Below are 57,671 nucleotides of genomic sequence, written 5' to 3'. Positions count from 1 at the left end.
TTGCAATCGTATCTTCCACCCATTTACAATCCTCATCTGACAGGTAAAACGGCTTCGCTTTCATATCTACCATAATTCTTCCTCCTCTGGATATCAGATACGCCCAGGGGCATTTCTCCCTCTTGTCCTGCCCCCAGAGCGTGTTTGAAAAAGCATTATTTTCCAAACACGCTCTGGGACGCCTGATATTTCATTTTTCCAATCGCAATTTTATTTTTCCCCGAGATTTGCAAGGAATTGCTTTTCCTTCTCCTCCTGGTACTGACCGCCGTAAGAGCCTTCCAGAAAATGCTTTAATCCAACTTCCCGGAATTCCTTCCAGCTTTCTGCTTCCCTGCGCACCAAAATTGGGTAAAAATACACACCGTTCTTTTTCGCCGCTTCCAAATCACCCGGAGCGTCTCCACACATCAGCACATGCTCCGGCTGATACCCACGCTTCAGCAGCTCTCCAATACAAAATGCCTTACTTCCGGAATCCTGGGCAAGCACCACATCCGTATATTCCAAAAGCCCGTGGATATCCCATTCTTCCAGCACAGCCCCAGGATTGGCGCTGGATACCACAGCAATGTCAGAATCTCTCCATGCTTTCTTTAACGCCTCCCCTACCCCTTCAAAGGGACGTTTTTCCTCTTCCGGAAGCCGTTCCACAGACTGATTCACTGCACGGCTCCAGGAAAGGGCTTTCTTAAGGCAGACACTTTCCCCCTTAGAAATCTCTCGTTCCAGTGCGTCATTGGATAGTTCAGGCGTCTCATCCACCCAGCGCACCAGCCTTTCCAAATCCTCAATCCCGCAGTATTTTTCCTGTATCTCAGCCAACGCTTTTGCCAGTCCCCTGAAACGATTGATTCCCCGGGTCATGGTATAGAGATTGATTTCATTCCAACGGTTTAAGATTTCTTCCTGCCACTCTTCCAATCCCCACTCCGTCACCATGCATGGGCCGAAACACCGGAAATGCTTGATATCCATGGTGTCCATGGCACAGCCGTCGCTGTCCACACAGACCAGAAAATCATTGCGCTTTGTATACGCTAAAAATTTATCTGCCATAGCGTTCTCCTTATCCTTGCGCTTTATGCCGGCGCGCCAGTTCTGCAACGTTCTCTTCCACCCGCTTTTTGTTCAGAGGATAGATAAACCACAAGCAAAGAGCAACCAGGACAAATCCCACAAGAGGCGCAATACAGGACAATTTAAAGATCCCCTCTGTTACATCCGGGTCAAAAGCAGTTGCCTGGGTATAACCAATCATAGAAAGGAGCGCTCCCGTCAATCCAGAAGACAAAGCCTGGCCAATTTTTCTTGCAAAAGAATATACTGCATAAATAGTGCCGTCTTCCCGGATACCGTTTTTCACTTCTGAATCGTCAATAACATCTGTAATCATAGCCCAGATTATCATATTGAAAAATCCCAGCCCGATATATGCAACCGTGTAAAACGCCACATAGACATAAGGATTTGCCGGATGGATTATCAAACACGCCAAATATACCACTGCCGCAGCCAAGCAGGATACTGTGGAAAGCTCCTTTTTTCCGAATTTCGTTGAAAGCTTTACTGCCAGCGGCGCACAAATCGCCAGCATTACTATCGTTCCGGTCAGGGAAGAAAGCGACTGCGCCTCAGCGCTTCCATAGAAATTGGGGAATACAAACCCTGCCATCCCCTGCATGGTCAGCATTGCCAGAAGCAATGCAATTGCCGCTGCAATAATTCCCAATAAGGAACGGTTGGTGACAAGGCTCTTGAATAATCTTGCAATGTCCAGCTTCTGATTATTGGCTGGAACTTCCACACGTTCCCGTACCAGCTTAAAACAAAACAGGTAACAAATAATAGCCAATACGCCAAATATGCCTGCAATCACGGTCATACGAGGACCAGAAAGCACAGTATTGCCATTGACGGTTTCATATGCAAACAACGGGGTTCCAACGCCAATCACCAAGCCTGCCAGTGTGCCGCCAATGGATCTCCAGGTGGACAACTGAGCCCGGTCTTTGGGATCTGGAGAAATAGCAGATGCCATGGAACCATAAGGAATGTTAATGGATGTATAAAAAATGGAGCCCCACAGTATGTAGGTAACAACCATCCAGAACACCTTGAACCCATACGCCATATTTGCAAATGCTGACTGATAAATCAAAAACGAAGCAATTGCCACCGGACCGCACATCCGTTTAATCCAGGGACGGAACTTCCCATCCTTAGTTGGTTTGGAACGGTCCACAATCTGCCCCATGGTGACGTCCGTAAATGCATCAATAAAACGCGCCGCCATCATCAGGGTACCTACAACGCCGGAACTGATGCCCATAACGTCTGTATAGAATTTCAGCATAAAACTGGAAGATAAAATAAATGTAAAATCATTCCCGAAATCACCGAACATATAACCAAGCTTGTCCTTTATGCCAAAAGGCTGAACCGAAGAATTAGAATCTGTTCCCATAATTTCTCCTCTCTCATTTCTGCACTTCTATTTTTCGTATTTACTGCTCCAGTACTGCGTTGTAAGCGCCGTCCTTGAGGGCAAAGGCTCTATTTTAAATTCATTCAACGCTGTACCAGAGAGTATTTGTTATTTCTTCATATATTATTCCTTGTCAATCTGAATCAGCTGGGCGTTCAGGCTTTCCACAAACCCATCCGGCATCATGGAGCCTGCCATTTTTGTCATATCCTCTGGCTTCATGGATTTCATCATATCCCACATCCCTACGCCCGGAGCCAGGTCAAAGTTTGTGGCCAGCTTAATGGCTTTTGCAGTTACAGCCATGGCTTTTTCTGATTTAGAGATTTCCTCCATGGTGCAGCGCACACTGTACTTGCCTTCCGGGAATTCCATGGGAGCTTTTAAATCTAAATCCCCCACCAGCTTAAACCAGTTAGCCACTCCTTCCGCCCGTTCATTCACTTCTGGCAATACATAAATATCCGGCTCTTTTTCCACTTTTTCAATGGTCATGCTGTCTTTGCATTTCCCAGCCACTGCAAGGATGTTATTGAAGCCATCTCTCAGCGCAACGTGAAATACGAATACCTTGTCTGCAGTTTTTACGCTTTCCAGTTCTCCGTTCACAAACAGAGAAACCGCAGGCTGATTGGAGTACACGCGGATTTCTGTAGTTTCCCCTGCCCGCTGTGCATACCGCCTGCCACAGAGATGAACCATAGGCTCTTTGTTCCAGTATGCCTTGTAAACATAATAGCTGTCCTTCTTCGTTTTCCGGTCCATGGTAACCAATCCCTTGTTATTCCTTCCGGCTACGCCGCCCTCATTTCTGGCTGCGCACCCGAAATCAAACATATTCCATACATGGCTGGACCAAAGCCAGGGACGCTCATCCAACACTTTTGCCATATGTTCATGGTAAAGGGCCTGATACTCCTCGCTGTAATCCTTGCAGGCCGGATTCGGTCCATGGTAGGTGATGATTCCTTCGCAGCCGTACTCAGATACTCCTATCGAAATCTCCGGATGCTCTTTGTGGAAATTGTCAAACCAGGGCCCGTTGTCCTCCATTTTTCCGCCATACCAGCCAAAATAATGGTTGTAGCTTTCCACATCTGTAATCCCATGAACCGGGCTGTCTATGGGGGTCATGGACACATGGGCAATGGTGGTCAGACGAGTAGGATCTAATTTTTTACACAATGCATTCAGTTCCTTATGGTTTTCTACCAATTGTTCTGAAATCCCCCCAATCAGAATCTCATTGGAAATGCCCCAGAAGCAAATGCTGGGATGGTTGTAATTCTGAAGCACCAGCTCCTTCAACTGGGTAATGCAGTTCTGGTGCGCTGCCGGATCTTCATTCATTACACTGATAAAGGGAATTTCCGCCCACACTACAAATCCCAGTTCATCACAGGCGTCGTAAAAATCCTGGGAATGCTGATAATGGGCCAGGCGGATGGTATTTGCGCCCAATTCCTTGATGATTTTTGCATCGTTGTAATGATCTTCTTTGGTCAGGGCGTTTCCTTTATAGAGCATGTCCTGATGACGGCTAACACCCCTTAAAGGAGTGGGGATTCCGTTTAAAATAAATCCTTTGTCCGGATCACAGGAAAAGCTGCGGACGCCTGCCCGGACAGAAACTTCATCATAAGCTTCATTCCGCCTCTGCAGCGTTGCCGTTACCGTATACAGATAAGGATTGTCACAATCCCACAAAGTAACATCCGGCACATAAACCTCCACTGCCGTGCTGTCTGCCGGACGCACTGCATTAGCAACTTCTTTTCCGCATGCATCCTGAATGCTGTATAACACGGTAAAATTCTCATCCGCATGCACCGGCCATGACTCCAGCTTAAATTTCGCCCCGCCGCAGTCACAGGGAACGGCGGTCACCATAAATCCGCTGCTGCCCCAGTGCTCCAAATCGAAATGGGCCTCCGGCACGCTGATTAAGTTTACGCCCCGGTAAAGTCCGCCATAAAAGGTAAAATCTGCAGACTGGGGATAGACGCTGCTCTTATTCTCATTACTGCAGGCAATGGTCAGAAGATTTTCTCCTTCTTCCTTGCAGGCTTCTGTAATATCTGCCCGGAAAATCGAATAACCGCCCTCGTGATAATATTCTCCCTTTCCATTGACATAGACTGTAGCCTGCTGCCCTGCCGCCAGGATTTCAAGGAAAATACGGCCTCCCTTTAAAGGCTGCGCCGGGGTCTCAAAGGTTTTGGCGTACCAATAGCACCCTCTGTCATAGCTTCCGTTTCCGTCATGACCGTCCACCGCATTCCAGGTATGGGGCAGATCCACATCCTGCCAGCCATTGGGCATAGATTCCGGCAGTTTTTCATTTTCTTTAGAAAATTTCCATCCTGCATTCAGGTTAATAATGTTTCTCATATCTTTCCTCCTTCTTTATTTTCTACAATATCTTTCCATATGGATTTGTAATTATACGTCACTTTACACAATTCGCATGGCATTTTTTTGTCATACTTTGTCAGTTATGTACAAGTACAATCCTACATATATTGCCTTTATTTTGCGAGATACGATTTTTAGTATTTTTTGCATTATTTTTATTTTGCGTTGATTTCACCTGAAAAATGTGCAAAAATAAATAAAAATTTTTCGATTTCTTGTATGAAAGGGGAATGATACCTGAGAGTGTAATTAATTTGTCAATGGATTCCTCCTAACATAGCAGGAATCCATTGGCAATTCATTTGACTCACGGTATAAAAGAAAGGGGGAGCATATTTACATCCAGACTTTCCAAACTGCATCCACAGAACTATCCACAGAGAAAGAGGTTGAGAAAAATAGAACAGATCTTATTATCCTTTGTACAGGATTTATTAAAAAATAATACAATTCCAGTAAACTGCATTACCCTGCCCTGTGAGGATTATTCCTGGCTGGACTTCGGGCTGCGCGCCACAATTCTGGAAAACCATGACCATGAGTTTATAAAGACGTATTTGCAGCAAATTAAACCAAATACCATTTATTATCTCAGAGACACCCTCCATTGCACCTATACCATTTTCCGTATTCCGGACAGCTCGAAACTCATGATCTGCGGCCCTGTGCTGTTTGAGGAAATGTCACCTGCAAGACTGGAGGAAGTGTTTCGGAAAATGAAAATTCCAGAAAATCAACAACCGGTACTACAGGGATTTTACCTGCGGCTGACCTCCTTTCCCTCGCCAACGGTTTACAACAATATTTTTTTTACTCTGGGAAATTATATTTTCGGGGAAAACAAATATGAAATTATATTGAATGATTTTCATGATATAGACAGTTGGTATGAAACTTATGTCCATTACAGCAATATGGAGGATTCCCGGATGAATATCCGTATGATCGAAGAACGATACGCTATTGAAGCGCAGATTCTAGACGCCGTAGCCAGCGGCAATGAATCCAAGGCTATAAACATCATATCCAAGCTGAGCGGGCGCAACCTGCCCTACCGGCTGCCCAGCAGCCTGCGGGACAACAAAGACTACGCCATCGCTTTTAATACATTACTTCGCAAAACTGTGGAGCAGGCCGGCGTCCATCCCATCCACATTGACACCCATTCCAACCAGAATGTGAAATTAATTGAGCAGGCTTCCAGCAAGGAGCAGTGCAGCCTCGTCCAACTGCAGTTTGTACGAAACTACTGCCGCATGGTGCGTGAATATACCCTGAAGGACTACTCTCTGCTCACCCAGAAAATTATAACTTATGTCAGCACAGACCTGACCTCTGATTTAAGCCTGAACGCCATGGCAGAACTTCTGAATGTGAATGCCAGTTATCTTTCCACCCTGTTTAAACGGGAAGTGGGGATTCCTCTTACAGATTATGTCAACCGCCAACGGGTGGAACAGGCGAAAAAACTTCTGGTGGCTACGGAGCTTCCCATTAAAATCATTGCAGAAAAATCCGGAATTCCCGATGTTTATTATTTCAGCCGGATGTTCAAGAAGCGGACGGGATGTACGCCAAAAGTTTATCGGGAACAAGCAGGCAGGGATGGGGGACTGCATGAAACATAAACAACGAATGAAAGGTATACCCAGGATTTATCGCTAACAGAAACACAAATATAGAGAAACAAATTCGAAAAAATCCGCTGCAGTCAAATATTTTCTCTGCAGCGGTCTTTTTTAACAGGACCATTCAAAGGTTTCTATTTGCTTTTTACCCTTTCTCATATCCATTCCTTTTATACAGAATTAAAAACGCCAGTACACTGATAATAAATTCCCCAGCCATCACTGATATATCCAGCGGCTTTATCACATAATCGCTCCATTGCGGCTGATACTGAGCCATTTGATCTTGGCTACTGCCGCTAATTTATTGATATTTTCCATTTTTAAACGCCTTTACAATCACACATTCAAAGAACTTCCCGTCACCTGCAAAAACACATTTTCCAACGTAGGTTCGCAGGAGTGGAGGCTTTGGATCTCATCCTGCTCCATCCATGGGTTCCCCCTTTAATTCCATGTCCAGAAAATAGATTCCCCGCCTGGGAGAGGACTGCATGGCCTCTAAAATCTCCTGAGGACGCCCCGTGCGCCTGGCAATTTCCATATCATAACCTTCCATCAAAATCTGCTTTTCCAGACATGCTCCGTCACGATATCCATTGTAATTTCCTAACCGGAAACCACACTCCAATACTTCTTTTTCTTTAAAATAACATTCCTCATAGGAATTTTCCCATGCAGCAGATTGTAAACCGCAGATGACGGCGTCTGAACCACAATATAATTTAATTCATCTATATCCGTGCACAATGCCACATAATACTGTTGCTCATCTCTGCAGAGAAAAACACAGGAACCTCCAAATAATCTACCAATGCCTGTTCCAAATGCAGATTTTTTCCTTCAATGCGAGAACATAATTCCTACCCATTCCACTACTCCTCCTTTAACCGAAATCCACTGACATCTGCATCTTTATTGTTCCGCAATTTCCTGCTTATGTTAGCAACAAGATCTGACAAATTACAAAATCGTCCCGCCGCCCACTACAAGCTCTCCATGATAGAAGACTACAGCCTGTCCAGGGGTAATGGCCCTTACTGGTTCCGAAAACCGGCACTCTGCCTGATCTTCCTCCACTTTCCGAATCCGGCAGGACGCTCCCCTGTGATTGTAACGGATTTTGGCTACAACCTCCATTTCGTCATCCAAATCTGGAACAGACATAAAATTCAATTTGTTACAATACAGAATATCTCCAAAAACCTCTTCATTACTGCCAAGCACCACCTCATTGGTATCCGGACGGATTTCTGTCACAAACACCGGATACCCCATGGCAATGCCAAGGCCCTTGCGCTGTCCAATGGTATAATGGGTAATTCCTTTGTGCCGTCCTAATACTTTGCCGTCGCCTGATACAAAATTTCCCGGCAAAGGCACATCCTGTCCCCTCTCCCGTTCTATAAATCCTGCATAATCTTTATCAGGAATAAAGCAGATTTCCTGGCTGTCCGGCTTATGCGCCGTCCGTAGGCCGATCCGCTCTGCCATGACCCGAATTTCCTCCTTTGTATAATCCCCCACCGGCATCAGCGTATGGGCAAGCTGAAACTGGGTCAAATTATACAAGGCGTAGGTTTGATCCTTCGCTTCCGTGGCAGATTTCTGCAGCGTATATCTTCCGTTGGATAACTGACGGATTCTGGCATAATGTCCGGTAGCAATATAATCTGCTCCAATCTCCATACTGCGCTTTAACAAGGCTTCCCATTTCACATAGCGGTTACATGCAATACAGGGATTGGGCGTACGGCCCTGTAAATATTCCGCCACAAAATAGTCCATAACATTTTTCTTAAATTCTGATTTGAAATTCATGACATAGTAAGGAATATCCAGCATTGCAGCTACACGTCTCGCATCGTCCACTGCTGACAGACCACAGCATCCCCCCTGTTCCTCCTGGATCTGTTCTTCCTCATCCTGCCAAATCTGCATGGTGACGCCGATGACCTCATACCCCTGCTCCTTCAGCAGCCATGCTGCCACGGAGGAATCCACGCCGCCGGACATCCCCACTACCACTTTTTCTTTCTTCATAAATGATTCTGATAATCCTCTTCTTCTCCGCTGATATTTTCTGTTCCCAAGTTTAACTCAAAAACTTTAAGCAGAATTTAATAATCCTCTTCCTCTTCTTCCTCACTAATATCATTCTTGGGTTTCTCCAGCCCTTCGATCTGAATGCCATTTTTCTCTGCATAATCCCAAAGGGCGGCATGAATGGCTTCTTCTGCCAACAGGGAGCAGTGCACCTTCACCGGCGGCAGTCCATCCAGCGCCTCCATCACAGCCTTATTGGTTACCTGCAGCGCTTCCTGGATCGTTTTGCCCTTTACCAGTTCTGTTGCCATGGAGCTGGTGGCAACTGCCGCACCGCAACCAAAGGTTTTGAATTTGACATCCTGAATAATTCCGTTATCATCAATATCCAGAAAAATACGCATAATATCGCCGCACTTGGCGTTTCCTACTGTTCCCACGCCGCTGGCGTTCTCGATTTCTCCTACGTTTCTAGGATTCTTAAAATGATCCATAACTTTTTCACTATACATTGTTCTTCCTCCAGATTCTTTCCGTATCAAAACGCTTTCGCAACGCTCTGTTTCTGCATTGCATAACTTTTGCAGCACTTTTTTCTAATGGCTGTTCTTTTTCATATAGTCTTCATACAGCGGAGACATTTCCCGAAGCTGGGTGACAATCTCTTTCACTGCATCCACCGTATCATCAATATCCTCTTTGACCGTATCTTCCCCCAGGGTAAGGCGCAGGGAACCATGGGCAATCTCATGAGGAAGCCCGATGGCTAACAGCACGTGAGAAGGGTCCAGGGAACCGGAAGTGCAGGCAGATCCGGAAGATCCGCAGATCCCTTTCATGTCCAGCATAATCAGCAGGGATTCCCCCTCTACAAACTGAAAACAAATATTTACATTATTAGGGAGACGGTTGGTTCTGTGACCGTTAATCCGGCTGAAAGGAATTTCCTTCAAGATACGCTCCATCATATAATCTCTCAGTTCCCGTTCCCTGGCCGTGCGTTCCTCCATATTGGCCAGGGCAAGCTCTACGGCCTTTCCAAATCCCACAATCCCCGGAACGTTCTCGGTTCCTGCCCGACGTTTTCGTTCCTGAGCGCCCCCATGGACAAAAGAACGAATTTTCACACCCTTGCGGATGTACAAAAATCCTATTCCTTTGGGACCGTTTAATTTGTGGCCGCTGCTGCTTAACATATCGATATTCAGTTCATCTACATTAATGGGAATCTGCCCGAATGCCTGTACTGCATCTGTATGGAATAAAATGCCGTGTTCCCTGGCAATCTCCCCGATTTCCGCCACCGGTTCTATGGTTCCGATTTCATTATTGGCAAACATAATAGAAATCAGAATCGTATCCGGCCGTATGGCTTTCTTCAATTCTTCTAATTTTACCACGCCGAACTCATCCACATCCAGGTAAGTAACCTCAAATCCATTCTGCTCTAACCACTGACAGGTATGCAGCACTGCGTGATGCTCAATCTTACTGGTAATGATATGCTTTCCCTTATCTTTATAGGCTTCTGCCGTAGCTTTGATGGCCCAGTTGTCCGATTCGCTTCCCCCAGCGGTAAAATAAATCTCATTTTCTTTGGCGCCGATGGCATTTGCAATTATTTCCCTTGCCAAAGATACCGCTTCTTTGCTTTTTCCGCCGAATTCATACACGGTAGAAGCATTTCCATAAAATTCCGAAAAATACGGAAGCATGGCTTCCACTACTTCCGGCGCTGTTTTCGTAGTTGCTGCATTATCCAGATAAATCATTTTTCCCATATTTACACCTCTGTCTTAGAATTCTCCGTCTGCTTTTTACTTTCTCTTACCAGTTCTCCGATATAAATGCTGTTTACCGTGTCATTGATGCTGTCGTTGATCCGTTTCCAGACTATTTTACTTACGCATTGGGAGGAACCGCTGCAGGAAGCTTCCCCGCTGCCGTCAATCCCTGCACATTCCACCGGCGTTAAATCTCCCTCCAACGCCCGCAGCACATCGCCCACGGAAATTTCCTCCACCGGCTTTGCCACCCGATAGCCGCCGTTCACGCCCCGGACACTTTTAACGAGCCCTGCTTTTTTCAGCTTTGCCATCAATTGTTCCAGGTAGCTGACGGATATTTCCTGGCGCAGTGCAATGCTGTTTAATGAAACCGGCCCTTCTTCCCCGCAGACTGCCAGATCAATAAAGGCCCGCAGCCCATATTTTCCCTTTGTAGATAATTTCACTCTGTCACCTCTATCAGAAATGCTGCATTTTCACCTGACATAGACAATGCAAAAACACCCAAGCCTTATCGCAGGTTACTTCTGCCTTAAATTCCGAGTACTTTAGTCAGGATTTATTACAATCGCATAGTACCATGATTTTATTCTGCTGTCAAGTTTATTTTTTTATGTATTATGGTTCCCGTTTCCACATACACTGATAATAATCTTCAATGGAATTCTGGTGACTTTATGAAATTAAACTCTCTGCGCAGCCACCCTCTGATTACCGGTACGCTGCTCTTAACCCTGGCGGGACTGCTTTCCCGGCTGATTGGCTTCTTCTTTAGAATATTCCTCTCCCAGCGAATTGGTGCAGAAGGAATGGGAATTTACCAGCTTACCTTTCCTATCCATGTACTCACTATTTCTTTGACCTCCTCCGCCATTCAAACCGCCATCTCCCGGTTTGTGGCACAGGCTGTCATTGCCGCTGACAATCCCGGTTCCGCTCCGGGCAGAGGGAAATCCTTCTGCAATGAAAAATGTTATCTGACTGCAGGGCTGATCCTGTCTTTGTCTCTTTCCTTTGGTTGTATGGCTTTTCTATACCGGTTTGCCGACTGGATTGCCGTGATCTTTCTGGAAGAGCCAAGATGCGCTACCCTTCTTCAGATCCTGTCCTTTACCATACCATTCGGCGCCATCCACGCCTGTATCAACGGTTATTTTTACGGCCTGAAGAAAACCTTCGTCCCCGCCGTTTCACAGCTTTTAGAACAAGCGGTACGGGTTGCCAGCGTATGGCTTTTCTTTGAAATCTCCATGGAAAAGCACAATGCCATTTCCCTGAATCTGATCACCTGGGGCATGGTAGCAGGAGAAGTGGCCGCAGCCCTGTTTTCCATCAGTTTTCTGCGCAGGAAAAAGAACCGTGGCAGCCGCCTTCTGGCCGTAAAGCAGATTTTTTTCATGTCCCTTCCCTTAAGCGCCAACCGGGTTCTGGTAAATATTCTGCAAAGCATGGAAGCCGTTATGATTCCGGGGCAGCTCAGACAATACGGCTATACCAGCTCTGAATCCTTAAGCGTATACGGCATTCTCACGGGCATGGCTCTGCCTATGGTGCTGTTTCCCTCCGTGCTTACCAACTCCGTTTCCGTCATGCTGCTTCCCGCCATTGCAGAGGCTCAGGAAAAAAAAGAACACCGTTACATCCTGACACTGATCAAAAGAACCTGTTTCTACAGTCTTACTCTGGGGTTCGGATGCACGATGCTGTTTCTGTTTCTGGGCCGTTTCATGGGGCAGTTCCTTTTCGGAAATGAACTTGCCGGCACCTTTATTGTGATTTTAGGCTGGATTTGTCCCTTTTTATACTTGTCCACTACCCTGCACAGTATTTTAAACGGACTTGGGAAAACCACCTCCACCTTCTTCCTGAATGTGACAGGGCTTGGAATCCGCATTGGTTTTGTCCTGTTTATCATTCCTCTTGCCGGAATCAAAGGATATCTGTGGGGACTTTTAATCAGCCAGGCGGTAATGGCCGCCGGCGCGTTGCTTTTGCTTCTGAAAAAGCATACCCACAAATAATAAAGAGCGTGTTTGAAGCGTCATTCCTGCAAACGCCCCTTGCAGGATGCAATACTTCAAACACGCTTCAAAACGAATTCCCAAATTCCCTAAAATTTCCGGAATTCGTTTATGTCATTCACAAGCTCCCTGACACACCGAATCTGATTTTCAAACACGCCGGCCTGATATAAATTAATTAAAATCATGCCCAGCGGCACCGCAATAATCATTCCCACAATACTGCTGATTCTGTAGCCTATATACATAAAAATCAGCGTTGCCAGAGGATTCATGCCAATAGTATCCCCTACAATTTTGGGCTGAATCACCTGCCGCACAATCTGGGTTATGGCATAAAGTATGATCAGGCCAATAGCCATCCGGTAATCCCCTGAAAGCACCTTGATTACTGCCCAGGGGCCTAATACTGTTCCTGTTCCGAAAAAAGGCAGCATATCAAGAAACGCTATCAAAAAAGCCACCAGCAGCACATAGTCTACTTTCAAAATAAAAAGCCCGATAATCAGCAGCACATAGACCACTCCCATAATTTTAAACTGGGCTTTGAAATAGCCTCCCACCACCCGTTTCAAATCATTGATCACGTCTGCCACCCGGTTCCAAACGCCGGAAGGCGCTGCTTTTTTCAATTCTGCCAGAATCCCATCCCGTTCCGCAGTAAAAAAGTATGCGGAAAGAAGGCTCATAATAATAGCAATCAGCGTTCCCGGCACATTCTTAACAAAGTTCCCTGCCGCATCAAAAGTCGGCTCTCCGATCGCCTGAACCATACCGCCCAGATATCCCGTCAGCTCCGCACCGATCTCCTCCAGATTTTCCTGGGTGTCCTTGGGAAGGCGGTTGTAAAACACTTCCAGATTTTCACCGATTTCTTCAAAATCCTCCTGAAGATTGGCATACATCTGTGGAAGATTGGTAATTAAATTCCCTGTCTCCACCACCAGCCGGGAAACGCCTAAGTATCCCAATCCGATTACTGCCGCTAAAACGCCGATAATAATCATCATAGAGCCGTGTTTTCTTACAATCTTCACCCTTTTTTCTAAAAAGCGCACCAGCGGATTGGCAATCATGGAAATAATCCACCCAATCACAAAAGGCATAAAAAATACAAGTAATCTTGGAAAAATAAAACAAAGACACACAATGGTAAATAATGCCACCAGCAGGTTTACCAGTATCTTTAAATATTTTGTAGATTGCTTCACGCTACCACTCCTTGTTTCCTGTGATTCCCCGCATTTCAGAAACGACCAGCAGGGAATCTGTAAGCATCTGCTCCCACTTTCTACAATTCCTTACGCTCTACCCCATAAGCCGCTTCTAATTCTTTCACTTTCGCATCATAGGCTTCCTGCTGTCTGCCCTGGATTAACTGCTGATGGATCTTCGCCTGCACTTCTTCAAAAGGTCGGACACTGGCTTCCTTCTTATCCTCCACCAAAATCAAATGGAATCCAAACTGCGTCTCCACAGGTCCGATGATTGTCCCGATCTCTCCCTCAAAAGCTGCTTTTTCAAATTCCGGCACCATCTGTCCCCTGGTAAAATACCCCAGATCTCCGCCCTTGTCCTTGGAAGGGCAGGTAGAATATTTCCCGGCCGCTTCTTCAAAGCCAAGACCCTGTTCCAGCTCTTTTGCAACTTTCTGCGCTTCTTCCTTCGTCTCTACCAGTATATGCTTTGCACTGACCTGCGCCTTTTCCTGAGAAGTCTCCGGATGATCCTCATAAAATTTCTTTTCTTCTTCTTCGCTGATTTTGATTCCTTCCACCACGCTGGTGGCTGCCATATGGCTGGCTAATTCTACCTTTAACTTTTCCACCATTTCCTCATATTCCTGGGATTTCGTAATTCCTTCTTCTACCGCCATTTTGTGAAACAGATGGAAGGCGATTAATTGCTCTAACGCCTGCTGTTTTGCCTGGGGACTGGACATGTAAATCTGCTGCTCCGGCGGATAGTTGCTGATCAGGTTATTCAGCTCCTGCTCTGTAATCTCATGTCCTGCTGCTACTGCTAAAATCTTCTCACTCATGTTCTCTGCGCTTTTGCGCTTCCTTTCTATATATTTAAATTTTATCTTTATGAAAATACAGTGGAAACACTTTTTCTGGCACTGCCTTTACTGCCGCACTCAAAATCTATCTTCCAATTCCTATGGGCATTTTACCACAAAACCATCCATTCGTAAAGGCAGGGAAAATTCCTTGTCACAAAGCAGCTAGAACCGGCCGATTCCGGCCTAGAGATTGTTCTTCCTTCCCCACACGTAAGTCACAAAATAAATCACAGAAGCAAGAATCACAATGGCCGGCCCCGTAGCCACATTTACATAATAGGAAACCACCAGCCCCAGCACGCCGGAAAATACAGAAAACAAAACAGAAAAGAAATGATACTCCCGCATATGTTCAGAAATATTCCGGGCAGAAGCTGCCGGAAGAATCAGCAGAGCGTTGATAATTAAAATCCCCACCCATTTAATGGACACCATTACAATCAACGCAGTCAACACCGCAAAGAGATTTTCCATCCAGGCCGCGGAAATGCGACGGCTTTTCGCCAACGTCCGATTCAAGCTCACAGCCAACAGCTTATTAAATCCAAGCAGCCAAAACACAAATGTAACAGCAAAAATAAAAGCAAGATATAATATTTCCTCAGGTGTAATGCTTAAGATATCTCCTACCAGGATACTGGAATATCTGCTGAAATTCCCGCCTCTGGACAAAATTGCCAGTCCCAGTGCAATACTGAAGGAAGAGAACACAGAGATCACAGTATCGGTGGAAGCCGCCACACGGCTGCTGATTTGATTGAGCAGCAAAGCAAATATAATTGCAAACACAACCATGGAAAGATTGGTATTTTCCACGCCAAACACTACCCCTACCGCAATTCCCGTCAATGCAGAATGGCCTAATGCATCTGAAAAAAACGCCATTTTCCGATTGACAATCATGGTTCCCATCAATCCAAACAAAGGGGTAATAATCAAAACCGCCAAAAAAGCATATTTCATAAAATCATATTGCAGCCAGGAGAAAATTTCCATCTACCTTTCCTCCTTTCTCTGTTGAAAATTATCTATGTCTTTCCCAGAGCTATTTAGTCTTTCCGAAAGTATTCCCAACTCCCTTACGGATCCTTTTGGTCTTACCTGGAATACTTCTGCAAACGCTTCACTCTCAAATACCTCTTTCACGGTTCCCTGCCGTAAAATAGTCTTGTCCAGAAGTATTACCTTATCTGCATACCGCTTCACATAATCCAGATCATGGGAAATCAATATAATTGCCAGATCATAATGTTCCTTGAGATGATAAATGGTCTTATAAAAAAGTTCCATTCCATTCTGGTCAATCCCGGATACCGGCTCATCCAGCAAAAGCAGGTTGGGAGAATCCATAATAGCCATAGAAAGCAGCACCCTCTGCAATTCTCCGCCGGACAGGTTACACACCTGCTGATTTAATAAATTATCCGCTTCAAATATTTTCAAGCATTCCAGAATCTGTTCCTTCATTTTCCTGCTTTTCATCAGAAATACTGGAACATTACTATGGTAGGAAGCAATCATATCATAGACGCTGACGGGAGTCTGCTTCTCAATATTCAAAGTCTGAGGCACATAGCCGATTTTTAGTTTCTGGATTCTTCCATTTTCCCGATCCTTGAATTCAATGGTTCCTGTATGAGCCATTTCTCCTAAAATCGCACGAATTAATGTGGATTTTCCCGCTCCGTTCCGGCCCACCACTGCATTTAAGCTGCCGCAGTGAATATGCAGGTTAATATCCTCCAGAATGATCTGCTGCCCCAATTCCACTCCAAGATGCTTTACCTTAATACAGTGAAGACCACAGGGTTTTATCATTTTCCTCATCTTCCCGCCTCCTGAATTCTATAACCCGCCCTATGAGCGCTGACTCTTTCCGGCTTTTTCACCAGAACCTTTTCATTCCCCAATGCCTGCCTTAACAAATCAATATTCTTCTGCATGGCTGTCAAATAACTGTCTGCCTTATCCTCCCCCCGCACCAGGGTATCCAGATAGCAAACCTGGCATCCTGTCTCTTGTTCCACCGTTTCCCCCATATCTTTCCCATACAATTCCTCAGCCAGCACAAGGGAGACCTGATTCTTCTCCATTTCCTCCAGCAAATCTGCCACTTCCCCTGCGCTGACCTGCCGTTCTTCATCCAAATCCAGGCAATATACAGCATTCAGGCCATATTGTTTTGTCGTGTATTCATAAGCTTCATGGAAAATCACCACATTGGCTCCCTCTGCAATCTCCGCCTTGACTTCCTCAATCTGTCTGGTAAGCTCCTCCACTTTTTCACAGTAATCCGCCGCATTTTCCTGATAAATTTCTTTATGGGCAGGATCTGCCTCACTGATAGAATTCGCAATATTCTTTACCATCTCTGCATAGATTCGGGTGTCCATCCAGCCATGGGCATTCTCTTTGCCATGATCGTGACTCTCTTCTAACTGATAACTCTCTCCCTGGTGAGGATTCTCTTCCGGATGCATCTCTTCCTCTAAATGCGCAGAATCCTCCATCAGGGCAATCCCATCTGTAATCTTACGGATTGCAAGTTCAGGATACGCCACTCCTACTTCTTCCAGAAATCCTTCAATTCCGCCGCCGTTTACTAAAAATAAATCTGCCTTAGATAATTCAATCATATCCTGCGGCGTAAGCTGATAGTCATGCATGCATCCCGTCTGTGGCTCGCTTAGATTTTCCAGAACTACTCCTTCACAATTTCCCACTACATTTTTCGCGGCAATATAAACAGGATAGAAAGAGGTGACAATCTTAATTTCCTCTCCGTCTCTGCCGCCCTCTTTCAGATGCAGATACGCTTTCGTAAAAATACCGCTTGCCAAAGCAATGGCAAGCAGCATGCAACATACAAACCGATATTTATTTCTTTTCACGCTTTCCTCCCGATTTCGCAGACTTTTTCTTTATCCCAGCTTTTTTCGCTTTCTTCTTTTTCATTAATTTCTTCGGGAGATCAGCGGCTTTTCTTCTGGGTTTTCTTACCGGAGTATCCCCATCCTTCCCAGCGGCATACCGTTCATCCGCTAAAGAACCTTTTTTCTCTGAAAATTCTGGTATTTCTTTGGCAGATTCTTCCTTTTTCTCATAAAACCCCGGCATTTCTTCCGTAGATTCTTCTTTTTTCTCAGAAAATCCCAGTAATTCATCCATAAATTCCCAGATTTCCTCTTTCCCCTGTTTTGTCAGTGCAGAATAGGGAAACAGCGGAGTGCCGCTTTTTAAGTTCAGCCCTTCCTGAATCATCTTGATATGGTTCGGCAGCTGTCTGGAACTGATTTTATCTGATTTTGTTGCAATAATAATCGGCTCAAACCCCTGATAAACAATCCAGTCATACATCTGCCGATCGTTATCGGAGGGTTCATGGCGGATATCAATCAATAAAAAAACTGCCCTTAGCTGCCTGGAGGCATGCAGGTAATTCTCAATCATCTTCCCCCATTTTTCTTTCTCCCGGAGGGTTATTTTCGCATATCCGTATCCTGGCAGATCCACCAGATACATGCAGTTATTAATGTTGTAATAATTGATAGTCTGAGTTTTTCCCGGCTGGGCTGAGGTCCTAGCCAGAGCCTTCCGATTCATCAGTCCGTTAATCAGGGAGGATTTCCCTACGTTGGATTTCCCGGCAAAAGCCACTTCCGGCTTATCTGTATCCGGAAGCTTACTGGTAATTCCGCATACCGTCTCCAGTTCCACTGATTTAATAATCATGTTCCTCTCCTCTGTCCATTTCCTCTGCCAAGGCCACATCCAACACCTGTTCCATACTTTCCACAAACACGATTTCCAGCCCTTTTTTAATTTCCTGGGCAATCTCGCTTACATCCGGTTCATTCTTCTTCGGCACGCATATGGTCTTGATTCCTGCATTTTTGGCTGCAAGAATCTTCTCTTTCAAACCGCCGATGGGCAGCACCCGGCCCCGCAGCGTAATCTCTCCCGTCATGGCAACGTCCTTGCGGACCTTCCGCTTGGTAATGGCAGAAAGCATAGCGGTAGCCATAGTAATTCCGGCAGAAGGCCCGTCTTTGGGCACTGCTCCTTCCGGAATATGAATATGAATGTCCCATTCCTGGAAAAATTCTTTGTCAATTTGATATTTCTCACTGACAGAACGGATATAGCTGATGCCTGCCTTCGCGGATTCTTTCATCACATCTCCCAACTGGCCGGTAAGCTGGAATTCTCCCTTGCCCGGCATAATATTCACCTCAATCTGCAGGGTATCTCCGCCTACACTGGTCCAGGCCAGTCCCCGAACAATTCCAATTTCATCCGTTTCATTTATTAAATCAAAATTATATTTTTCTTTTCCAAGTAATTTTTCCAAACTGATTTCCGTTATTTTAACCATTTTTTTATTCTTCTGGTAAATTTCCCGGGCAGCTTTTCTGCATATTTCTCCGATTTTGCGCTCTAGGTTGCGGACGCCTGCTTCTCTGGTATAACCCCGGATTAGCTTTTCCAGAGCATGATTGCTGATAGACAACTGGCCTTCTTGCAGGCCGTTTTTCTCCATCTGCTTGGCAATCAGATGTTCCCTGGCAATATGAGCCTTTTCATTTTCCGTATAGCTGCTGACCTCGATAATTTCCATACGATCCAACAGCGGTCTTGGAATGGTCTGCAGGGAATTGGCTGTGGCGATAAAAAGCACTTCTGATAAATCCAAGGGCAATTCTACATAGTGATCCCGGAACTTGCTGTTCTGCTCACTGTCTAACACTTCTAACAGAGCAGAAGCCGTATCCCCTTTATAATCGCTGCTGATTTTATCAATTTCATCCAACAGCATCAAAGGATTGCGGACTCCGGCGTTTTTCAGTCCATTGGCAATCCGGCCTGGCATAGCTCCTACATAAGTTTTCCGATGTCCCCGGATTTCTGCCTCATCCCGCACGCCGCCCAGACTGATTCTCACATATTTCTTATCCAAAGCCCTGGCAACAGATTTGGCAATACTGGTTTTGCCTGTGCCGGGAGGCCCCACCAGACAAATAATAGGGCTGTCTCCCTTCTTCGTCAGATTCCGCACAGCCAGAAATTCCAGCATACGCTCTTTCACCTTTTCCATCCCGTAATGGTCTTCATCCAAAATCCGTTCTGCATCCTCCAGATTCTTATTGTCTTTGGAAGCTTTGTTCCAGGGAAGTTCCAGAATGGTTTCAATATATCCGCGAATCACCGCACTTTCTGACGAGTTCAGAGAAACATTCTTAAAACGCTCAATCTCTTTTTCCAGTTTTTCCTTTACTTCCTCATCCGCTTCCAGCTTTTCGCATTCTTCCAGATAATGGTCCGCCTCAGATACGGTGTTGTCCTCTCCCAGCTCTTCCCGGATCAGCTTCATCTGCTCACGCAGAATATATTCTTTCTGATTCTTATCAACCTTTTCTTTCACTTTGGTCTGAAACTCTGTTTTAATCTGTATAATATTAATCTCATTGAGAAGGATAATCATCAAAGTCTCATACCGTTCCTGCACGGTCCCTGCTTCCAGAATCTTCTGCTTTTCTTCAAAGCCCACCGACAGATTATTCCCGATATAATCCAGCAGCTTCTCCAGATCCGAAATCTCCACCATCTGTCTTGCAAGCTCTTTTCCATGTTTTGGATTCATCAGACAATAACGGGTAAACGTTTCCTGAATCCCCCGTATCATAGCTGCCTGAATCTCTGCCGGAAGCATCTCTTCTTCTCTTTGCAGGGGCTCCACCTCTGCAATCAGATATTCTCCCCATTCCATTTCACTCAGACGGGCGCGGGTTTCTCCCTCTACCAATACTCTGACCACATTATTCTGTAATTTAATTACCTGCTTAATAACCGCAATAATACCAATGCTGTATAAATCCTCTAATTCCGGATCTTCTTTCTCAACATTTTTCTGAGTCACCAGAAACACCGTCTGATCCTTCATCATGGCAGCCTCTACTGCATGGATCGATCTGCTTCTGCTCACGTCAAAATGTGCCACCATACCGGGGAGTATGGTCATTCCCCGTAGTGCCACTGCTGGAATATTTTTGTTCTCTTCCTTCATTTTATCTCTCCTCAGGCAGACTTGCTTTCACTGCCAAACGCAACTTCCACTGCCCGCTCATTTTCAACGGCTGCCTTTGTAATATTACAATGGGTAATTGATTCGTCTGAAGGCACACGGTACATCAAATCCATCAGCACCTTCTCCACAATCGCCCGGAGCCCTCTGGCTCCTGTTTTCCGTTTTAAAGTTTTCTCAGCAATTGCTTCTATTGCATCTTCTTCAAAAGTAAGCAATACGCCGTCCAGTTCAAACAGCGCCTCATACTGCCGGATCAGGGAATTTCTCGGCTCTTTTAAGATCCGCACCAAAGCATCCTTATCCAGTGCATCCAGGGAAACCGTCACCGGCACACGCCCTACAAACTCCGGAATCAGCCCAAACTTTACAAAATCCTGGGGTAACGCCTGCTTCAAAATAACCCCCTGATCTTTCTCTCTTTTATCTGCAATTTCCGCATTGAATCCCAGCGACTTCTGATCCATTCTGTTCTCTACAATCTTATCCAGGCCTTCAAAAGCTCCGCCGCAGATAAACAGAATATTAGTAGTGTCAATCTGAATCAATTCCTGCTGAGGATGCTTTCTCCCTCCCTGAGGCGGAACACTTGCAACTGTCCCTTCCAAAATCTTTAAAAGAGCCTGCTGTACGCCTTCTCCGGATACATCCCTGGTAATCGAGGGATTCTCAGATTTTCTGGTAATCTTATCAATTTCATCAATATAGATAATGCCTCTCTGGGCCCGTTCAATATCATATTCTGCAGCCTGAATAATCTTAAGCAGAATATTCTCCACATCTTCTCCTACGTAACCTGCCTCTGTCAGGGCTGTTGCGTCTGCAATGGCAAAAGGCACATTCAAAATACGCGCAAGTGTCTGAGCCAGCAGTGTCTTTCCGCACCCGGTAGGCCCAAGCATCAGGATATTGCTTTTCTGCAGCTCCACCCCCAGATTGGGCGGCGCTAAAATTCTCTTATAATGATTGTACACGGCAACAGAAAGAACCTTTTTGGCCTCCTCCTGCCCAATGACATATTCGTCCAGGAACGCTTTTAGCTCCACCGGTTTCAGAAGATTAATCTCTTCCACCTCTTCCTGCCGGGGCATCGGTTCCTCCTCTTCCAATAATTCTTCTTCGATAATCTCTGCACAAATATCCACGCATTCGTCACAAATATATGCGCCGTTGGGTCCTGCAATTAATTTACGAACCTGCCCGTCTGTCTTTCCGCAAAAAGAACAGCGGATTCTATCATCCAATCTTCCAGCCATTTCTTCACCCCATTATTCCATTTATTATTATACCCGTAAGCCATATGCTTCGCCAACAAAATCCCATTCTTTCAAGAATAACGGCAAAGCATTTTCCAATAAGTATACTCTCGGGTACAACATCCACATAGGGGACAGTGGCAAAAAGCGCGCTGTCCCCCTCATTCTACTTTCTGTTTGTAATTACACCATCAATCAGGCCATACTCTTTCGCTTCCTCCGCAGACATATAATTATCGCGTTCGGTATCTGCTGCGATTACTTCATATGGCTTCCCTGTATTCTCAGATAAGATTGTATTCAATCTGTGTTTCGTCTTCTGAATATTATCTGCAACAATCTGAATGTCTGTTGCCTGGCCTTTTGCTCCACCAGAGGGCTGATGAATCATAATCTCTGCATTCGGAAGGGCAAAACGCTTTCCTTTGGTTCCTCCTGCAAGCAAAAATGCTCCCATGCTTGCCGCCAATCCAATACAGATGGTCTCCACATCACATTTAATATAATTCATGGTGTCATAAATTGCAAGTCCGGCGGTTACCACCCCGCCCGGAGAGTTAATATACAAATGAATATCTTTTCCCGGATCTTCAGATTCCAGAAACAAAAGCTGCGCCACTACCAATCCGGCGGTAACTTCATTGACCTCTTCTCCCAGAAAAATAATCCTGTCCTTCAGCAGTCTGGAATAAATATCGTAAGACCGCTCACCTCTGCTGGTTTGCTCCACGACATAAGGCACTAAACTCATTCTATTTTCCTCCTTATTTTCTAAATCCCCGGATGCAGGATCAGCGGCCTTCCCAGCCATCTGCAAACCCTGCCAATGTTCCGCTTATTCTGCCTGCTCTTCTGCTTTCTCTACAATCAAATCCACTGCTTTCTGGATTGCCAGATCTTTCTTCATAGATTCTTTTTCACTGTCACCCATGTACTCTTTCAGCTTATCTGCTTCCATGCCATACATCTCTGCCATGTTGTCAATTTCTGCATTGACATCTTCTTCCGACACTTCGATATTTTCTGCCTTGGCAACTGCTTCTAACACCAGTCCGGACTGAATCCGTTTTAATGCATCCGGACGCATCTGTTCTGCCAATTTGTCTTGTGTCATTCCTGTAAACTGCATATATTGTTCAAAAGTCATGCCCTGCTGTGCGATTCTGTTTGCAAAATCATCTATCATGGTATCCACCTGGGTATCCACCATAGCATCCGGAATCTCCATCTGTGCATCTTCCACAATCTTCTGGATTGCTTCATCCTCTTTTGTGCGTTTTGCTTCATTTTCCTTACGCTCTGTCAGCTTCTTCTGAACGCTTTCCCGGTATTCTGCAAGTGTATCAAATTCTGAGACATCCTGTGCAAATTCATCATCCAGCTCCGGAAGTTCTTTTGTCTTAATTTCATTAATCTTAACCTTAAACATTGCCGGCTTGCCTGCCAGCTCCGGCGCATGATATTCTTCCGGGAATGTAACATTAACCGTCACGTCATCTCCGGTATGTTTGCCAATCAACTGTTCTTCAAAGGTATCAATAAAGGTATGGGAACCGATCACCAGAGAATGGTTCTCCCCTTTTCCTCCTTCAAATGCTGCGCCGTCTGCATAACCTTCATAATCAATGACTGCTGTATCTCCCTCTTCCACCGGACGATCCTCCACAGTAATCATTCTTGCATTGCTTTCTCTTTCTTTTTCTATCTCTGCAGTAACTTCCTCTTCTGTCACGGAACAATCCGTTTTCTTCACGGCAACGCCCAGGTATTTTCCAAGAGTCACTTCCGGCTTCACAGCAACCTCCGCAATGAAAATAAAGTTCTTCCCTTTCTCAAGCTGTTCCACATCAACAGAGGGACGTGAAACAATCTCCAGGCCGGATTCCTTTGCAGCCTTTGGATATTCTTTGGAAATAAGGTCATTTACGGCGTCATCATAAAAAATTTCCACGCCATACATTTTCTCAACCATATGTCTTGGCACCTTGCCCTTGCGGAATCCCGGAAGGCTGATTCTTCCCTTTAATTTCAAATATGCCGCCTGGATTGCCTTCTCCAGCTCTTCTGCCGGAACCTCTATGGTAAGTTTTGCCATATTCTTTTCCAAATTTTCTACCTGTACGCTCATTCCTATTATTTCCTCCTTAAATATATGTCGTAATCCTTATAATATCTTCTATATTATATCTTCTATAATGATATAGCTGATGCTTTCACTCACAGTCATTTTGAAATTATATCACACTTCTATAGAAAATACCAGAACTTTTTTTCCTTCGTCAAAACATTAATTCCTGCTGCACCACCTCAATCTGCGATACGCTCATCTCCTCAGGCTCACTCCCCCGCATATGCTCCCCCTTCAGATACTGCATTCCCTGCCGTATGCTGGCCGCCACCAGGTTCAGCACATAGATATTATCAAAACGGCTGTATATGGATTCACCGCCAAGACCTGTCAGGCAGATCAACTGGGTATTGGTTTTTTTCGCCATATCCATCAGAGGCTTCAGCAAATGGGAAGCGTTGGTCTGCGCAAAGGGGTTATCCATCAAAAGCACCTTGCCCTCGTTCCGATCCGCAAAAATGTCCGAATCGTCCTTGCGCATAAAATACAAAAGGCTTGAGAGTATGACGAAGGCAGACAAAAAGCCTTCCCCACCGGAATTTCTGGCAACCTCCGCCCAGGTGATGGGATATTCCCGCTGCTCCTCAATTTTATAAAGGCGGATCTGCACATTTCCAATTCCCACCACCGTTTCATACAGGTTCCTTGTGGTCATCTGAATTCCAAAATATTCCTGGGCATTTTCGTTTTTCTCAAATATTCCAATGCCCTTTTTCGTCAGTTCGTCGATAAAATCTTCCAGCCTGAGATGGTAGAGACTCTCGTTTTCCTCCCAGGAAGGAAGCTGAATTTTTAACATTTTCACTGGACGTTCCCGTATGGCAATGGTGGAATTATCGTCAATTTTCCCAAGATTCCTGTGAACCTCCTGCAGGTACTCCTCCAACAATTCTACTATCTTATTCTTTTCCTTTTCCACCAGGGAAATGTCCACTTCAAGTTTCTCCATCAGGCTCTGGTAAGACTGTATGGTAGTATCCAACTGCCGCTGCACCTGTTGAGCATCCCCGGACAGCTCCAGCATGGCCTCTATGGGTTTCCGGTAGAAATCTTCCTGAAACTGCTCCATCCGTACAATCTTGTTCAGCACATATACCAGCTGTTCTCTGGCTTCCCGCTGATCTCCACAGTATTTGTTATAATCACGCAGCAGCATTCCTTTAAAATTCCGAAGCCCCTGGGCGTCCATTTCTGCAAAATCTTCCTCCCACTCCACCGGCTCTCTCACCGGCAGCTCACTGTATTCCGCAAGAGCGGTCAGGCTCTCATTATAGCTGCCTAAACGGTTCTGCAGGATTTTCCCGGTTTTTTCCAGTTCTTTGCACTGAAAGTCCAGCTGATTCCTGCAGGCTTCAAAATCTTCGCTGCGGATTTCCCCCTTGGTCAGAGGGCCTTCCTGTCCGCATTCCTCTGACATACGCCTGATGCGCTCCTGCATCTGCTGCGCCAGCAGCGCCGCCTGTTTATCTTCTTCATTCCAAAGCCCTTCTTTTATCTTAAGCTTCTTCCTGCGGTCCTCCAGCTGAATTTCCTGATGCGTCTCTTCTCTGCGGCTGTAGGCGATTTTAGCCCACTGCTCCCGGGTCACATGATACTTTTCTGACAAATGAGTCAATTCCCCGCATGCCTTCTGGTAACGTCTGCCGCTTCGCTGCTTATGTTCCTCCAATGACTGGATTTCCTTAGAAACAGCGGCTGTAACTGCCCGGTATCTGGCTTCTAATTCGGAGATATCCTCTGGCAGTCCTCTTCGGATTTCTTCGGGCACTTCCTCCAGTCTGACTCCCTCGTAGCTCTGATACACGCCAAACTGTTCCTGCTGTTTTTCCTGTTCCCGTTCTAAATCAGCCTGGCGGTTAGAAAGACTCTGCTGTTTTTCCTGAAGTTTTTCCTCTTTCAGCCTGGATAATTTCCGTCTATCGGTCAAATACTGCTCTTCCTTCCGGCATTTTTCCTGCTGCCTGCGGTTTTCCTGGTATTCTTCATATGCTTTGCATAATTCTGTAAAATCCCGTTCCTTCTGTTCCAGAATCTCTATCTGTTTTTCTGTACTCCGGATTTCCTGTTCCAAACTGGAAATCTCTTCCTGCAGTTCGGAAAGTTCCTGGGAAGCCAGACGAATTTCTTTTTCCAGCTTAAGGATGTTCTCTTCCAGTTCCTGAAGCCGCCTTTGATTCTCCTGGTAATTTTCCTTATTGACCTGTTGGTTTTTCACCTGTTCCTTCCATGCAAAATAATCCTGGTACTCTTTCCTCCGGATTTCTATCATTTCCTGCTTTTTCTCTATCTGCCGCTTTTTTTCCTCTGCAAGCTGCTGCAGCTTTTCCTCATCCAGAAGATTTTCGTTAAACCGCAGGTAGAACCGGACCCCCGGAAACGCCAAAAGGTTTCCTTCTCTTTCTTTCCCCTGCTGTTCTAAGCTTTTGCGGAGCACAATGGGAATGGGAAATCCCGTTGGAATGCTGCCAAGCCGGGATAATTTTTCCGCTTCTCCCTCAGATAAAATCAGTGCATAGGGCAAAAAGGGATGGCTCCTTACCAGCTCCCGGTTCTTCTGCCTGGAATAGCCGTTCTTTTTCAGCCACTCCATTCCATAGACAATGTGGATGCCAGCTTTTTCAAATTCCGATACCAGCTCCGGGGGAATCTCCAGAATCTTGCCCTCGGTGAGCCTTTGATATTCTTTTTGCAGTTCATTTTCCTCTTTTTCCAGATTCCGGCGCAGACTCTCAATCTCCAAAAGCTTCCGGTCTGCCGTCTGGAAAATCTTTTCTTCTTCAAACAATGCAGCTTCTTCCAGTTCCAGATACTTTAAAATATCCCTGCGCTTTGCCAACTCCTGGTCATAGATTTCCTGCTGTTTTTCCTGCTGTTCTTTTGCAGCGGAGGCAAAAGCCTTTTCCTCATTCTGGCGGTACTGGCTGCGCTCCAAGCTGTTTTTCCTTTTCTTTGCCTGCTCCAGTTCCCTGTTTTGGGCGGATCGCAGCCGGATTTTTTCTTCTTTGGATTTACGGCAGACTTCCCCGAAGATTTCCAGGCTGCCCGGTTCATATTCCCCCAGAATATTTCGCAGAAGCTGTTCCTGATAGCGGGCATTGAACTGTTCCTCCGCTCTGTCATAGCTTCCAATCCTGCTTTTTAATTCTCCGGCCTGCAAAGCGTTTTTCCGCAGGGATTCCTCCAGTTCTTTTAATAACTCCTGTTCCTTTTGAATCTGTCCGGCGGTTTCCTTTCTCTGGTTCTGATTTTCCTTCAGTTCAGCCCCGGTATGTTCCAGTGCAGCTCGGTAATGGCGGCAGAGAAAAGAGCCGATGCCGTTTCGTTCCGGTTCTAAATCCTGATCTTTCTCTTTGGCTACCGCAAGCTGCTGGCAGGCCAGTTCCCATTCAGCTTTTTCCTCATCCACCGCTTCCTGCTGTCTTGCGCAGAGAAACAGATTCAGGGTATTCATTATCTTCTCCGCTTCCCGTTCCAGGCCCTCCTTTTCCAGTTCAATCATGTCCCGATTGCTAACATGGAAGTTCTTTTCTTCTTCCAGATGATAAAACTCTTTTGACAATTTCTCGTAATTCAGCCGTTTCATTTCCTGGCGGAGCTGTTCTGTCTGCTGCCGGTTCTCCTGTTCTTTGAAAGCAAACTCCTGATGCAGTGCTTTAAGTTCCTGCCGAAAGCAGGCGATCCGATTTTCCTGGTCATCCACGTTCTGCCCGCTTTCCTGATAACTTCGGTTCTTATCCCCGATGTGCTCTGCCTCTTCCTGGAACAGGCGGATTGTATCCCGCCGCTTGATCTTGGACTGGTTATCCTTGTACTGGCCTACATATTTTTCCAGGATGGACTGAAATTCCTTCATCCGGTTCCTCTCTTTGTTCAGTTTATTTTCCACCGCATCCAGAAACCATTTTTCCACTAATCCCTTTTCATCCCTGCAGTCTGCAAACAGGTCGGATAAGCCCGATTCCTTCAGATTCACCTTCTTAATAATAGTCTCCCATTCCTTATAATTAATCTGGTACTCTGCAAGCTTGTCAAAATACTGCCTGGACTGGGCATGGTTATTCATATCGAAGCTGAAAAAATTCACGGAACGATCCCTTTTATAGCCGTCAAACAGCTGGCGGCAGGCGGCAAAGCTCTTCAGAATGATTTCCCGCTTTCCCTTTTCCACCACAGGCAAACGATGAATATCCTGCAGGCAGGAGCCCTTGTATTCGCTGATAAAGTTCACCATATCCAGATTTTCCAGGCTGCCCTCTTCGCCATCCTGGCTTTTGCGCACCATCATTCCCGTCATCACATATCCTGCTCCCTGATCCAAAGCCCACTCCACCAGAATAAAAGAGGGTTTAGCGGTGGTAAAATAGCTTTCAAAGGGACGATCCTTGGCGTCTCTGTAACGCTTGTGGACGAAAGGCGCCGTCATCATCTGCACCAGCACGGATTTTCCGCCTCCGTTCCTGAGAGACAACAGCGTGCTTTCTCCATTGAAATGGAAGGTTTCATCACTGACACGGATATTGTTATTGTTGTAATTGATATTAATCAGCCGTACTGCATTGATTTTACTCATGGTTTTCCCCCAATACCTTCAGGATTCTCTGGTAATTGTTCTGGTTCAGCAAGTTCCAGTCCATAAAACTGTCTAGTTTCCTGGTGGTCTTTATCATCTCGTCTTGTTCCACATATTCAATCAGTCCCTGTTTCTGCAAAAACATCAGGATATGGTACAAAAAGCCCTCCTTAGTGGTTCTTGCCCGGGTGGATTTTTCATCGGAACGAAGGGCTTCATAGGCTTCCATCATATTGGAAAAAGCAATGCCCTTTTGCTCCTCTTCCTCCTCGGAAAGGTTCTGTACCCCCTCCTTCAGCCTTTGGGAAATGCAGTTCTGTAATTCGCCTACCCGCATATATTCCCTGGATTTACTGCTGCTTCCCTGTCCGTCAAAAAATTCCACCAAAAGGGTCAGAATCACAAACTGAGAAAGGTAATAATCTTTGTCCGTACCATTGGATTTGCACAGAACTGCCTTCAACTGGGGTTTAGAAAAGCCCAGGAAATTATTTTCCTCTTTGGGAATCAGATAAATCACATTGCCGTAACGCTCAATGTTGCACATGGCGATTTCCCCCTGGGATTTCACCAGACTTTGCACCGTTTCCCTCTCTGCATAAGCCCGGTACAGCGTTTGCTCTTCTTCCTCCTGCAGTTCATGATGCTCCAGTAAATAATAGAAAATCTCCTGGCTCTGCCGGATTTCTTCTGTCTCATACGCCATCTGTTTTCCTCCTTAAATCCTCGGTCACCCGAATCCGCACATTGGAACACCGGATGGTCTTCTTCTCTCCGCTCTCATCGGGAGCGTCTGGAAAAACAACCACCTTCCCGTCTTCTAACCGGTAGGTTTCAATCTTAACGATTCCCAGGAATTCCCGGCAGTTCTGGGTTAGATGCAGCAGCACCAGATTCAGCTGGAACTCCCCGGACTGTTCCTGAATATATTCACTCTGTTCTTTCCTCAGAGCCGGAATATCTATCTCTTTATTCCGTATCAGTTCCACCATAATTTCTTTAAATATTTCCACATTGGGAATCAACACTTTCAAATCCTCTTCTGACGCCTGCTCTGAGATTTCCTCCAGGGAAATCTCTCCCGGCTTCGACGCCTGCCGCAGAAGCCAGGCAATACTTTGCTCATAACGCCTTAACTTCTCCCGGCGGATCACTTCCTGCTCCCGTTCCCACTCTCCTGCGTCAAAATCCAGCATTTCTCCGGAATCTGTCTCAGCCTTTGTGCGCAGGGGCTTTTGCAGCTGAAAGGCTCTGTTCAGATTATAGATTTTATCTATTTCCTGACAAAACAGGGGCCGCAGAAAATATTCCAGCCGCTCAAGAGCCTCCGGCTGCTCCAAAACTCTGTCATACAGCTGCGCACGCATAGGAAACCGCTGGATAAAGGACATCTGGGACAAAGCCTCCAGCTCCTTGGCGTATAATGATTTTAAATCAAAATGGCTGTTTAAAATCTTCTGGTGCTCATCTATGGTCCGGTTTAAATACTGTTCAATCTCTTTCAGATGATTCAGCTTCTCTTCCTCTTTCTCAGTGAGCCTTCGCACGTTGATGTTGGATTCCTCCAGTTCTTTTGCCCGGCTCTTTACCAGTTCCCGGTAATTCTGAAATTTCTGTTTGGTGTCGCTGATGGTTTCTAAGTTTTCATTTAAAATTTCCTGATAATCCCTGACCGAATAATTCAGTGCATTCCGGCGGATTTTCCCCATGGCCTCCTGAATTTTCTGAAGCTGGATGCGCAGAAGATTAAACACATTCTTGATTTCATCCACCGCTTTGTCGTAGCTCTGCTTCTCCAAATGCATCTGAAAAATCATTTCGTGGATGGTCAGCTTCATATTATTTTCAATTTCCAGCGTGGATAACAGAAGATTATAACCGTCATCGGTAAGATAATAAGAAGTGCGTTTCACATCCTGCTGGCTATACACAATCCGGTTGGCCACGTAACTGATATTAATCTGCTGGTAAGATTTCTGTTCAAAATTGAACCCGGAAAAATACATCACCTTTCCTTCGTTGGAAAGGATAACATTTACAATAAAATCCCCCAGTGCGCGGCAATCCTCAAAGGTCATGTTTTTCTGGAAATACTGCATATTGACAGTGTCAATATAGGCGCCGATATCATCCATCGTACAGTGTTCTTCCTTCAAAGACTGCTCCATAATATACAAAAGCACTGCAAAAATCATATTAAACTGCTCGTCCATAGTCTGAAATTCGTATTTTTTCCAGGTGGCTTTCTGGAGGCTGTTTTGAACCAGAACGGCATATAAGCCAACGTTTTTCATCCGTCTGGGGAAATGCTTTAAAAATTCGTACTGCATGTGTGCTCCTCTATGTATTAGGTACTTTCCTGTAATTTTTTCGCCGCAGCGAAATGATCTGAACTGTCACTTAAAATCCTTTCGATTTAAAATCTCCTGGGGAATATACTTGCCCCGCTCCAGAATTTCTCTCATCCGCGCCACCGTATCTTCCGAAAAATACGCAAAAAAATCACCTTTCAGATTCTGGTTCTGGCGCTCTTTCGTATCCGGCAGGGCAGCCGTCTTTGCCGCTTTCTCCAGCATTTTCTCATAAGCCGCCGGAAAGGGAACCGGTCTTTTGCAAATCCTGCGCTGTCCGGCAAGACTCTCATAAATCCCAATTCCCTCATAATCCAAATCACCGAAATAATAGATTTTATTTCCTTCTGCTTGCATATAAGGCTCTGCAGAAAATTCAAAATCTTGAAAGGATTTGACAATCCGTTTTCCGCCGCCGTAAATCAGCGTTCCGATTTTCTCGCCCAGCACCCAGGAATTTCCTTCCAGCAGAAACCTTCGCATACTGAAAAAAGTGTCTTTATTTTCCAGAATCAGCATATTCTGAGGGGTTTCCCTGGTGTGCGTGTAGTAAGCAAAAGGCTCCGCCGTCTCGTACAGATTCAAAAAATCCGGCTCGATTCTGCACCGTTTCAGGATTTTCCTGCCCTGTTCCCTGGCAAGAAATTTCTCACGGCCGAAGATTTCAAAGCTGCGTTCATTGCAGGATTCAGGCTGTTCCAACAAGAAGCGGTTCTCTTTCAGATAACGGTTCAGCATCAGAACCCATGGCCTGTCTGCCTGGTAAGCCTGCAGATGAGAGAGATAATACTCAATGGAAATCAGCGGCTCCAAATGATATTTTAATTCTTCTTCCAGCTCCTGATAAGAAGAAACCTGTTCTTCGACCTGCCAGTAAGCAAGAAATAAGGCAGGCTTTTTTCCGTTTGTCCCTGCCTTTTTCACCGGCTTCAGCCTGCCCTGTTCCAGCAAATCCATAATTCGGGCGTACTGCTGCTGATAGGAATCCGCAGGATGCCGCCTGAACAGTTCTTCCAGGGAAATCCGTTTCATGGACGTTCCTTCGGCTGCATAAACTGCTGTCCGAACATATTCAAATACTCCTGTGCCTTTTGCAGGGAGATATTCAATTTACTTTGCAGTTTCTCTATAATATCATGTTCCGAAAGGCCGAATTCAAACCCTGTCCACATACCAGCCCCTCCTTCCTTCTCTAACGCATGAAAATCTTTTTTATAATTGGCCGCTCCTGCCACCGTCATAATGACAGATTTATCCACATTATTGACATGATGCAGTTTCTGCCCTAAGTATACTATCAAAGCAGAGAGATTTCAAGGGGAATTGCCTGCCGCCTAAACAGCAATCCCCATCCCCCTGCAAATTGCCGCCACTGCCGGAATTGCCGCCACTGACAGCAAAGTCGTCAGCGCCACGCCCCTGGAGGCCAGCTCGCTGTCACAGTCATACTGCTTCGCAAGCATGGCCGTCAGACTTCCCACAGGGGTTGCCAGCATCACCAAACAGACTCCCAACAAAATGGGGTTTTCCACAAACCGGGAAAGAACCCACATGCCGCCCACGGGAACAGCCAGCAGCTTCACTGCCGAAAATACCAAAAGCCGCACATCCATTGCCATATCTTTTATAGACATCTGCCCAAAGGAAGCGCCTATTACCATCATGCTCAAAGGAGCAGTCAGGTCTGCAAACATCTCAAACGCCTGGGAGAGCACAGCCGGCAGGCTGATATTTCCAAAATACAGAATCAATGCCCCAACGGCTGACAATACGCCTACATTCCCGATTTGCTTTAAACTGTCTGAAATCTTAGCCTGTCCGAAACTTCCCTGAGAATTGCGATTCAGGCACAGAATCCCATAGGTATAAATCAGTACATTATAAATCAGCACAAACAATGCTGCATAAAGCAAGGATTCTTTCCCGTACAGTGCAGATAAAATAGGAAAACCCATAAATCCGATATTGGAAAATACTGTCATTACCCGATACACTCCATATTGGGACTTGTCCGCTCTCAATGCCATTGGAAGAACTGCTGCAAGGGCAATTAAACATCCGAACATGCAGACGGCAATCAGAATGGTAACTGCCAGTTCCTCCGGCTGTATCCGGCTGTCCCCGGACACGCTGGACAAAATCATAGAAGGATTGGCAATGTTTACCACAATCCAGGATATTTTTTTACAGGCATCCTCATCCAGAATCTTTTTCTGCTCCGCAAAAAATCCGGCCACCATAATCAAAAACAACACCAGCATTTGTTGTAGAATCAACATATTTTCCTCCTATCTTTCCCCTTCCAGCGGTGCATGAAAACTGATATTCCGGGCTGTTTCCAACTTCTCAAACTGTATCACATAGCAGCCCTTTTCCTTTTTCACTTCTAATATTTTCCCCAGGCCGAATGCCTTATGCCTTACCTGATCCCCCGGCGAAAATCCTGCCGCCGACAGATTCAGTTTCCGTTCACTGGCAGAAATATAATGCCTCGCATTCGTTGCAAGGCCAGGCTCCAGTTCCCTGACATAATTAAGATATTCCCGCCCGATATTAAATATAAATCTGGAAGGAAAACGAAAGGAACCATCATAATTCATTCCCTCCGCATCACTTAAAAAAAGCCCAATTCCGGCCCTGGTATAAGCCACATAAGCAAGCCTGCGCTCTTCCTCCAGCCCCTCTTCTGTGTCCACGCGCTTTCCTGGAAAAATTCCTTCATTCAGCCCGCACACAAATACATAGGGAAATTCCAGGCCCTTTGCAGTATGAACCGTCATCATTTTCACACTGTCTTTCCGTTCTTTCTTATCCATATTCGAAAACAGCGCAATCCGCTGCAGATAATCTTCCAGAAGAGTTTCCTCCCCTGTTTCTTTTTCATAATTGTAAACAGACTGCTTCAGTTCCGCCAGATTATCCAGCCGTTCCTCTTCCCCGCTTTGGCGAAGCATGCTTTCATAGCCGCTGTCATTCAATATCCCTGTCAGCAAGTCTGTAATCTTCAATTCTTTATAGATTCCCCGATATTTCTCAATTAAATCCACAAATTCACTTGCCTTGCTTCTGGCAATCAAATCCTGCTGTAAATTTTCCTTCAGCGCATCGTACAAAGAACAGCCCTTCGCCCCGGCGTATTCTTTCAGCAGATCCAACCGCTTATTTCCGATATTTCTTCTTGGCACATTTACCACACGCAAAAAAGACATGTCATCCCCGGCAGCAACCATCCGCAGGTAACTTAAAATATCCTTCACTTCCCTGCGCCTGTAAAACTCTATGCCGCTGTAGAGCACATAGGGAATCTGCTGTTTTACAAAAATTTCTTCCAGGCTTCTGGACACAAAATGCGCCCGGTAGAGAATGGCAATATCTGAAAATCCCGCTCCCTCTTCCCGCAGTTCTTTTATTTTCCCGGCAATCCATTCCGCCTCTTCCTTTACCGTCCGGGCATGGTTGTATAACGCCTTCCTCCCTGCCTGACGGATTGGTTTTAAACTTTTCTCCACCCGCAGCCGGTTCTTGGCAATCAGAGAATTGGATACATCTAAAATCTCCGGGGAAGAACGATAATTTCTGTCCATCACAATGGTCTGCGTATCCGGGTGATGTTTATCAAAGTTCAGAATATAATGCACGTCTGCGCCCCGCCAGGAATAGATGGTCTGATCCGGGTCTCCTACAATAAAAAGATTCTTGTGGTATCCGCTTAAAAGATCCGCCAGCTCGTACTGGGCCGCGCTGACATCCTGAAACTCATCTACCATAATATATTCCAGTTTTTCCTGCCACTTATGCCTCTTTTCCTCAAAATTTTTCAGGATATAAAGAGCAGAGAGAATCAGGTCATCATAATCCAGCCCAAACACTTTCCTTTGCTCATACAAATACCCATAAAAAATCTGTTCTCGAGGATTAGGAGAATTCAGGTATTTTTCCCGCAGCTTTTCCAAATCCATTTCCAAAAACCAGGACAGATAATCTTCCCGGTGCTTCCGGAAGCTTATCATATCCTTTGCCATAGTAAGGGTATAAGCCCTGGAATCAATTTTATTTTCCTGATAGACATTTTTCAAAACAGTATCCGCATCCTCCGAATCCAGTATCATAAAGTGCTCAGGATACTGCATGGTATGAATATCCTCTCTCAGCAGCCGGACGCAGAATCCGTGAAAGGTGGCCACCAGCCCTGTGTCGCTGTCTCCTATCATAGAGCGAATCCTTGTTTTCATCTCATTGGCAGCTTTATTGGTAAAAGTCACGCACAGAATATTGGCCGTGGATATTCCAAGTTCCTGCACCAGATAGGCATAACGGTGGGCCAGCGCTTTGGTTTTGCCGCTTCCCGCTCCTGCAATCACCCGGACATATCCTTCCGTGCAGGCGACGGCTGCCCGCTGCTCTTCATTTAGCTGCTGTAAAATATCAAATTCCATTTACTTCACAAACTCCTCTATTCTGCAGGTATGCTTCCTGGTGCCTTTGTCATAATTAATGCCCACCAAAAGCAGATTTCCATGATACTCTGACAAACTGCTGCAATACTCTTTTCTTTTGATATGAGCCAGGGCGCCCTCTGCCGTTTGATTCCATTTCAGTTCCACCACCAGCGCAGGCTTATCCGGAAATTTTCTTCTGGGCAGAAATACCAGATCCGCAAACCCTTTTCCCCCGGGAAATTCCCGATGTATATGATAAAAATTCCACGCCGCATAAAGGGCAAGGGAAATGGTATAGCGCAAAGCATTTTCATCATTATGTTTGTTGTCAAAATCATATCCCAGATATCCAAGATGAATCAGCAAGGTCAGCACATCATCCTTCAACCCTTCAAAATTCATGTCAATATACATCCGCAAAGCCTCAAAGGTTTCCAGCCCTGCAAAAAGTTCCTTTGAATCACAGCCCCTGCTGTAATAAGCCGTCAGCATATTTGCGGCCATAGACTTGCCGAAACGGCGGGGACGGCTGATACAAAGATACTGCTGATCCGTATTTAACTTTTTATTGGTAAATTGAAGTAAACCTGTCTTATCCACATATACTTTGGAATGAACAGATTTAAATAATTTTTCATTTCCTGAATTCAAATAAATTCCCATATCTTTTCCTTTCTCACCTAGCTAAGAAATGACAATGAAAGCTGAATCCTTGCATCATTTGCATATCTGCTGCGGTATTCCTCCATAATTCTGTCTTTTGCGCCCGGCTCGCCGCAGGACTCCTTCACTTCCCCCAAAGCCGCAACGAAGGCCGCGCATTCCCCTTAAGTATGTTTCTTTGTCAAACTGTACCGCACCCATGGAATTTTTGCACATTCTGCTTAAGCCCACCGGAAGGCTCTCTCCCTTATACAGATACAAAAACAGCAAGGAGTAATACGTTTTGCTGCTTTTATAACTCCCTGGCCTGTTATCCTCCAGATCGCCTGAGCCTGCCAGCATTATTCCAATCCACACTTTTATCTGAAAAAGAAAGTAAGCGTTCCAGAAACTCCTCCCTTTTGCACTCTGGAACGCTGCGTGCGTAATCATGCAGAAATGCCGCCAGATTCTCCGGCGGCATACTCTCTGCTATTTTATCTGTCTTTCTGATAAATTCTGTAAAGTTCATTATCCGGCCTTCGCCTTTCTCCACTGATGGAATTCCATTCTGTATCGAAACTGATTTCTGCCCGTTTCACCGTTCTTACCACAGTTTATCACAAAAGACTCTGTCCGTAAAGGAACTTTGTGTAAGAAAAACTATGTATCATGATACTACACCTGCAAGGGCTATATATCAGAAGCCGCTGATTCAAAAGACAAAAATTCGGCCGGAATGCAAACAAATCTGCATGCATTCCAGCCGAATATTCTTTATCCCAATTTCTTCACCAGAGCAATCACCCTTCCCGCACAGGCGCGGATCGCTTCTTCCGAAAGCTCTCCCCGTTCATAGGCCTGCCGGATATTTGCATCATCCTCTGGGTTTCCCGGCATAATAATATCATTTCCGGCAGCAGCGCATTTCCAGGGAACGCTCCCGTCCTCTGGAACCGTCGTGTTCCAGTCCGACATCACCACTCCTTCAAATCCCCATTCTTCCCGCAGCGCCTTTGTACAAATATCACCCAAATTCGCTGCATAGACTCCATTGATTCGATTATAGGAAGACATTACGGCAAGGGGCGCGCTTTCCTTCACCGCTATCTCAAATCCACGGAGATATATTTCCCTTAAGGCTCGCTGGGAAACACATGCGCTTACCCCCATCCGGTTATCCTCCTGGTTATTGCAGGCAAAATGCTTCACCGTAACGCCGCATTTTCCGTCCGCCTGCACACTGGAAACTACAGCCGCCGCCATCTTCCCTGACAGGAACGGATCTTCGGAATAGTATTCAAAATTCCGGCCGCACAGAGGATTCCGTTGAATATTCATCCCGGGCGCAAGCCACAGATCCACATAAAATTCTTCCATTTCCACGGCGATTGCCCTGCCGAACATCTTCATCAAATCAGTATCCCAGGTCTGGGCCAGCGCCGTTCCCACCGGAAATGCGGTGCAGTACTGATAATAAGTGTCTGCGTCCTCATGCCATTCCATTTCCTCCAGAAAACCATTTTCCAAAGAGCCAAGGACGCCCACTCCATACACGGAATCCGAACTCCTGTCCACCTGGTAACTCTGGCGCAGGCGCAGCCCCGCCGGACCGTCCGCCATAATCAGGGAACGTATGCCATACTTATGCTCTAACGCCTCCGTAGTCTCTCCTGCTGAGCCCGGCACCCGGATTCCCGCCGAACCAAGAGTGCTGGCGCCTTTTGTAATATTTCCATACAAAAGAGGAATCAATTCCGAAACAGGCAGCTCCTCTGCCAGATTGCCGGCTGTTCCATTTTCTTTTGGAACCCTGGACGCTCTGTCCGGCCCTGTCTGCGGCCGGAAAAGAAATTCCGGCACATTCTGCTCTTTTACCGTCTGCATCCACTGTTTCGCCTTCTCCTTTGCCTCTTTGGGTTCGGCAAATTCCTCAAATTGCGTCTGCTTGGGACATATCGCTTCCGTCCGCTCCAGCACAACAGTCTCCTGCACAGTAAGGACAGCAGCCGGCTGGAGAGATTCTGCATGCTTTCCAATCCACAGTCCATAAGAGCCCTCTTCGATCATCCATGCCTGTGTCTCTTCCGAGAATCCTGCCAGCTGCTTCTGATCGATTGCAATGGTAAGCTGCTGTATTTCTCCCGGCTGCAGCAGTCCGGTTTTGGCAAACCCAGCCAGACGGCAGTATTCTCTCCCCAGAAGACGGAACATACCAAACGGCGGCTCCTCTTCCCCGGATTCCTTTTGGGGCAGCGTCACATAGAGCTGCACTACCTCCCTGCCAGCGCAGGTTTCCCCGATATTTTTTACAGTAACTGTAACCTCTGCTCCCGTCTCCGTTACCTCTAATCTGTCAAAACCAACGGTAAATTCCGTATAAGAAAGTCCATAACCGAAGGGAAACAGCGGCTGCACTCCAAAGCTTCCAAAATACCGGTATCCCACATAAACGCCCTCCCGGTATTCCTCTGTCTCCAGATTCCCGTTCAAGGCTCCAAAGGCTTCCGCAGAAGGGTAATCCTCATAACGCTTTGCCCAAGTGGAAGTAAGCCTTCCCCCAGGCGCTGATGCGCCAAACAGAACATCCGCCGCCGCATGTCCGCCCTCCTGCCCTGGCAGAGAAATATGCAAAATCCCTTTGATATTCTCCGCATCCTGCAGGATATCCGTCAGTTCCACCGGCGCGCCCACATTCAGAATAAGCACAATGGGAATCTTCTGGCGGTTCAAAAACAGAAGATCCTCCCGCTCCCGTTTGCTTAAATAATAATCTCCCTCTTCTCTGCTGCGGTCTTTGCCCTCGCCGGAAATGCGGCTGATAACATACAAAACCGCAGACGCCCCTTTCACATCCTCTTCCGTAATAGCTGGACCTTCTGGCAGAGAAAAAGGATTCATCGCATAGGCGTCAAAGGGATTTTCCATCTTCCCGGCGTCCGCAAGAACCTTTTCCTTCCAGGCGTTCCTAGCCCTTTCATAACATTCCTCATAACCGGACAGCCAGTTTTCACTGGTAATGGAAACTCCTGCCTTTTTCACTCCCTGGTAAATGGAAATGCTTTCCCGGTTGTTGACATCTCCGGAGCCTGTTCCGCCCTTCACCGTCTTAACTGCGCCACCGCCAAACAAAGCTATGGGCGCAGACGCCGAAAGGGGAAGAATCCCTTCATTTTTCAGAAGGACCATCCCTTCCGCCGCCAGTTCCCTGGCCAGCCTGGCGTGCCGAAGTTCCCGTTGAGAAGGATTTTTCTCCAATGTGCCGCTGTGATCCTGTTTGAATACTGCCATAATTTCCTCCATCTATTCCTTGACGCCCCCAAGGGTCACGCCTGCAATAATATATTTAGACAGGAACAGGTATACCAGGATAATAGGCACAATTGCCACCAGAATCATCATGTATATTTTCCCCATGTCAAAATTCATGTAATCCGCCCCGCGGAGGGTTGCAATTAAAATTGGCACTGTCATCTTATCCTTTGACTGAATCACCAGAGCAGGAACAAAATAATTATTCCAGGAGCCCACAAAGGTAAAGATTGCCTGCACCGCAATGGCCGGCTTCATGATCGGGATTACGATCTGGTTAAAGGTCCTGAATTCCCCGGAACCGTCAATTCTCGCCGCTTCCACCAATGACAGCGGAAGGGAGGACTGCAGGTAGCTGTGCATAAAATAAAAGACAGCCGGAGACGCAATAGAGGGAATAATCAGCGGAAGCAGGGAGTCATACATTCCCATATTGGTAATCAACCGCAGGAATCCCATTGCCGTCACCTGGGTAGGCATTACAAGGATAGCCATAATAAATGTAAATGCTGCTTTCTTTAATTTAAAATTATACGCATACAAACCATACGCTGTCAATGCCGAAAAATAAGTGCAGATAGCCGCTGAGCAGCCGGAGACAATTAAGCTGTTTAAAATTCCCCGAATCATGGGAAATGTTCCGTCATTTGCAACATTTTTCAGGTTTTCCAGAAAATAATTTCCCGGCAGCGCCGAAAACCCTTTCTGCAAATCTGCATGCGACCTTGTGGCGTTGATAAACAGGATATAGAAGAAAAACAGGCACATAAACGACAGGAAAATCAGTACAATATGTGCAATAATACTTCTGGGATGGTTCTGTCCTTTTGTTTTCATACGCTTATCCCCTCCTTTGTTTCTTTGCTTTTTTCGCTGCCGCCTTTGAACCGTCCGGATCGTCATTGTTTGTCATCCGATAGACCACAAAACATAAAATACCGCTGACCACAAACAGATACACAGACAACGCTCCTGACATACCATAATTCTTGCTCTTTAAATGGCTGTTTAAGAACATAATCAGCGTCATAGAGGTACGGTCCGGCGTCCCCTGCCCGTTGGTCAGAATCTGCGGCACATCAAACATCTGCAAACCGCCGATAATGGAAGTAATCAGCGTATAAGCCAGAATTGGCCTTATCTGGGGAAGCGTGATATAGAAGAACCGCTGTACGCTGTTGCAGCCGTCCAAATCAGCCGCCTCGAAAATGTCCGGGCTGATTCCCATAATGGCAGCCATCAGCATAATCGTGGAATTTCCAAACCACATCAGGAAATTCATAAGCCCTACCAGAGACCGGGTTCCCGCCACAGATCCCAGGAAATCAATGGGATGGCTGATCCACCCCAAAGACGATAAAATGGAGTTGATGGGCCCATTGGTGGAAAACATGGTGAAAAACAGCATTGCAAATGCAGAAGCCATAATCAGGTTGGGCAGATAAATCACCACTTTAAAAAACTGGGTTCCATGAATTTTCAGCCGGGCGTCCACAAACCACTCCGCAAGAAGCAGCGCAATTACAATCTGAGGAATAAACCCAATAATCCACAGAATCATAGTATTTCCTGCATATTTCAGCATATCCGACCCCAGCAGGCTGATATAATTTTCCAAACCGACAAAATTCGGTCCCACCTCTTTAATCCCTGAACGGTAATACTCATAAAAGCTGTATCGTATGGTGTCTAACAGCGGAATAAAAGAAAATATGAAAAAACTGACAAAAAATGGAAGGATAAACAGATATCCCCATTTCGAATAATCTATCTTTTTATGCTTCGTTTCCATAAACTGCCGTCCCCTTTCTCTGTATTGCGCTGCCGCATTGACGCCCGTGAGCAAATGATTTGACAAATAACTATGCTCTTGGGTATAACATGCGGCAGCGCCCATGTCTGCACCTCATCCAAAATCGCGCTCTGGGTTCTGGCCAAAGCCTTTTACCGGATAAAGGGCAAAATTTTTATGTAAAGCATCCCGTGCTTTATTCCGGCCACTGAATCTCAGTAATATCTGGATAGCGCTCCCGAACTGCCGTCTCAAAGTTGGATTTTGCTTTTTCAAAATCAACCTGTCCCTGCAGATAATCATTGAAGGAGTTCTGGATTAATTCCACACATCCCTGATCATACGCAGAAAGAGGCGCGATCACAATATTTTCTGCCACTGGCGCAAAATATTTAAATGCATTCTGGCCGCCCAGGAACTCAGAGGAAAATCCTTTATCATCTTTTGCCGCCTGCTGCATGCCAGTCTGGGTGTTGGTAAAGTCTGCATACTCCTTGGAAATCTTTAACAGGTTCTCCTGATCTGCAGTTACCGCAAGAATAATGTCTTTCACATGTTTCGGATTATCTGTTCCGGTGCATGCATGAACATAGGAGCCGCCCCAGTTATATTCCTGAGGAGGATTGGTAACCGCCCATGCGCCGTCCCCGCCGTCCCAGTTGGGTTTCAAAGTAAAGTCGATGCCCCATGCCGGGAACAGGAACGCAAATACCTTGGAGGATGAACTCATGGCCTTGTTCCAGTCATCGTTCCACTGGCCCTTTACGTTTTTATCCAGATAACCTGCATCCAGCCATTCCTTGGAATCTTCAACCCAGTCCATAATCTTCTGGTCTACCTTAATTACCGTTTCTCCAGGGCTGACCCAGGACTGGGCAATGCTGTTGCCATAAAGCCGGAAGGTATCTGCATAAGAGGAAAATGTAAAATATCCCTTAGCTTTCAATTCTTCCGCCGTTGCCTTCATAGTATCCCAATCCTTCACCTTTTTTCCCACTTCTTCCGGATCATCTGTGCCGAATACATCCTTGGCAATATCCCTGCGGTATACTAAAAGTCCCGGGCAGCACTGCCAGGTAGAACCCCTCTGAACGCCGTTTGCGTCGGAAGCCGTCACCTTGGTAAAGCTGTACTGGTCTGCCAGATCCTTCTCCGGATCAATCCCCAAATCCGTAAGGGGCATACTGCGTCTGCTTCTGCATCTGTGTACTTATTCACATAATCTGTTTCTGAGAGAAAGATATCAACTTTATCATCCGCTGCCGCATCCGCCTGGTTCATTAAAGCTTCATCCAGCTTCTGCTGGTATACGCCGTCCTGATTGGGGTTGATGGTCCAATGGATTTCCGTCCCGTCATTCAAGGTAGTCACGGTTCCGTCCTTGGAGGTTTCCTTTACCTCCGGATAAACTGCCTCCACACGCTGACGGAATTCTTCATTCCAGCTATAGATATTAATTACCTTGCCTTCTTCAGAATCGCCTTCCGCAGGTGTGCCGACCTCTTTGTTGTCAGAATCTGTCTTGGATGACGTTCCGCAGCCTGCCAGCGCGCCTGCCGTCAAAGCTGCAGCCAAAAGAATACTAACTGCTCTCTTTTTCATTGGATAAATCCTCCTTTTTCCCGTGGGGCGTCTGCCTCACATTTATGTTGTGGCAAAATTATATCGCATATTTTCCGGCGGATATATTATGGATTTTAACAAAATATCAAATTCATGACGCTTTTTCCAAACAGCCGCCACCTGACGCCGGGAAGCTTTCCGGGATTAATTTTAGGTCATGATTCTGATATTTTTCTCATAGATCTGATTTTCTACAAAGGAAATTTCTTATATGATAATTCTGCTATATTAGAAAATTAATGAAAGGAGAACCCGACTTGAAACATATAAAATTCACAGATGAACATGGCAGCTTCACCCTCAGGCAGCCGGAAAATACAAGTTACCTGTACTTTCCCCTTGCTTCCGAGGCCGGCTTAAAAAGTTCAGTAACGCCAAACCTGGGCGGCGACGCCAAAATGGATCAGGAAACCTTCCTGTTAGAACCGGTCAGCTCTGAAAACCTCCATAATAACCGTTCCTCCCGAAACTTTTGGTGCGTGGCAGACAAAACAGATATTTTCTCCGCCACCGGAGTTTCCGATGGGCAGGAAGGGGCAAAATTTACTCCCCGGCAGGAAGAAAGCCTGCTGACCGCAGGGTTTATGTGGCAGAAAACAGAACGCGTCTCCAAATCCATGCAGCTTGCTTCTGCCGTCACTATTTTTATTCCCAAGGACAGCAATGTGGAAATTATGCACATTTCCATCCAAAACCAGTCAGACAGAACCCGAACGCTGACCTCATACGCCGCCATCCCAATCTATGGACGCAGCGCAGACAACATCCGGGATCACAGAAATGTAACTTCCATGCTCCACCGCATCTTTGTAAAAGAACAAGGGATTTTCGTCTGCCCTGCTATGTCTTTTGATGAAAAAGGCCATCGGCCAGGCAGCCGGATTTATTATGCCATGGGCGTAAACGGCAGCGGCCAGGCCCCGGAACGCTTCTATCCCACAGTAGAAGATTTTATCGGAGAAGGCGGCTCCTTTACCCATCCCCGGGCTGTCCATGAGGAATACCCGGGATACCCTGCCCCATGGGAAGGCGGAGGAACGGAAGCCATGGGCGCTTTTCGGTTTGAAACCGTCACGCTCGCCCCCGGCGAACAAGCCGAATATATTCTGCTCCTTGGGACAGAGGCAGAAGACAATAAGGAAAACATTTCCCGTATCTTCCAAGCTTACAACACCCCCGCTAAGGTAACAAAAGCATTGGAGGAAACAAAAGCCTACTGGCAGAAAAAGGCGGACGTTGGTTTTCATACCAAAGACAAAGATTTTGACTGCCTGATGAAATGGGTCAGCTTTCAGCCCTTCCTGCGGCGGCTCTTTGGCTGCTCCTTCCTTCCCCACCATGATTACGGCCGGGGAGGCCGGGGATGGCGGGATTTATGGCAGGACTGCCTTTCTCTGCTTTTGCTGGAGCCTGAAAGCGTCCGGCAGATGATTGTCAAAAATTACGGAGGCGTCCGCATAGACGGAACAAACGCCACCATTATCGGAAGCGGGGACGGCAATTTTCTGGCAGACCGCAACGGCATCACCCGGGTATGGATGGATCACGCCCTCTGGCCGCTGATGACTACAAAACTGTACATCCAGCAAACCGGAGATATCCAAATCCTCAATCAGCAGGTTCCTTATTTTAAGGACGCCCAGGTTCTGCGGGGCACAGCCCTGGATGAACTCTGGAATACGGAATATGGCAATCAGCAGCTTACAGCAGAAAACCAGGTTTACGTCGGAAGCGTCTTAGAACACCTTCTGATCCAGCAGCTTGCCGCTTTCTATGAGGTGGGAAGCCATAATATATACCGGCTGCGGGATGCAGACTGGAACGACGCATTGGATATGGCCTCTGAAAAAGGAGAAAGCGTTGCCTTTACCTGCGCCTACGCCGGCAACCTTCTGGAGCTTGCCTCTCTGATCCACCTGCTGGATCACAGTTCCATGGAGCATACGGCAGAGCTTCTGGAGGAAATTGAGGTTCTGCTCTGCAGTGATCCTGAGATTTACGGCGATGTCAGCAAAAAACAGGAAATTCTGGCAGACTATGCTTCCCAGTGCAGGCACAATATCAGCGGAAAACGGGCCAGCTTCTCCCTTTCCGTCCTTGCAGTCAACCTGACCCAGAAAGCAACCTGGCTAATGGATCATTTAAGAAGCCAGGAATGGCTGGAAGGGCCAGAGGAAGAAGGCTGGTTCAACAGTTATTATGACAACCAGGGCCAGCAAGCAGAAGGGTTCTTTCCCAGCGGCGTCCGCATGATGCTGACCGGTCAGGTTTTCGCTATTATGAGCGGCGTAGCGGAAGAAGCACATATCCGTAAAATCGTAAAAAGCGCAGACCGCTACCTCTACCGGAAGGAAATTGGCGGCTATCGGCTGAACACAGATTTCCATGAGCTGAAGCTTGATATGGGGCGCATGTTCGGATTTGCCTACGGCGAAAAAGAAAACGGCTCTGTCTTTTCCCATATGGCTGTGATGTATGCAAACGCCCTGTACCGCCGGGGCTTCGTAAAAGAAGGATGGAAAGCCTTAAAGGCATTGGCAGACGCGGCCTTAAATTTTGAAACCAGCCGCATTTTCCCAGGCGTCCCAGAATATTTCCGCGCCGATGGCCGGGGCATGTACCACTACTTAACGGGCGCGGCAAGCTGGTATATGATGACAATGATTACAGAGGCGTTCGGCGTTCGGGGAGAAGCCGGGGATTTGATTTTATATCCAAAGCTTCTGGCAGAACAGTTTGACGCCAACGGCAAAGCTTCCATCACCGTACCCTTTGCAGGAAAACGCTTTTTTATTACATATGAGAATAAAAACGGCAAAGATTTCGGCGCATACACCATTGGTTCCGCGTTCTGCGGACAGGAAGAACTGAGCGTCTGCGAGGATTCCTTTGCTCTTCTTCCCCGGAGCATGATTGCAGCGCTGCCGGAAGAAACCCACTGTATTACAGTGGAAATCATTTGACGAAACAGGAAAGGATAAACACAATCACATGAAATATGGTTATTTTGACAACGAACACAGAGAATATGTTATTGAACGGCCGGACACCCCGGCGCCATGGGTCAATTATTTGGGCTCTCCAGCTTACGGCGCAATTATTTCCAACAATGCAGGGGGATACAGCTTTGCCAAATCAGGGGCAAACGGACGGATTCTGCGCTATATTTTCAACAGCTTTGACCAGCCGGGACGATATCTCTACCTGCGGGACAACGATTCCAAGGATTACTGGTCTGCTTCCTGGCAGCCTGTGGGAAAAGACTTAAACAATTATAAAAGCACCTGCCGTCACGGATTAGGTTATACTCAAATGGAAGCTTCCTATGACGGCATTGCATCCAAAGCCTCCTACTATGTCCCCCTGGAAAAATCTTACGAAGTATGGGCTCTTACCCTGACCAATCATTCCGGCAGGCCCCGGGAACTTACCCTGACCGGATACGCTGAATTCACCAATCACAGCAATTACGAACAGGATCAGGTAAACCTGCAGTATTCCCTGTTCATCGGCCGCACTTTGTTTCAGGAGAACCGGATTATGCAGCAAATCCACGGTAACCTGGACGCACTGGCAAAAGAAGAACAGATTGATGAAAAAAACGTGACAGAACGCTTTTTCGGCCTGGCAGGCGCAGAGGTTTCCTCTTACTGCGGAGATAAAGAGCATTTTCTTGGAACATACCGCGGCTACGGCAATCCTCAGGGCGTAACCTCCGGCAGCCTTGGAAATGTATTAAGCTACAATGAAAATTCCTGCGGCGCCCTCTCCTGCACCGTCACCCTTGCGCCGGAAGAAACAAAAACAATCGCATTTCTTCTTGGTGAAAAATACTCCCAGGAGGCTTCAGACATCATTGCCGGCTATGCAGATCCCGAAACAGTCGTGAAACAAGAGCTGGCAGAGCTGAAAAACTGCTGGCAGGAAAAACTGGATCACCTGAAAGTAACTACGCCAAGCCCGGAATTTGACGCCATGATTAATACTTGGAACGCCTACAACTGTTTTATGACCTTCCTCTGGTCCAGAGCGGCGTCTTTTATCTACTGTGGGCTGCGCAACGGCTATGGGTACCGGGACACGGTACAGGATATCCAGGGAATCATCCACCTGGCGCCGGATGCGGCTGCAGAAAAAATCCGGTTTATGCTCTCTGCTCAGACCAGCAATGGCGGCGGACTGCCCCTGGTGAAATTCACCCATAATCCGGGCCATGAGGACACCCCAGACGACGCCTCCTACCGTCAGGAAACCGGGCACCCGGCATACCGGGCAGACGACGCCCTGTGGCTGTTCCCCACTGTTTATAAATATATTGCAGAAACCGGAAATCTCGGATTTCTTGAGGAAGAGATCCCTTACGCAGATCAAGAAACAGACAGCGTTTACTGCCATCTGAAACGGGCCGTCCAATTCTCTTTTGAGCGCCTGGGGCCCCATCAGATGCCTGCCGGCCTCTATGCAGACTGGAATGACTGTCTCCGCCTTGGGGCAGAGGGAGAATCCACCTTTGTGGCTCTGCAGTTTTATTATGCATTGGCTGTTTTGCAGAAATTTGCAGCCTACAAGCAGGATACGGACTATCTGAACTATCTGGATCAAAAACAAAAGGAACTGGGAGAAACCATTCAAAAGCTGTGTTGGGAAAAAGACCGTTTTATCCGGGGATACACACAAGAAGGCAGGAAGATTGGCTCTGCCTCTGATCCAGAAGCCAGCCTGTGGCTGAACCCTCAAAGCTGGGCTGTCATAAGCGGCCTTGCAGACAACGCCCAGGCAGACGCCGTACTTGACAGCGTATACGAAAAGCTGAACACCGAATACGGCGCTCTGCTGATGGCTCCGCCCTACCATGCTCATGCCTTTGAGGGGGCGTTAGCCGTCATCTACAATCCAGGCGTCAAAGAAAACGCCGGCATTTTCTCCCAGTCTCAGGGCTGGATTATCCTTGCTGAAGCTCTGCGGGGACATGGGGAGAGAGCTTTCACCTACTTTATGGAGAACGCCCCTGCCGCCCAGAATGATCGGGCAGAAATCCGCCGCCTGGAGCCTTATTGCTACGGACAGTTTACAGAAGGCAGAGACAGCAGACACTTTGGCCGCTCCCATGTCCACTGGCTCACCGGCACCGCCTCTACCGTGATGGTGGGATGCGTGGAAGGCATTCTAGGGCTCCGCCCGGATCTGCAGGGAATCAAGCTTTCCCCTGCCATTCCAAAAAACTGGGAACGCCTGGAAATTGACAAGGATTTCCGTGGAAAACATCTGCACATTCAGGTTGAGAATCCCAACCACCGGGAATCTGGATGTGAAAAACTAACGCTGAATGGAAAAGAACTGGACGGAAATTATATTCCTGCCGATCTTCTTCAGGAGGAAAATGAAATTATTCTCTTCCTGTAAAAAAGCTGAGAATGAAATAGATTGACTGCTGAAAATTACAAATAAGCTGGAACCAGCGGCATTCCATAAGAAAGCCGTGGTGAAACGGAAGCCGGCGGAGGCTGCCGCAGGAAAGAGGATAAATACTGACATGGTATTTCCTTTCTGCCGCAGCCTCCGCTGTACCATTAATGGCTCACTCTATATTCTCGTCATGGATTTTCCTCTGTCTCAATCTCCCACTGGGCCATATAATTGTTATCCCGGTACTTCTTAGGAGTGACGCCTGTGCTCTCCCGAAACTGCTGAATAAAATGGCTCTGGGAAGAAAAAGACAGACGGTTTGCAATATCAATAATGGAATAATCACTGTAGCGAAGCAGGTTCTTGGCCTTCTCTATTTTCTGTATGCGGATATAAGCGCTGACAGAGTCTCCCGTTTCCTTTTTGAAAAGCCGTGACAAATAACTGGCAGATACCCCCAGCTCGTCTGACAAATCTTCAATGGTAATACGCTCCTTAATATGGGAATAGATGTATTCCTTACAGGCGTTAATATGCTTGGAATTCGTATCGCTGCGGCGGAGCTTGCGCATTTTTTCCGTATAATCCAGCACCATTTCATCATGCAGATCCCGCACGCCCCACACCGTATGAATATCATCCAGCTTCTGAATATAAAAATCACTCATTCGAAAAGCCTGTTCCAGCTCCATGCCCTTCTGCCTGCACAGCCTAGTAATCATCGCCGTTGTTATCACAAAATGATATTTCAGATTTGTCACCGCATTCCGTGATAAGATTCCAACCCCCTCGCTGTCCAAAAAACGTTCCTGCCGGCAGTTTTCCTGAACTGCCTTTATATTTCCATTGGATACTTCCTGATAAAACAAAAACTCCTCTGTAGGCTGTCTGTGCTCTATCTCATCTACATCATCTTCCGCTTCCAACAAAAGCCACTCATCCTGATAACCCATAGAATTTACCTGCTTTCTCTTTAAATTTTCGTCTTTCTCTCACGGCCATCCATATAGAAAGCCTGCGGTTTTCACTTTAACCGCTTTAACAACGCTTCCTTTTTATAGGCTCTGATATCCTTTTCTATCACTGTATAATCCCGTTCAAACAATTCATCGCTGATCTGCCCATACAAACGCTCCCTTGGCACCTTCAGCAATATTTTATCTATCACAAAATCCTTACTTTTCTGCCTGTAACGAGGCAGCTGATTCCGCTCCTGGATATGTACGAGCTCCGGACGCCACAAAAGGCCTAATTTGCGTTTCCAATTTACCTTGGGATTCTCCCGCGCTTGCCGCAGCAGGTAAAAATCCGGTTTGCCTTCCTCTGATTCCACCGTAAGAATGCCCCACCAATCGGGAACATGCTCCTCCACGTGATGGGCATGTTTCGTACCCACCACAATATAGTTATAGTCAAAATACTGGTTGTAATCCCGCACCTGCCGGCTCAGCCGGGCGTAAGTGTCTGCATCACTTTTAATTTCCAGTCCGCAGAGGGCTTTGGGCAGCACCATCACCACATCCGCCCTGCTTCTTCCCATCTGCTTTTCTTCTATAATTCTGATTTTCCCATATTGCTCTTCCAGGTAATCAAACAGCGGTTCCCGGATATCTTTATCGTACAGCATTTATCTTTCCCCATTTACAAAGTACCTTTTAAAAAACAGTATTTATACATTTTCCGTTGCTTGTTATCATTATACTAATAAGTTGAAAAAAGGTCAATCGCTCATAAACCCAAGGAAATATTTTTTTATAACTTCTTGACTGTTCTAAATCGCAGCGCTATACTTACCTTAAGATTATCGAAGCACGATATAGCATCCATTCATATTTTTCAGACAGCGAGGTGGTTTGATGGACGCCCATATTCGGAAAGTATACGTGCCAATGACCGAAACCAGTTTTTACATCCTGCTGTGTCTGCAGGAAGAACGCCACGGCTACGGCATTGTCCGGCAAGTGGAAGCGCTGACCCAGGGAGAACTCCGAATCAGCCCCGGCACCATGTATGGAAGCCTGTCGAAAATGGAAAAAGACAGGCTGATCCAATTTGTCCGGGAAGAAGAAAAAAGAAAAATTTACTGTATTACAGATCTTGGAAAACAGGTATTGGAACTGGAAATGAAACGGATCCAACGTTTACATCGAAATATCACAGAGCTGCAGAAAAATAAAAAACGCGAAATCAGTCGAAATCAATACAGATAAAATGCTTTCTGCAATGGAGGCATCGGAACAAATATCCGCTGTCCCTCTGCAGATGCTCTTTGGCAAACGCAAACTCCACGCCGCAGATATCCTCCCGGTAAGTTTCCTCTATCTCATCGGCAAGCCCTTCCTTCTCCAGTCTTTTCCAGTCATAATATCCCAGATAGGCACAGTAATCATCGCAGTGGGCAGGCCAGTATTCCTGCTGCCAGCCGCAGTACCCGGGCGTGCGGCAAATCAGTTCCTCCAGCTTTGCCGGATCACTGACCGGATCCGTAGACGCCTCGTCCTGAAATTCACCGTCATACTTTTCAGAGGCCCTGCCGCTTGCAATACACTCCGGGCATAATTGTTCTACCTCCTCCACGGAATAAAAAGGACCAGTATAATACACATCCGTTTCTTTCCCGCAGCAATCGCAAATCACTGTCTGATCATTTTTAAATGCTCCTGTTTCCAGGGGATTTGGGTGATATTGAAACACATACCTGCTCATAAGCTTCCTTCCTTTCCTCTCTTGCATGCTCTCCATTCCTCTTCCAAAATTGCCATCAGAATATCATCCGCATAATCCTTACCATCTAAGACAGCGTCCCGAAGCCTGCCTTCCTCCCGAAACCCTGCTGCAAGATAAGCCTTCCTGGCCCGTTCATTAAAGGAAAACACATCCAGACTCAGCCGGTGAAGCTGCAATTCCTCAAAAGCAAAATCCCGCGTCACCTGCACGGCCCAGGAACCCAAACCCTTTCCCTGTGCATCCGGCTGGAAAATTACAATGCGGAAGTTGGCGCTTCTGACCTCCCAGTCAATCTCATTAATTACGCTTTCTCCCACAATGCGCCCATCCTCTGCAATCATCAAAAAATCATATCTGTCCTTGTCCTGAATACACTGAAGGAAAAATCCCACTACCTCTTCCTGGGTATAGGATTCCCTGCTTCCAGTTAATCGTACGACCTCTTGATCCAACGGACAAAAATTCTGTGAATAATAACTTTGGGCATCTTCCGGGCGGGCCAGCCGCAGCAGAAAGCCGTCTTTGCTCCATGATTTATCTGTTTTATTCATGGGAACCTCCTTGTTGGCACATCTTCAATTCCAGGATTCTTCGTAATGATTCATCCAGACGTTCCTGGGAAATAACGCCGTTTTCTATCGCCTCAAGGATTCCCTGGTATGCGCTTTGGAAATCCTTCGGCATCAGAATCATATCATTTCCGGCCAGAATTGCTTTCACTGCCGCCTGGGATGAATCGTACTGATCGGTAACCGCCTTCATGTTCAAAGCATCCGTCAGCACAATGCCGTCATAGCCCAGTTCTTCCCGCAGCAAACGCCCTATCACATACGAGGACAGGGAAGCAGGGGTGTCATTCCCAGTTACCTGAGGCAAAGAAATATGGCCCACCATAACAAATTTTACGCCCCATTCAATGCTGTCCTGAAATGGAACGATATCATTGCTTTTCAATTCTTCCCAGCTTTTCTCGGTATAGGCGTATCCCTGGTGGGTATCTCCCTCGGTGGCTCCATGTCCGGGAAAATGCTTGATACAGCCATATATTTGGTGGCTTTGCAGACCTTCCAGATTGCTTTTCACCATTTCAGAAACATTCTGAGGGCTGCTTCCATAAGAACGCCGCTTTACCACAGTATTATCAGGATTGGTCAGCACATCCGCCACAGGGGCAAAATCCAGGTTAAAGCCCATGCCGCCTAAATATTCCCCAATGGCGTCTCCCAGTTGAAAAGCCCGGCTTGCATCCTGGGCGGCGCCAATCTCTGAAATATCAGGGAAAATCTCCACTTCGCTTCCTAAAACAGACGCAATTCTTGTCACCTGCCCGCCTTCTTCATCCACTGACAAAAACAGAGGTAAGCCAATGCGCTCCCTGCTGTATTCCTGCTGCTTTTTCAACATCTCTGTCATCTGCTGCCTGGACTGGATATTGCTTTCAAAGAAAATCAGGCCGCCTACCGGATATTTGCTGAGGGCAGTTCTCGTGTCTTCACCTGCTTTTGTCACGGAAGGAAGGCCCGTCAGAGCTTCCGGAGTGATAATAAAAAGCTGGGCGGCTTTCTCTTCTACCGTCATGGAAGCGATTTTGTCCTGGATTTGCTGCTGCAAGATTGCCTCGCTGTTTTCGGGAACCTGCTGTTGTAACAGAGCTTTGTTGCTTTCCTGATTATTCAAAGGTATGTCTGGGCCTGGCTGTGATTCGTTTTGACCGGGTTCTTTAGCAGATAAATTATTTTCTTCTGATTCTTGGCGTTGATCATTCTTTTTATCATTTTGAGTCCTGGAAGATGTTTCGCTTTGTTCCCGTTTCTGAGTGTGATTGTTTTTCGATAGAAACAAAGTTCCCAGAAGAACCAGAAAAACGATCAGAAGGGTGCCGTTACACAGAAGGAGATATTTGATTTTTGATTTAGTCCTTTGGGGGCTTTTTCTCATTTTCGATCGTTCCTTTTCTATACTTTTGGTTTTTACATCGTCCTTCCTATCTTTCTTACATTCCAGAAAATAATTTCCAAATACACATATATTCCTTTCCTGTCATATGAGAGTTGGCCTTTTTCGCCTTCTCCCAATCGTCCTCGTTTAAGGAACATAAAAATTTTTTCGCTTCAGCTGTTGTAAAATCTTTTGCAACTTTTTTATATTCGTTTCCGAGATTACCCGAAATACTTCTTGGTACATAATTCATTCGCATCAAAACAGCTTCCGGAGTATTTACGCCATGATATATCATGGCAGGAATCATATCAATTTCTTTTTTCTCATCCTCACTCAATTCTTCAAAATTTATCCCGGATAATTTTGTTATTGCTGAAAGTCCCCATGTTCCGCAATTTGCAATTTGTTTATTAATTGCTTTACATGCCCGCATCAAATTTTTCGTGTCATCGTCCTCCGAAAAATAAGCTTTTGCAATCTCTGCAAGAGATTTCCCGGTAACCCAATCTGTAGTAATTTCAGCAATATTTCTGTGTTTTTCACCTTCCCCCGCAATTTCTTCTAATTGCTTCAATTCAGGAACCTTTAGCATAACGCCATACAATTCTGCAAGCAGATTATTCCCACCAAAAATACTTTTCGCATGAAACGAATCCACAGATAATTTTTGGTTCAGCTGTCTCATTCCACTAAAAGCTTTTTGTATTCCTTCTGGAGAAAACCCTGTTTGATCCGATAGTTTGCTTAATTGCGGATGATTAAGTAATTTTGATGCATATCCTTTGGCCGTTTCCAAAAGCCTCTTTGATTTTATCATTCCATTTGGTTCAGATTTTACGGCATTATATCCTAATGTATTTCTTAATAATTGTTCCATATCTGCCAGAATATCATCTAATTTATCTTTTTCATTGCATAAATGGGCAATATAACAACGAAAATCTGTCCATTGATCAGAGTAAATCACTTTGTCTAATTCGTACAGCTTTCCTTGCTTCTCTATATCATCCAGCATTGTGACCAATCTGGATATTAAGTTTCCTGTTTTAGCGCTTACGAATTGTGTAATATGTTCTCTATTGTCTTTATTACATGCTATGCCTACCATTCCTAAACTGTTTTGTCCAATTCTTCCTGCTCTTCCGGCTAAATTCCAAAATTCTCTGGGAGTCATATCTGTACTATATCCTGGTCCACTCAAAGAAATACTTTGTATACATACAGATGATACTGGAAAATTAATCCCCTGTGCAATGGTTGTGGTAGCACACAATACCTTTAAGCAGTTTTCTTCTGCAAGCCATTCCATTAATTCCTTAACTTCATCCATTAAGCTGGCATTATGCACCCCAATCCCTTTATTCAGCATGTGGATAAGTTCAAATTCTTCCCCCATTTCATCTGCCAAATATTTTTGCACTAAACGAATATTTTCTAACCCTTTATAGTTTTCGGGCAACTTCTCCATTTCGCTTGCAATATTTCTTGCCATATTCCAAGAATAATCCGTAGTACGTGCAATTGCAAGGCAGGTACCCATCACAGATAACTCTTTTGCCATCGCTGCTGTCATATCAGTTGAACTTACTTTGGAAAATGCTTTTCCGAAGTGATGTTCTCCATTCACCTGGTATTTTCCCGAAAAATGTATGGAATCTGACATTGTTATCAATGAATCAAATTCCAAGCACCAATTTCCGCGCCCTTTACAGGATGTTTTTTCATAAACGCCGACTACTCTCTCGCTTGGTTTCCAAGGCGTACTGCCAATACTAATGCTTTTTCCAGATGCAACATCATTCGCCAACCATTTCGCCAATACCTCTGCATTTTCAACATAAGGCATTAATAAAAGAAAATTCGATGTCGGGTAATCCATTTTTATCGCAGCCAATAACAATTCTATCCTAAGCCCTCTTTCATGGTCCTCAATATTATGAGCCTCATCCATAATGACCAGAGCCAGTGGTCTTGATACTTTACTATTTTTAATAACCAGGTTTAATTTTTCTGGCGTGGATACTATTACATCAAAACTTCTGTCGCCATTTTCCAATAATTCACTTTCATAAGCATCTATCTCAATCGCTGCCGATAACTGTTCAACCCGTATTCTTTCATTAAAATCTTTCCTTAGCCTGCGCGTGATTTGAGATACAAGCGCTTTTGTTGGCGCTACATATGCAACCCATCCTTTTTCTTGGTCAAATTGATTCAATGCTTGGAGAAGCTTGAATTCGGCCAGCAGTGTTTTTCCGCCTGACGTAGGCATTTCAACAGCAATGGCTGTTGATGCCTGATCCAATAAGCCCTGCTCTCTGATCGCAGCCTTCTGAGGTGGAAGCATTTCAAAAAGGCCTCTATTTTTTGTTACATATTTTACAAAATCCGTAGTTCTGGAGTTGATTGCTCTTGCTATCCACCAAACAGAACCGTCTACCATATAATTTGAAGCACAATAAAGCCATCTCAATATTGTTTCAAATTCTGTGTCATTCGCACATACTGCTGCTTCAATTGAATTTTCATAATGCTTATCTAATTGTCCATGAATTGTTGCTGGTTCCCCTTGCATCATATATGTGGCAAGAAGTTCCGTACTTTTTGATAAGTGATACAAAGCTATTAAAAGGAATGCACTTTGTTGGCTATCCTTTGATTCAGTTAAATATTTCTCCTCATAAATTTGCTGAGACTGGCGAAGGTTAATAATTTCTTTTCCGATCTGTGATAAATCATCCCAATCTTTTTTTACAAATAATTTGAGCCAGCATCTAAAAATAGATTTTAATAACTTCTGATCCCATGTATCACTTATCTCCTCCTGAATCCCTGTCAAAATGGTATCCTGATTGTCTAAAAACCATTTTTTTAAATCATTCCATCTTTCACCGCAATATGCCATAGAACAAATATGCAATACAAAGAAAATCTTAGCATTAACATTTTTGGGGACATCCATAACACTGTACAAATCAAAACACCGCCATGCCGAAGCCGAGAAAAGTTCCCTATCACAATTTTCGTCTGTATAATTAGTGAATGCAGAAATATTCTCTATGGCAGGCATTTCATATGCTAATGCAACTCTTGCCAGATGCTCCTGCCAGTCTTTTTGCAGTGTAAAATTGAATTTTATGCTATGTTTTGTAGATTTTTGAACTTTTATCTTTTCAATCGTATGGAAGCATGTTTTCCTATCCTTTTCTGGAATTACCGAAACGGCCCAATGAGATTCTAATCTATCTAAATCACTCTTTTTTAACATTAGAAATAGACCTCCTCTCATGTTCTTCCTGAATAATGTGTGGAAAGTTTCTTACTTCATCTTCTGGCACATAAATTCCTACTAATTCAATTGTTTTCTTCCCAACGGCAAATTTTTCTAAAGCCTTTGTGCGTGTCCTTAAATCATCCTCTGATGGAACAACATCCCGAATCAAAATACCTAAAATATGTACAGCCTCTTCTTCTGAACTCATATATTTTTTAAACGCTTCGGCATATTGTGGCCATAACGCATCATTCTTTAATCTGTGGGCCAAATAGTTTACTAATTGATTTGTAATCTCTTTTCTCTGGCATAAATCTTCAAGCTGATGCTTGAAACCATGTTCACCATACATGACTCCTGGCGGGTAATCTCTGTCCGATGATGTTTTGATTTCCCCAAATAAAAAATATGTGCCGCTTTCATGTTTGTAAAGCCCTACGATATCTGCACCTGGCAAACTGGAGCCTGGTTTCTTAATATCCCTTGTTATGCCCCAAGGAATAATTGCAGACAAATTACTTTCTGCATATGATTGCGCGTATGCCTCCCCAATTTCCCAACTTTCCTTTTTATCCTGCGGAAAGATTTTCTCCATGATCAGCATTCTATCGAATCCTGTATCCTGTAAGCTGTTTACTAAATCCATATTTTCTTTCATATCATACAGCTTATCATACACATCTGTACAAAGTGACAATTCCATCTCCTTTTTTGAATGAGAAATGCCAAATGCAACAATGCTGTTACTGCTAATTTTATATTCGTTCTTCCCCTTTGGTATTGCCACTTTTTTCACCTTCGCATTTTATTAATCCTGAATCCGTGAAGTTAGTTGTTTTATAATGCCAATCTAAAATTGGATTGGCCTACTGTTAATAAATCATCCTTCGAGGGCGACAATTTAATTTATTTGGATTGCTTTTGGAGCCTAATGACAGTTAAGAACATCAGAAATTCCTTCCTATGGGCATACTTTCCCCTTGGACTCATAAGAGGAAAGCTGCTGGATGACATTTATAACCGAAAATCTGCAAATGCAGCATACACCTCAGCAAAAGCATAACGCCATGTATTACTCCGGCCAAGGCCTAACAGCGCCTGCCTGGCATGTTCTGTAACGTGGCCTGCCATCATGATCATGTTACTGATCACTGTGCGCAACCTTCTGCGTCTGACCTTATGCTTAGCGGCTGTCCCTCTCCTGCCGATACTTTCCTGTCCGATCATCCGTAGGATGTTATAGCCCAATAAGAAAGGCACAATGCAGGACGCTTCCCGTTTGTTCCGGCATTTCTCACCGGCTTTAACTTTCCCTTTTCCTTTGCTGCCCTTAGTATACTATCAAGGCATAAAAATTTCAAGGAGAATCCTTTTTCTGCCTTTATATGCCAATGCCAGCAGCAAAACAAACAGCCATATCAGCAAATTGCCGCCTGCCTTCGGCGCCTTATCATTGCCTGAATGATTCTCCTCCATTTTCATGGTATCTCCGGTTTTCGGGGATTTATACTCTTCCGTGGGGCTTCCCTCTGTTTCTTCTGCCTCACAGATGGTAAAGACAGTCTTTGCTGAACCGTCCGTCCACAAAATTTCAAAGGTATGCTTTCCTATTGCCAGGGTATTTAGTGCCTGCTGATTAAGCCACTATTACCAACTTCCCCGAAATCTCTTCGGGGAA

General features: G+C 45.7%; 46 protein-coding genes and 2 pseudogenes (1 of these 48 running past the window's edge). 5 read left to right on the top strand and 43 right to left on the bottom strand.

What is annotated here, in order from left to right; genetic code table 11:
* The 4 genes from E5329_RS13520 to E5329_RS13505 all read right to left on the bottom strand — a co-directional run.
* Positions 1-73: the 5' end (the start) of a glycoside hydrolase family 3 protein gene (locus E5329_RS13520; RefSeq protein ID WP_135990051.1), read on the bottom strand. Its footprint begins 1,700 nt before the window's first position; only the first 73 of its 1,773 coding nucleotides appear in the window; the start codon lies at positions 71-73; its stop codon lies off the left edge, out of view.
* A gap of 137 nt (positions 74-210) precedes the next feature.
* Positions 211-1,059 (bottom strand): HAD family hydrolase, encoded by an 849-nt coding sequence (locus E5329_RS13515; protein ID WP_135990050.1) that lies wholly within the window; start codon positions 1,057-1,059, stop codon positions 211-213.
* 10 nt (positions 1,060-1,069) lie between these two features.
* Complete coding sequence (locus E5329_RS13510) at positions 1,070-2,467, bottom strand: MFS transporter (RefSeq protein WP_135990049.1); 1,398 nt, start codon at positions 2,465-2,467, stop codon at positions 1,070-1,072.
* A 144-nt stretch (positions 2,468-2,611) separates the two neighbouring features.
* Positions 2,612-4,879, bottom strand: a complete 2,268-nt coding sequence (locus E5329_RS13505) for a glycoside hydrolase family 2 protein (RefSeq protein ID WP_135990048.1) — start codon at positions 4,877-4,879, stop codon at positions 2,612-2,614.
* Between the two features lie 413 nt (positions 4,880-5,292).
* Here E5329_RS13505 and E5329_RS13500 point away from each other — a divergent pair, with 413 nt between their 5' ends.
* Positions 5,293-6,531, top strand: coding sequence for a helix-turn-helix domain-containing protein (locus E5329_RS13500; protein WP_135990047.1), 1,239 nt, complete (start codon positions 5,293-5,295; stop codon positions 6,529-6,531).
* Between the two features lie 145 nt (positions 6,532-6,676).
* Here the strand turns inward: E5329_RS13500 and E5329_RS30700 are convergent, their stop codons facing one another.
* The 7 genes from E5329_RS30700 to E5329_RS13470 form a co-directional block, all read right to left on the bottom strand.
* Positions 6,677-6,811 carry a hypothetical protein gene (locus tag E5329_RS30700; RefSeq protein WP_275443250.1) on the bottom strand — a complete coding sequence of 45 codons (135 nt, stop codon included), beginning with the start codon at positions 6,809-6,811 and terminating at the stop codon, positions 6,677-6,679.
* A gap of 138 nt (positions 6,812-6,949) precedes the next feature.
* Positions 6,950-7,090, bottom strand: a complete 141-nt coding sequence (locus E5329_RS30695) for a response regulator (RefSeq protein WP_275443248.1) — start codon at positions 7,088-7,090, stop codon at positions 6,950-6,952.
* 50 nt (positions 7,091-7,140) lie between these two features.
* Positions 7,141-7,287, bottom strand: coding sequence for a hypothetical protein (locus E5329_RS29760; protein ID WP_168356621.1), 147 nt, complete (start codon positions 7,285-7,287; stop codon positions 7,141-7,143).
* A gap of 207 nt (positions 7,288-7,494) precedes the next feature.
* Positions 7,495-8,574: a tRNA 2-thiouridine(34) synthase MnmA gene (gene mnmA / locus E5329_RS13485; protein ID WP_135990046.1), complete on the bottom strand. Its 1,080-nt coding sequence runs from the start codon at positions 8,572-8,574 to the stop codon at positions 7,495-7,497.
* Positions 8,575-8,651: 77 nt separating this feature from the next.
* A complete protein-coding gene (gene nifU / locus E5329_RS13480) occupies positions 8,652-9,089 on the bottom strand; it encodes a Fe-S cluster assembly scaffold protein NifU (protein WP_135990045.1) in 438 nt (145 codons plus the stop codon).
* An 84-nt stretch (positions 9,090-9,173) separates the two neighbouring features.
* On the bottom strand, positions 9,174-10,358 hold the full coding sequence (nifS, locus tag E5329_RS13475; protein WP_135990044.1) for a cysteine desulfurase NifS: 1,185 nt from the start codon (positions 10,356-10,358) through the stop codon (positions 9,174-9,176).
* 2 nt (positions 10,359-10,360) lie between these two features.
* A complete protein-coding gene (locus E5329_RS13470; RefSeq protein WP_135990043.1) occupies positions 10,361-10,810 on the bottom strand; it encodes an RrF2 family transcriptional regulator in 450 nt (149 codons plus the stop codon).
* Positions 10,811-11,041: 231 nt separating this feature from the next.
* On the opposite strand from E5329_RS13470, the gene E5329_RS13465 reads away from it, so the two are divergent.
* A complete protein-coding gene (locus tag E5329_RS13465; RefSeq protein ID WP_135990042.1) occupies positions 11,042-12,385 on the top strand; it encodes a polysaccharide biosynthesis protein in 1,344 nt (447 codons plus the stop codon).
* Between the two features lie 89 nt (positions 12,386-12,474).
* On the opposite strand, the gene ytvI is transcribed toward E5329_RS13465, so the two are convergent.
* The 23 genes and pseudogenes from ytvI to E5329_RS13350 all read right to left on the bottom strand — a co-directional run bounded on the left by ytvI (position 12,475) and on the right by E5329_RS13350 (position 42,624).
* Positions 12,475-13,596 (bottom strand): sporulation integral membrane protein YtvI, encoded by a 1,122-nt coding sequence (gene ytvI / locus E5329_RS13460; protein WP_135990041.1) that lies wholly within the window; start codon positions 13,594-13,596, stop codon positions 12,475-12,477.
* 80 nt (positions 13,597-13,676) lie between these two features.
* Positions 13,677-14,426, bottom strand: a complete 750-nt coding sequence (locus E5329_RS13455) for a peptidylprolyl isomerase (protein WP_135990040.1) — start codon at positions 14,424-14,426, stop codon at positions 13,677-13,679.
* Positions 14,427-14,633: 207 nt separating this feature from the next.
* Entirely contained in the window at positions 14,634-15,446 is an 813-nt protein-coding gene (locus tag E5329_RS13450; RefSeq protein ID WP_135990039.1) for a metal ABC transporter permease, read from the bottom strand.
* A complete protein-coding gene (locus E5329_RS13445; RefSeq protein WP_135990038.1) occupies positions 15,447-16,277 on the bottom strand; it encodes a metal ABC transporter ATP-binding protein in 831 nt (276 codons plus the stop codon).
* On the bottom strand, positions 16,274-17,341 hold the full coding sequence (locus E5329_RS13440) for a metal ABC transporter substrate-binding protein (RefSeq protein WP_135990037.1): 1,068 nt from the start codon (positions 17,339-17,341) through the stop codon (positions 16,274-16,276). Before E5329_RS13440 ends, E5329_RS13445 begins: the two co-directional genes overlap by 4 nt.
* Before the next feature lie 241 nt (positions 17,342-17,582).
* Positions 17,583-18,182: pseudogene (gene yihA, locus E5329_RS13435) on the bottom strand (ribosome biogenesis GTP-binding protein YihA/YsxC); the annotation flags it as partial.
* On the bottom strand, positions 18,172-20,514 hold the full coding sequence (gene lon / locus E5329_RS13430; protein ID WP_135990035.1) for an endopeptidase La: 2,343 nt from the start codon (positions 20,512-20,514) through the stop codon (positions 18,172-18,174). The gene lon and the pseudogene yihA, both read right to left, overlap by 11 nt.
* 11 nt (positions 20,515-20,525) lie before the next feature.
* Positions 20,526-21,788, bottom strand: coding sequence for an ATP-dependent Clp protease ATP-binding subunit ClpX (clpX, locus tag E5329_RS13425; RefSeq protein ID WP_135990034.1), 1,263 nt, complete (start codon positions 21,786-21,788; stop codon positions 20,526-20,528).
* A gap of 166 nt (positions 21,789-21,954) precedes the next feature.
* A complete protein-coding gene (gene clpP / locus E5329_RS13420; RefSeq protein ID WP_135990033.1) occupies positions 21,955-22,599 on the bottom strand; it encodes an ATP-dependent Clp endopeptidase proteolytic subunit ClpP in 645 nt (214 codons plus the stop codon).
* Positions 22,600-22,623: 24 nt separating this feature from the next.
* Positions 22,624-23,916, bottom strand: coding sequence for a trigger factor (gene tig / locus E5329_RS13415; protein ID WP_135990032.1), 1,293 nt, complete (start codon positions 23,914-23,916; stop codon positions 22,624-22,626).
* A gap of 151 nt (positions 23,917-24,067) precedes the next feature.
* Positions 24,068-28,486, bottom strand: a complete 4,419-nt coding sequence (locus E5329_RS13410) for a coiled-coil domain-containing protein (protein WP_135990031.1) — start codon at positions 28,484-28,486, stop codon at positions 24,068-24,070.
* On the bottom strand, positions 28,479-29,192 hold the full coding sequence (locus E5329_RS13405) for a DUF6063 family protein (protein ID WP_135990030.1): 714 nt from the start codon (positions 29,190-29,192) through the stop codon (positions 28,479-28,481). The genes E5329_RS13410 and E5329_RS13405 overlap by 8 nt, the downstream gene beginning before the upstream one ends.
* A complete protein-coding gene (locus E5329_RS13400) occupies positions 29,182-30,816 on the bottom strand; it encodes a hypothetical protein (RefSeq protein WP_135990029.1) in 1,635 nt (544 codons plus the stop codon). Before E5329_RS13400 ends, E5329_RS13405 begins: the two co-directional genes overlap by 11 nt.
* Positions 30,817-30,882: 66 nt before the next feature.
* Positions 30,883-31,869 carry a Wadjet anti-phage system protein JetD domain-containing protein gene (locus E5329_RS13395; RefSeq protein ID WP_135990028.1) on the bottom strand — a complete coding sequence of 329 codons (987 nt, stop codon included), beginning with the start codon at positions 31,867-31,869 and terminating at the stop codon, positions 30,883-30,885.
* The gene (locus E5329_RS13390) at positions 31,866-32,138 is read right to left on the bottom strand and encodes a hypothetical protein (RefSeq protein ID WP_135990027.1); all 273 of its coding nucleotides are present in this window, start codon (positions 32,136-32,138) and stop codon (positions 31,866-31,868) included. The genes E5329_RS13395 and E5329_RS13390 overlap by 4 nt, the downstream gene beginning before the upstream one ends.
* A gap of 33 nt (positions 32,139-32,171) precedes the next feature.
* A complete protein-coding gene (locus tag E5329_RS13385) occupies positions 32,172-33,116 on the bottom strand; it encodes an AEC family transporter (RefSeq protein ID WP_135990026.1) in 945 nt (314 codons plus the stop codon).
* A gap of 9 nt (positions 33,117-33,125) precedes the next feature.
* Positions 33,126-35,273 carry an ATP-dependent helicase gene (locus E5329_RS13380; RefSeq protein WP_135990025.1) on the bottom strand — a complete coding sequence of 716 codons (2,148 nt, stop codon included), beginning with the start codon at positions 35,271-35,273 and terminating at the stop codon, positions 33,126-33,128.
* Entirely contained in the window at positions 35,274-35,939 is a 666-nt protein-coding gene (locus E5329_RS13375) for an AAA family ATPase (RefSeq protein WP_135990024.1), read from the bottom strand.
* Between the two features lie 310 nt (positions 35,940-36,249).
* On the bottom strand, positions 36,250-36,450 hold the full coding sequence (locus E5329_RS13370) for a hypothetical protein (protein ID WP_135990023.1): 201 nt from the start codon (positions 36,448-36,450) through the stop codon (positions 36,250-36,252).
* Positions 36,451-36,695: 245 nt separating this feature from the next.
* Entirely contained in the window at positions 36,696-39,209 is a 2,514-nt protein-coding gene (locus tag E5329_RS13365; RefSeq protein ID WP_135990022.1) for a glycoside hydrolase family 3 protein, read from the bottom strand.
* A 12-nt stretch (positions 39,210-39,221) separates the two neighbouring features.
* Complete coding sequence (locus E5329_RS13360) at positions 39,222-40,067, bottom strand: carbohydrate ABC transporter permease (RefSeq protein WP_135990021.1); 846 nt, start codon at positions 40,065-40,067, stop codon at positions 39,222-39,224.
* Between the two features lie 4 nt (positions 40,068-40,071).
* Positions 40,072-41,022: a carbohydrate ABC transporter permease gene (locus tag E5329_RS13355; RefSeq protein ID WP_135990060.1), complete on the bottom strand. Its 951-nt coding sequence runs from the start codon at positions 41,020-41,022 to the stop codon at positions 40,072-40,074.
* 196 nt (positions 41,023-41,218) lie between these two features.
* Positions 41,219-42,624, bottom strand: a pseudogene (locus E5329_RS13350) (carbohydrate ABC transporter substrate-binding protein).
* Positions 42,625-42,902: 278 nt separating this feature from the next.
* Between E5329_RS13350 and E5329_RS13345 the strand changes: the two are divergent.
* On the top strand, positions 42,903-45,608 hold the full coding sequence (locus tag E5329_RS13345; protein ID WP_135990020.1) for a GH36-type glycosyl hydrolase domain-containing protein: 2,706 nt from the start codon (positions 42,903-42,905) through the stop codon (positions 45,606-45,608).
* A gap of 28 nt (positions 45,609-45,636) precedes the next feature.
* Positions 45,637-48,048 (top strand): GH36-type glycosyl hydrolase domain-containing protein, encoded by a 2,412-nt coding sequence (locus tag E5329_RS13340; protein WP_135990019.1) that lies wholly within the window; start codon positions 45,637-45,639, stop codon positions 48,046-48,048.
* A 191-nt stretch (positions 48,049-48,239) separates the two neighbouring features.
* On the opposite strand, the gene E5329_RS13335 is transcribed toward E5329_RS13340, so the two are convergent.
* A complete protein-coding gene (locus E5329_RS13335) occupies positions 48,240-49,004 on the bottom strand; it encodes a helix-turn-helix domain-containing protein (protein WP_135990018.1) in 765 nt (254 codons plus the stop codon).
* Between the two features lie 71 nt (positions 49,005-49,075).
* Complete coding sequence (locus E5329_RS13330; protein WP_135990017.1) at positions 49,076-49,678, bottom strand: sce7726 family protein; 603 nt, start codon at positions 49,676-49,678, stop codon at positions 49,076-49,078.
* 229 nt (positions 49,679-49,907) lie between these two features.
* On the opposite strand from E5329_RS13330, the gene E5329_RS13325 reads away from it, so the two are divergent.
* Positions 49,908-50,261: a PadR family transcriptional regulator gene (locus tag E5329_RS13325; RefSeq protein WP_135990016.1), complete on the top strand. Its 354-nt coding sequence runs from the start codon at positions 49,908-49,910 to the stop codon at positions 50,259-50,261.
* Here E5329_RS13325 and E5329_RS13320 read toward each other — a convergent pair.
* The 7 genes from E5329_RS13320 to E5329_RS13290 form a co-directional block, all read right to left on the bottom strand.
* The gene (locus E5329_RS13320) at positions 50,239-50,757 is read right to left on the bottom strand and encodes a CbrC family protein (protein WP_135990015.1); all 519 of its coding nucleotides are present in this window, start codon (positions 50,755-50,757) and stop codon (positions 50,239-50,241) included. The two genes, E5329_RS13325 and E5329_RS13320, sit on opposite strands and share 23 nt — an antisense overlap.
* A complete protein-coding gene (locus E5329_RS13315; RefSeq protein WP_135990014.1) occupies positions 50,754-51,329 on the bottom strand; it encodes a GNAT family N-acetyltransferase in 576 nt (191 codons plus the stop codon). The genes E5329_RS13320 and E5329_RS13315 overlap by 4 nt, the downstream gene beginning before the upstream one ends.
* Positions 51,322-52,389, bottom strand: a complete 1,068-nt coding sequence (locus tag E5329_RS13310) for a glycoside hydrolase family 3 protein (protein ID WP_168356622.1) — start codon at positions 52,387-52,389, stop codon at positions 51,322-51,324. The genes E5329_RS13315 and E5329_RS13310 overlap by 8 nt, the downstream gene beginning before the upstream one ends.
* Positions 52,390-52,771: 382 nt before the next feature.
* On the bottom strand, positions 52,772-55,987 hold the full coding sequence (locus tag E5329_RS13305; protein ID WP_135990012.1) for a DEAD/DEAH box helicase: 3,216 nt from the start codon (positions 55,985-55,987) through the stop codon (positions 52,772-52,774).
* Entirely contained in the window at positions 55,971-56,780 is an 810-nt protein-coding gene (locus E5329_RS13300) for a hypothetical protein (RefSeq protein ID WP_135990011.1), read from the bottom strand. The genes E5329_RS13305 and E5329_RS13300 overlap by 17 nt, the downstream gene beginning before the upstream one ends.
* A 227-nt stretch (positions 56,781-57,007) precedes the next feature.
* Entirely contained in the window at positions 57,008-57,253 is a 246-nt protein-coding gene (locus E5329_RS13295) for a hypothetical protein (RefSeq protein WP_275443245.1), read from the bottom strand.
* An 81-nt stretch (positions 57,254-57,334) separates the two neighbouring features.
* Positions 57,335-57,580 carry a hypothetical protein gene (locus tag E5329_RS13290; RefSeq protein ID WP_135990010.1) on the bottom strand — a complete coding sequence of 82 codons (246 nt, stop codon included), beginning with the start codon at positions 57,578-57,580 and terminating at the stop codon, positions 57,335-57,337.
* Positions 57,581-57,671 lie beyond the last annotated feature (91 nt).

This window comes from Petralouisia muris (assembly GCF_004793545.1).
Classification (GTDB): domain Bacteria; phylum Bacillota; class Clostridia; order Lachnospirales; family Lachnospiraceae; genus Petralouisia; species Petralouisia muris.
This window is presented reverse-complemented; position numbering and strand designations above follow the sequence as displayed.

Excerpts from the sequence above, each read along its gene's own strand:
- E5329_RS13515 (WP_135990050.1), bottom strand. The coding sequence starts at position 1,059 with ATGGCAGATAAATTTTTAGCGTATACAAAGCGCAATGATTTTCTGGTC.
- E5329_RS13510 (WP_135990049.1), bottom strand. The coding sequence starts at position 2,467 with ATGGGAACAGATTCTAATTCTTCGGTTCAGCCTTTTGGCATAAAGGAC.
- E5329_RS13505 (WP_135990048.1), bottom strand. The coding sequence starts at position 4,879 with ATGAGAAACATTATTAACCTGAATGCAGGATGGAAATTTTCTAAAGAA.
- E5329_RS30700 (WP_275443250.1), bottom strand. The coding sequence starts at position 6,811 with ATGGCTCAGTATCAGCCGCAATGGAGCGATTATGTGATAAAGCCGCTG.
- E5329_RS30695 (WP_275443248.1), bottom strand. The coding sequence starts at position 7,090 with ATGGAAGGTTATGATATGGAAATTGCCAGGCGCACGGGGCGTCCTCAG.
- mnmA (WP_135990046.1), bottom strand. The coding sequence starts at position 8,574 with ATGAAGAAAGAAAAAGTGGTAGTGGGGATGTCCGGCGGCGTGGATTCC.
- nifU (WP_135990045.1), bottom strand. The coding sequence starts at position 9,089 with ATGTATAGTGAAAAAGTTATGGATCATTTTAAGAATCCTAGAAACGTA.
- nifS (WP_135990044.1), bottom strand. The coding sequence starts at position 10,358 with ATGGGAAAAATGATTTATCTGGATAATGCAGCAACTACGAAAACAGCG.
- E5329_RS13465 (WP_135990042.1), top strand. The coding sequence starts at position 11,042 with ATGAAATTAAACTCTCTGCGCAGCCACCCTCTGATTACCGGTACGCTG.
- E5329_RS13455 (WP_135990040.1), bottom strand. The coding sequence starts at position 14,426 with ATGAGTGAGAAGATTTTAGCAGTAGCAGCAGGACATGAGATTACAGAG.
- E5329_RS13450 (WP_135990039.1), bottom strand. The coding sequence starts at position 15,446 with ATGGAAATTTTCTCCTGGCTGCAATATGATTTTATGAAATATGCTTTT.
- E5329_RS13445 (WP_135990038.1), bottom strand. The coding sequence starts at position 16,277 with ATGAGGAAAATGATAAAACCCTGTGGTCTTCACTGTATTAAGGTAAAG.
- lon (WP_135990035.1), bottom strand. The coding sequence starts at position 20,514 with ATGAAGGAAGAGAACAAAAATATTCCAGCAGTGGCACTACGGGGAATG.
- clpX (WP_135990034.1), bottom strand. The coding sequence starts at position 21,788 with ATGGCTGGAAGATTGGATGATAGAATCCGCTGTTCTTTTTGCGGAAAG.
- clpP (WP_135990033.1), bottom strand. The coding sequence starts at position 22,599 with ATGGCTGGGAAGGCCGCTGATCCTGCATCCGGGGATTTAGAAAATAAG.
- tig (WP_135990032.1), bottom strand. The coding sequence starts at position 23,916 with ATGAGCGTACAGGTAGAAAATTTGGAAAAGAATATGGCAAAACTTACC.
- E5329_RS13410 (WP_135990031.1), bottom strand. The coding sequence starts at position 28,486 with ATGAGTAAAATCAATGCAGTACGGCTGATTAATATCAATTACAACAAT.
- E5329_RS13405 (WP_135990030.1), bottom strand. The coding sequence starts at position 29,192 with ATGGCGTATGAGACAGAAGAAATCCGGCAGAGCCAGGAGATTTTCTAT.
- E5329_RS13400 (WP_135990029.1), bottom strand. The coding sequence starts at position 30,816 with ATGCAGTACGAATTTTTAAAGCATTTCCCCAGACGGATGAAAAACGTT.
- E5329_RS13395 (WP_135990028.1), bottom strand. The coding sequence starts at position 31,869 with ATGAAACGGATTTCCCTGGAAGAACTGTTCAGGCGGCATCCTGCGGAT.
- E5329_RS13385 (WP_135990026.1), bottom strand. The coding sequence starts at position 33,116 with ATGTTGATTCTACAACAAATGCTGGTGTTGTTTTTGATTATGGTGGCC.
- E5329_RS13380 (WP_135990025.1), bottom strand. The coding sequence starts at position 35,273 with ATGGAATTTGATATTTTACAGCAGCTAAATGAAGAGCAGCGGGCAGCC.
- E5329_RS13375 (WP_135990024.1), bottom strand. The coding sequence starts at position 35,939 with ATGGGAATTTATTTGAATTCAGGAAATGAAAAATTATTTAAATCTGTT.
- E5329_RS13370 (WP_135990023.1), bottom strand. The coding sequence starts at position 36,450 with ATGAACTTTACAGAATTTATCAGAAAGACAGATAAAATAGCAGAGAGT.
- E5329_RS13365 (WP_135990022.1), bottom strand. The coding sequence starts at position 39,209 with ATGGCAGTATTCAAACAGGATCACAGCGGCACATTGGAGAAAAATCCT.
- E5329_RS13360 (WP_135990021.1), bottom strand. The coding sequence starts at position 40,067 with ATGAAAACAAAAGGACAGAACCATCCCAGAAGTATTATTGCACATATT.
- E5329_RS13355 (WP_135990060.1), bottom strand. The coding sequence starts at position 41,022 with ATGGAAACGAAGCATAAAAAGATAGATTATTCGAAATGGGGATATCTG.
- E5329_RS13340 (WP_135990019.1), top strand. The coding sequence starts at position 45,637 with ATGAAATATGGTTATTTTGACAACGAACACAGAGAATATGTTATTGAA.
- E5329_RS13335 (WP_135990018.1), bottom strand. The coding sequence starts at position 49,004 with ATGGGTTATCAGGATGAGTGGCTTTTGTTGGAAGCGGAAGATGATGTA.
- E5329_RS13330 (WP_135990017.1), bottom strand. The coding sequence starts at position 49,678 with ATGCTGTACGATAAAGATATCCGGGAACCGCTGTTTGATTACCTGGAA.
- E5329_RS13325 (WP_135990016.1), top strand. The coding sequence starts at position 49,908 with ATGGACGCCCATATTCGGAAAGTATACGTGCCAATGACCGAAACCAGT.
- E5329_RS13320 (WP_135990015.1), bottom strand. The coding sequence starts at position 50,757 with ATGAGCAGGTATGTGTTTCAATATCACCCAAATCCCCTGGAAACAGGA.
- E5329_RS13315 (WP_135990014.1), bottom strand. The coding sequence starts at position 51,329 with ATGAATAAAACAGATAAATCATGGAGCAAAGACGGCTTTCTGCTGCGG.
- E5329_RS13305 (WP_135990012.1), bottom strand. The coding sequence starts at position 55,987 with ATGTTAAAAAAGAGTGATTTAGATAGATTAGAATCTCATTGGGCCGTT.